At 71.8% G+C, this 56,959-nt stretch carries 47 protein-coding genes, 1 rRNA gene and 1 pseudogene (2 of these 49 only partly in view); 30 read left to right on the top strand and 19 right to left on the bottom strand.

Annotation, left to right across the window (positions count from 1 at the left end; genetic code table 11):
* Nucleotides 1-437, top strand: the 3' portion of a protein-coding gene (locus ACQP2F_RS34130; protein WP_433294821.1) for an NUDIX domain-containing protein. 7 nt of this gene lie to the left of the window's left edge; the window shows 437 of its 444 coding nt (coding positions 8-444); its start codon lies beyond the left edge, outside the window; the stop codon is at nt 435-437.
* A gap of 1 nt (nt 438) precedes the next feature.
* On the opposite strand, the gene ACQP2F_RS34125 is transcribed toward ACQP2F_RS34130, so the two are convergent.
* From ACQP2F_RS34125 to ACQP2F_RS34115, 3 genes are read right to left on the bottom strand one after another with little or no spacing between them, the layout of a single operon-like run.
* The gene (locus ACQP2F_RS34125; RefSeq protein WP_433294819.1) at nt 439-1,818 is read right to left on the bottom strand and encodes a hypothetical protein; all 1,380 of its coding nucleotides are present in this window, start codon (nt 1,816-1,818) and stop codon (nt 439-441) included.
* On the bottom strand, nt 1,815-2,327 hold the full coding sequence (locus ACQP2F_RS34120; protein WP_433294817.1) for a SigE family RNA polymerase sigma factor: 513 nt from the start codon (nt 2,325-2,327) through the stop codon (nt 1,815-1,817). Before ACQP2F_RS34120 ends, ACQP2F_RS34125 begins: the two co-directional genes overlap by 4 nt.
* 54 nt (nt 2,328-2,381) lie before the next feature.
* Nucleotides 2,382-3,395: a LacI family DNA-binding transcriptional regulator gene (locus ACQP2F_RS34115; RefSeq protein WP_433294815.1), complete on the bottom strand. Its 1,014-nt coding sequence runs from the start codon at nt 3,393-3,395 to the stop codon at nt 2,382-2,384.
* Between the two features lie 160 nt (nt 3,396-3,555).
* On the opposite strand from ACQP2F_RS34115, the gene ACQP2F_RS34110 reads away from it, so the two are divergent.
* From ACQP2F_RS34110 to pulA, 5 genes are all read left to right on the top strand, one after another.
* On the top strand, nt 3,556-4,815 hold the full coding sequence (locus ACQP2F_RS34110; protein ID WP_433294813.1) for a sugar ABC transporter substrate-binding protein: 1,260 nt from the start codon (nt 3,556-3,558) through the stop codon (nt 4,813-4,815).
* Nucleotides 4,815-6,428, top strand: a complete 1,614-nt coding sequence (locus ACQP2F_RS34105) for an ABC transporter permease subunit (RefSeq protein WP_433294811.1) — start codon at nt 4,815-4,817, stop codon at nt 6,426-6,428. The genes ACQP2F_RS34110 and ACQP2F_RS34105 overlap by 1 nt, the downstream gene beginning before the upstream one ends.
* On the top strand, nt 6,425-7,270 hold the full coding sequence (locus ACQP2F_RS34100) for a sugar ABC transporter permease (RefSeq protein WP_433294809.1): 846 nt from the start codon (nt 6,425-6,427) through the stop codon (nt 7,268-7,270). The genes ACQP2F_RS34105 and ACQP2F_RS34100 overlap by 4 nt, the downstream gene beginning before the upstream one ends.
* Nucleotides 7,267-9,018, top strand: a complete 1,752-nt coding sequence (locus ACQP2F_RS34095) for a glycoside hydrolase family 13 protein (RefSeq protein WP_433294807.1) — start codon at nt 7,267-7,269, stop codon at nt 9,016-9,018. The genes ACQP2F_RS34100 and ACQP2F_RS34095 overlap by 4 nt, the downstream gene beginning before the upstream one ends.
* An 80-nt stretch (nt 9,019-9,098) precedes the next feature.
* Nucleotides 9,099-14,423, top strand: a complete 5,325-nt coding sequence (pulA, locus tag ACQP2F_RS34090; RefSeq protein WP_433294805.1) for a pullulanase-type alpha-1,6-glucosidase — start codon at nt 9,099-9,101, stop codon at nt 14,421-14,423.
* On the opposite strand, the gene ACQP2F_RS34085 is transcribed toward pulA, so the two are convergent.
* Nucleotides 14,420-16,807: an EAL domain-containing protein gene (locus ACQP2F_RS34085; protein WP_433294803.1), complete on the bottom strand. Its 2,388-nt coding sequence runs from the start codon at nt 16,805-16,807 to the stop codon at nt 14,420-14,422. The genes pulA and ACQP2F_RS34085 overlap by 4 nt on opposite strands.
* An 82-nt stretch (nt 16,808-16,889) precedes the next feature.
* Nucleotides 16,890-17,807, bottom strand: coding sequence for a manganese catalase family protein (locus ACQP2F_RS34080; RefSeq protein WP_433294801.1), 918 nt, complete (start codon nt 17,805-17,807; stop codon nt 16,890-16,892).
* 109 nt (nt 17,808-17,916) lie between these two features.
* Here ACQP2F_RS34080 and ACQP2F_RS34075 point away from each other — a divergent pair, with 109 nt between their 5' ends.
* Entirely contained in the window at nt 17,917-19,167 is a 1,251-nt protein-coding gene (locus tag ACQP2F_RS34075; RefSeq protein ID WP_433294799.1) for an Nramp family divalent metal transporter, read from the top strand.
* 27 nt (nt 19,168-19,194) lie between these two features.
* Here ACQP2F_RS34075 and ACQP2F_RS34070 read toward each other — a convergent pair whose 3' ends face one another.
* Nucleotides 19,195-19,830: a response regulator transcription factor gene (locus ACQP2F_RS34070; RefSeq protein ID WP_433294797.1), complete on the bottom strand. Its 636-nt coding sequence runs from the start codon at nt 19,828-19,830 to the stop codon at nt 19,195-19,197.
* Nucleotides 19,831-19,860: 30 nt separating this feature from the next.
* Between ACQP2F_RS34070 and ACQP2F_RS34065 the strand changes: the two genes are divergently transcribed.
* Both ACQP2F_RS34065 and ACQP2F_RS34060 read left to right on the top strand, forming a co-directional pair.
* Entirely contained in the window at nt 19,861-20,505 is a 645-nt protein-coding gene (locus ACQP2F_RS34065; RefSeq protein ID WP_433294795.1) for a sensor histidine kinase, read from the top strand.
* Nucleotides 20,506-20,783: 278 nt separating this feature from the next.
* On the top strand, nt 20,784-22,790 hold the full coding sequence (locus tag ACQP2F_RS34060) for an acyltransferase family protein (protein ID WP_433294793.1): 2,007 nt from the start codon (nt 20,784-20,786) through the stop codon (nt 22,788-22,790).
* Here ACQP2F_RS34060 and ACQP2F_RS34055 read toward each other — a convergent pair.
* Complete coding sequence (locus ACQP2F_RS34055; protein ID WP_433294791.1) at nt 22,739-23,665, bottom strand: sulfite exporter TauE/SafE family protein; 927 nt, start codon at nt 23,663-23,665, stop codon at nt 22,739-22,741. The genes ACQP2F_RS34060 and ACQP2F_RS34055 overlap by 52 nt on opposite strands.
* 195 nt (nt 23,666-23,860) lie before the next feature.
* Between ACQP2F_RS34055 and ACQP2F_RS34050 the strand changes: the two are divergent.
* From ACQP2F_RS34050 to ACQP2F_RS34035, 4 genes and pseudogenes are all read left to right on the top strand, one after another.
* A pseudogene (locus tag ACQP2F_RS34050) lies at nt 23,861-25,479 on the top strand (alkaline phosphatase D family protein).
* A gap of 162 nt (nt 25,480-25,641) precedes the next feature.
* On the top strand, nt 25,642-26,253 hold the full coding sequence (locus ACQP2F_RS34045; protein WP_433294789.1) for a TetR/AcrR family transcriptional regulator: 612 nt from the start codon (nt 25,642-25,644) through the stop codon (nt 26,251-26,253).
* 75 nt (nt 26,254-26,328) lie between these two features.
* Complete coding sequence (locus ACQP2F_RS34040) at nt 26,329-27,837, top strand: MFS transporter (protein WP_433294787.1); 1,509 nt, start codon at nt 26,329-26,331, stop codon at nt 27,835-27,837.
* Nucleotides 27,838-28,361: 524 nt separating this feature from the next.
* On the top strand, nt 28,362-29,429 hold the full coding sequence (locus ACQP2F_RS34035; protein WP_433294785.1) for a hypothetical protein: 1,068 nt from the start codon (nt 28,362-28,364) through the stop codon (nt 29,427-29,429).
* 6 nt (nt 29,430-29,435) lie between these two features.
* On the opposite strand, the gene ACQP2F_RS34030 is transcribed toward ACQP2F_RS34035, so the two are convergent.
* The 4 genes from ACQP2F_RS34030 to ACQP2F_RS34015 are packed head-to-tail and all read right to left on the bottom strand — an operon-like array spanning nt 29,436 to nt 32,793.
* Nucleotides 29,436-30,071 carry a maleylpyruvate isomerase family mycothiol-dependent enzyme gene (locus ACQP2F_RS34030; protein WP_433294783.1) on the bottom strand — a complete coding sequence of 212 codons (636 nt, stop codon included), beginning with the start codon at nt 30,069-30,071 and terminating at the stop codon, nt 29,436-29,438.
* A 14-nt stretch (nt 30,072-30,085) separates the two neighbouring features.
* A complete protein-coding gene (locus tag ACQP2F_RS34025; protein WP_433294781.1) occupies nt 30,086-30,655 on the bottom strand; it encodes a TetR/AcrR family transcriptional regulator in 570 nt (189 codons plus the stop codon).
* A 33-nt stretch (nt 30,656-30,688) separates the two neighbouring features.
* Nucleotides 30,689-31,369, bottom strand: a complete 681-nt coding sequence (locus ACQP2F_RS34020; RefSeq protein ID WP_433294779.1) for an ElyC/SanA/YdcF family protein — start codon at nt 31,367-31,369, stop codon at nt 30,689-30,691.
* Complete coding sequence (locus ACQP2F_RS34015; RefSeq protein ID WP_433294777.1) at nt 31,366-32,793, bottom strand: MDR family MFS transporter; 1,428 nt, start codon at nt 32,791-32,793, stop codon at nt 31,366-31,368. Before ACQP2F_RS34015 ends, ACQP2F_RS34020 begins: the two co-directional genes overlap by 4 nt.
* 82 nt (nt 32,794-32,875) lie before the next feature.
* Between ACQP2F_RS34015 and ACQP2F_RS34010 the strand changes: the two genes are divergently transcribed.
* Entirely contained in the window at nt 32,876-34,810 is a 1,935-nt protein-coding gene (locus ACQP2F_RS34010) for an ATP-binding protein (RefSeq protein WP_433294775.1), read from the top strand.
* On the opposite strand, the gene ACQP2F_RS34005 is transcribed toward ACQP2F_RS34010, so the two are convergent.
* Complete coding sequence (locus ACQP2F_RS34005; protein WP_433294773.1) at nt 34,799-36,265, bottom strand: PucR family transcriptional regulator; 1,467 nt, start codon at nt 36,263-36,265, stop codon at nt 34,799-34,801. The two genes, ACQP2F_RS34010 and ACQP2F_RS34005, sit on opposite strands and share 12 nt — an antisense overlap.
* A 120-nt stretch (nt 36,266-36,385) precedes the next feature.
* Between ACQP2F_RS34005 and ACQP2F_RS34000 the strand changes: the two genes are divergently transcribed.
* The 6 genes from ACQP2F_RS34000 (at nt 36,386) to ACQP2F_RS33975 (ending at nt 43,716) form a co-directional block, all read left to right on the top strand.
* Entirely contained in the window at nt 36,386-37,414 is a 1,029-nt protein-coding gene (locus tag ACQP2F_RS34000; protein WP_433294771.1) for an ABC transporter ATP-binding protein, read from the top strand.
* Nucleotides 37,404-38,603 (top strand): ABC transporter substrate-binding protein, encoded by a 1,200-nt coding sequence (locus ACQP2F_RS33995; RefSeq protein ID WP_433294769.1) that lies wholly within the window; start codon nt 37,404-37,406, stop codon nt 38,601-38,603. The genes ACQP2F_RS34000 and ACQP2F_RS33995 overlap by 11 nt, the downstream gene beginning before the upstream one ends.
* Nucleotides 38,600-39,445, top strand: a complete 846-nt coding sequence (locus ACQP2F_RS33990; RefSeq protein ID WP_433294767.1) for an ABC transporter permease — start codon at nt 38,600-38,602, stop codon at nt 39,443-39,445. The genes ACQP2F_RS33995 and ACQP2F_RS33990 overlap by 4 nt, the downstream gene beginning before the upstream one ends.
* Complete coding sequence (locus ACQP2F_RS33985) at nt 39,442-40,257, top strand: ABC transporter permease (protein ID WP_433294765.1); 816 nt, start codon at nt 39,442-39,444, stop codon at nt 40,255-40,257. The genes ACQP2F_RS33990 and ACQP2F_RS33985 overlap by 4 nt, the downstream gene beginning before the upstream one ends.
* Before the next feature lie 190 nt (nt 40,258-40,447).
* On the top strand, nt 40,448-43,246 hold the full coding sequence (locus ACQP2F_RS33980) for a hypothetical protein (protein WP_433294763.1): 2,799 nt from the start codon (nt 40,448-40,450) through the stop codon (nt 43,244-43,246).
* Nucleotides 43,243-43,716, top strand: a complete 474-nt coding sequence (locus ACQP2F_RS33975) for a hypothetical protein (RefSeq protein WP_433294762.1) — start codon at nt 43,243-43,245, stop codon at nt 43,714-43,716. Before ACQP2F_RS33980 ends, ACQP2F_RS33975 begins: the two co-directional genes overlap by 4 nt.
* Here ACQP2F_RS33975 and ACQP2F_RS33970 read toward each other — a convergent pair.
* The 5 genes from ACQP2F_RS33970 to ACQP2F_RS33950 form a co-directional block, all read right to left on the bottom strand.
* Nucleotides 43,685-44,275, bottom strand: coding sequence for a hypothetical protein (locus ACQP2F_RS33970; RefSeq protein WP_433294760.1), 591 nt, complete (start codon nt 44,273-44,275; stop codon nt 43,685-43,687). The genes ACQP2F_RS33975 and ACQP2F_RS33970 overlap by 32 nt on opposite strands.
* A gap of 8 nt (nt 44,276-44,283) precedes the next feature.
* Entirely contained in the window at nt 44,284-45,189 is a 906-nt protein-coding gene (locus tag ACQP2F_RS33965; RefSeq protein WP_433294758.1) for an ATP-binding cassette domain-containing protein, read from the bottom strand.
* 265 nt (nt 45,190-45,454) lie between these two features.
* Complete coding sequence (locus tag ACQP2F_RS33960) at nt 45,455-46,009, bottom strand: hypothetical protein (RefSeq protein WP_433294756.1); 555 nt, start codon at nt 46,007-46,009, stop codon at nt 45,455-45,457.
* A gap of 12 nt (nt 46,010-46,021) precedes the next feature.
* Nucleotides 46,022-46,792 (bottom strand): RibD family protein, encoded by a 771-nt coding sequence (locus tag ACQP2F_RS33955; protein ID WP_433294754.1) that lies wholly within the window; start codon nt 46,790-46,792, stop codon nt 46,022-46,024.
* A 21-nt stretch (nt 46,793-46,813) separates the two neighbouring features.
* Nucleotides 46,814-47,422 (bottom strand): DNA-3-methyladenine glycosylase, encoded by a 609-nt coding sequence (locus ACQP2F_RS33950; protein ID WP_433294752.1) that lies wholly within the window; start codon nt 47,420-47,422, stop codon nt 46,814-46,816.
* Nucleotides 47,423-47,672: 250 nt separating this feature from the next.
* Here ACQP2F_RS33950 and ACQP2F_RS33945 point away from each other — a divergent pair, with 250 nt between their 5' ends.
* The 8 genes from ACQP2F_RS33945 (at nt 47,673) to ACQP2F_RS33910 (ending at nt 53,069) form a co-directional block, all read left to right on the top strand.
* Nucleotides 47,673-48,539: a helix-turn-helix domain-containing protein gene (locus ACQP2F_RS33945; RefSeq protein ID WP_433294750.1), complete on the top strand. Its 867-nt coding sequence runs from the start codon at nt 47,673-47,675 to the stop codon at nt 48,537-48,539.
* Nucleotides 48,532-48,762: a DUF397 domain-containing protein gene (locus ACQP2F_RS33940; RefSeq protein ID WP_433294748.1), complete on the top strand. Its 231-nt coding sequence runs from the start codon at nt 48,532-48,534 to the stop codon at nt 48,760-48,762. The genes ACQP2F_RS33945 and ACQP2F_RS33940 overlap by 8 nt, the downstream gene beginning before the upstream one ends.
* A gap of 106 nt (nt 48,763-48,868) precedes the next feature.
* Nucleotides 48,869-49,627, top strand: coding sequence for a CAP domain-containing protein (locus tag ACQP2F_RS33935; protein WP_433307698.1), 759 nt, complete (start codon nt 48,869-48,871; stop codon nt 49,625-49,627).
* Between the two features lie 18 nt (nt 49,628-49,645).
* Nucleotides 49,646-50,098 (top strand): type II toxin-antitoxin system PemK/MazF family toxin, encoded by a 453-nt coding sequence (locus ACQP2F_RS33930; protein WP_433294745.1) that lies wholly within the window; start codon nt 49,646-49,648, stop codon nt 50,096-50,098.
* 50 nt (nt 50,099-50,148) lie between these two features.
* Nucleotides 50,149-50,730 (top strand): hypothetical protein, encoded by a 582-nt coding sequence (locus ACQP2F_RS33925; RefSeq protein ID WP_433294743.1) that lies wholly within the window; start codon nt 50,149-50,151, stop codon nt 50,728-50,730.
* 15 nt (nt 50,731-50,745) lie between these two features.
* Nucleotides 50,746-51,399 carry an adenylate kinase family protein gene (locus tag ACQP2F_RS33920; RefSeq protein WP_433294741.1) on the top strand — a complete coding sequence of 218 codons (654 nt, stop codon included), beginning with the start codon at nt 50,746-50,748 and terminating at the stop codon, nt 51,397-51,399.
* A complete protein-coding gene (locus ACQP2F_RS33915; protein WP_433294739.1) occupies nt 51,392-52,459 on the top strand; it encodes an FAD-dependent oxidoreductase in 1,068 nt (355 codons plus the stop codon). The genes ACQP2F_RS33920 and ACQP2F_RS33915 overlap by 8 nt, the downstream gene beginning before the upstream one ends.
* Nucleotides 52,460-52,517: 58 nt before the next feature.
* Entirely contained in the window at nt 52,518-53,069 is a 552-nt protein-coding gene (locus tag ACQP2F_RS33910; RefSeq protein ID WP_433294737.1) for a Uma2 family endonuclease, read from the top strand.
* A gap of 53 nt (nt 53,070-53,122) precedes the next feature.
* Here the strand turns inward: ACQP2F_RS33910 and ACQP2F_RS33905 are convergent, their stop codons facing one another.
* On the bottom strand, nt 53,123-54,388 hold the full coding sequence (locus ACQP2F_RS33905) for a diguanylate cyclase domain-containing protein (protein WP_433294735.1): 1,266 nt from the start codon (nt 54,386-54,388) through the stop codon (nt 53,123-53,125).
* A gap of 35 nt (nt 54,389-54,423) precedes the next feature.
* The gene (locus tag ACQP2F_RS33900; RefSeq protein WP_433294733.1) at nt 54,424-55,173 is read right to left on the bottom strand and encodes a polyphosphate kinase 2 family protein; all 750 of its coding nucleotides are present in this window, start codon (nt 55,171-55,173) and stop codon (nt 54,424-54,426) included.
* A gap of 59 nt (nt 55,174-55,232) precedes the next feature.
* Between ACQP2F_RS33900 and tyrS the strand changes: the two genes are divergently transcribed.
* Both tyrS and ACQP2F_RS33890 read left to right on the top strand, forming a co-directional pair.
* Nucleotides 55,233-56,489, top strand: coding sequence for a tyrosine--tRNA ligase (tyrS, locus tag ACQP2F_RS33895; RefSeq protein WP_433294731.1), 1,257 nt, complete (start codon nt 55,233-55,235; stop codon nt 56,487-56,489).
* 417 nt (nt 56,490-56,906) lie between these two features.
* Nucleotides 56,907-56,959, top strand: a 16S ribosomal RNA gene (locus tag ACQP2F_RS33890); it runs 1,468 nt beyond the window's last position.

Genomic DNA, 56,959 nt, shown 5'->3' with positions numbered 1-56,959 from the left:
GTACGCCTCTGCATCCGGTGGATGTGCTGCTTCTGTTGACGTCGGGGAAACGCGTTCTGCTGGGGCTCCGGGCGGGCACGGGGTACGCCGACGGGCAGTGGAACCTGCCGTCCGGGAAGCTGGAGCTCGGCGAGGACGCGATCGACGCGGTGGTTCGGGAAAGCCGCGAGGAGATCGGCATCGCCCTCGACGGCGGGGAGGTCAGAGCGGTCGCCACCGTGCAGCACCGGGGGCGGAGTGGGCTCGTCCGGCTCGGGCTGGCGTTCGCGGCCGAGCACGATCCGGGCCGGCACGGTGAGCCGTTCAACGCCGAGCCGCACAAGTGTGCTCGGATCGGGTGGTTTCCGCGGACGCGACTGCCCGCGGAAACCTTTCCCTCGTCGGCCGCGTGCGTGCGGGCCTACCTCGACGATTCCCGATTTGTCCGCAGCGGCTGAGTCACTCGACGACTCGGGTCTTGGGGGTGTCGCCGGGCAGGCCCCCGCTGTCGGTCTCGAACGGCGGCACCGGAGTGGACGCGCCCGACGGGTAGGCCGTCACCGAGGCGACCGCGTCCGACGGCAGGATCCCGATCGCGGCGCCCGATTTGTCCAGCGTCAGCGGCGTGGGACCGAGCTTTGCCGACACCGTGCCGGGCGGGGTCACCACGATGACCTGGTCGGTGCGGTCGTCCTTGCCCTCGGCCCGCATCCGCCACGCTATCGGCCGCGTGTAGGCGCCGGCCGCGGGCAGCAGCAGCCGCAGATCCTCGCGGTACGTGGTGACCGAGCCGTGGAACGCGTAGGCCAGCACCCCGCCACCACGGGGCTGCAACGTGATCAGCGCGGCCGGCCGGCCATTGACGGTTCCGGTCCAGGGCAGCCGCACGGTCGTCCCGGCCGCCGGCAGCCGGGCGTCCTGCAGTGCCCCGGCGACCCACTGCCGCAGCGTCGCACGGTCGAACGACGAACCGGCCAGCATCGCGGTCAGGGCCGCGTCCGAGACCGCCCGCCCGGTCGCGTCGGCGTAGTCGCCGGGACCGTTGAAGGACGGCCCCGACCAGCTGCCCGCGGCCGGCCCCTGGAAGAGGGTGCGGCCCCCGGCGGTGACGGTGATGGTGGTGCCGGGGTCGAACGGCGAGGGCGGCAGCGGCACCTCGGCCAAGCCGCCCGGCGACACCACCGGCTTGCCGTGGGCGACCTTGCCGGCGGGGGTGTAGGAGAAGCCGGTGCTGACCGAGACGGTCGAGGCCGGGGGAGCGACCACCACCACGATGCCGGGGGCCGAGGCGTCGCCGGCCATCCAGGTCACCACGGTCTCGCCGCCGTCGACGCGGCCGGCCTCGTTCATCGCCGAGGGGTTCGCGCCGGACGGGCCCTCGTACCAGATCAGGGCCTGGTCGGTGAGGAACCCGAACCGCAGCGGCACCAGGGCGAGCGCCAGCCGGTGGCCGGCCACGTCGGCCGCGTACACAATCTTGATCTTGTCGCGGGAGACGACCTTCCAGAGCTCGCCGGGGTCCTCGACGTCCTTGATCGACTTGCGGAGGCCGTCCTGGAAGGCCCGGTCGTGCGCGAGCGAGCCGCGCGCCGGCGCGTTGGTCAGCGCCGTCTGCCGTCCCGCGATCGCGATCCCGGGCGCCCAGCCGGGCAGCGGCACCACTCCGGCCTGCACGCCGATCGCGGCCAGCAGGACGACGGCGACGGCCGCGAACCGCAGGCGACGGTTGCGGCGGTGGGTCTTCTCGCGCTTGGTGAACGACGACCACGGATCTTCCGGTACGTCGAGGGCCGCGGCCCCCTGGGTGAGCGCGTCGCGCAGCGCGGTCTCGGTGTTCACGGTCGGCTCTCCTCGAAGGCGGCGGGCAGGGCGTCGGCGGCGAGCTGTTCGCGTAACCGGTTAAGTCCGCGCGAGGCCTGGCTCTTCACGCTGCCGACCGAGCAGCCGAGCGCGTCGGCGATGTCGGCCTCGCCCAGATCCTCGAAGTAGCGCAGGACGAGCACCGCGCGCATGCGTGGTGGGAGGCGGCGCAGTGCCGCGAGCATCTGGTGCCGCTGGTCGATGCGGCCGTACGGGTCGAGCACCGGCCCGTCGGAGACCAGGAGCGGCACCTCGCTGACCCGTCGCCGGCGCCGCCAGGACGTGGCCGTGTTGACCATGGCGCGCCGCACGTACGCGACCGGCGCCTCCATCGTCGCCACCCGGGCCCACTTGCGATGGGTCTTCTCGAGCGCGGCCTGGACGAGGTCCTCGGCGTGGCCGCGATCGCCGGTCAGCAGGTAGGCGGTCCGCAGCAGCGGGCCCCACTGCCGTTCGACGAACTCGCGGAAGCCGTCATCAATGGACATGGCAGGTAGAACGCCCGTCCCGCCGGAAAGGTTGAGAGCAAACCTTGAAAGAAGTTACACGCGTACGGCCAGGGGCGCGACCGCCGTCGACTCCCGCACCACCAGCTCGGGGCGGAAGAGGTACTCCGAGCGCGGGGCCCCGTGGCCGTCGATCTCGTCGACCAGGCAGCGCACGGCGGCGACCGCCATCGCGGCGACCGGCTGCCGCAGGGTGGTCAGCGGCGGGTCGGTGAAGGCGATCAGCGGCGAGTCGTCGAACCCGATCACCGAGACATCGGCCGGCACCGACAGCCCCCGCCGCCGCACGGCCCGGATCGCGCCCAGCGCCATCAGGTCGGAGGCGCAGACGATGCCGGTCACGCCCCGCTCGAGCAGGCGCTCGGCCGCCACCTCGCCGCCCTCCACCCCGAACAGGGTGAGCTCGACGAACGCGTCCGGGACGGCGTGCCGGCGCAGGGCGGCCCGGAATCCGGCGAGCTTGCGCTGGGTGTTGATGAACCGGTTCGGTCCGGAGATGAGCCCGATCCGGCGGTGGCCGAGCGCGACCAGGTGGCTGACCGCGAGGTCGCCGGCGAGCCGGTCGTCGCAGGACACGAAGGGCGCCTCGATCCTCTCCGACCAGCCGTTGACCAGCACGATCGGAAGCGGTCGCTCGATCAGCCGGCGGTAGCGCGACGGGTCGGCGGCGGTGTCGGCGGACAGGCTGCTGACGAAGACGATGCCGCTGACCTGACGGTCGAGCATCATCTCCACGTACTCGTCCTCGGTGACCCCGCCCGGCGACTGCGTGCAGAGCACCGGCGTGTACCCGGACTGCGCCAGCGTCGACTCGATGACCTGGGCGAACGCCGGGAAGATCGGGTTGTCGAGCTCTGGCACGATCAGCCCGACAAGACCGGCGCTGCGCTTGCGCAAGCGTTCCGGCCGTTCGTAGCCCAGTACGTCGAGAGCGGTCAGCACCGCTTGCCGGGTTTCCAGGGATACGCCGGGCCGGTCATTGATGACGCGCGACACCGTCGCCTCGCTGACCTGGGCCTGCCGGGCGATGTCGGACATCCGTGCTCGCATGAGGGGCACTGTACCGATGACGTCTTCCGACGACGAGAGTGCAAGGGCTTCCAAAACATGCAAGTGCTTGCTAACGTCCCGGCAACACGGCCGACACAAGTCGATCAAGCGGCGGTCGGTCCCTGCAAAGTCTTTCTCCACAATCGAACGGGAGACGTATATGCGCATCCGTGCCGCGGGTGTGGCCGGCGCCCTGACCCTTGCCCTGCTCGCCGCCGGCTGCGGCGACAAAGCTGACAAATCGGCGACCGCAAGCGACAACCCGAGCGCCAAGGCAGCGGCCGGCCAGCTCGTGATCTGGGCCGACGACAAGCGCGCCGCCGCCCTCAAGCCGTTCGCCGACAAGTTCGGCACCGAGAACGGCGTGACCGTCAAGATCCAGGCCATCTCGAAGGACCAGCAGACCACCTTCGTGACCGCCTCCCAGCAGGGCAGCGGCCCGGACGTGATGGTCGGCGCCCACGACTGGATCGGCAACCTGGTGCAGAACGGCGCCATCGACCCGGTGCAGCTCAGCGCCGACCAGAAGGCGGGCATCGCCGGGAACGCGCTCAAGGCGGTCACCTTCAACGGGCAGACGTACGGCGTGCCGTACGCGACCGAGAACCTGGCTTTGATCCGCAACACCGACCTCGCGCCCGACGCGCCCGCCACGATCGAGGACCTGGTCGCCAACGGCAAGAAGCTCAAGAGCGCCAAGAAGGCGAGCGAGATCCTCTGCCTCCAGGTCGGGCAGACCGGCGACGCCTACCACCTGTACCCGCTGTACTCGTCGGCCGGCGGCTATCTCTTCGGCACCACCGCGAGCGGCGACTACGACCCCAAGGACCTCGGCGTCGGCAAGCCGGAGTCGGTCGCCGCGTTCAAGAAGATCGCGGCCCTCGGCGAGAAGGGTGAGGGCGCCCTCAAGCGCTCGATCACCTCGGACAACTCGATCTCCACCTTCACCGGCAAGAAGTGCGCCTACCTGGTCTCCGGCCCGTGGGCGATCACCGACGTCAAGAAGGCCGGCATCAAGTACGACATCTCGCCCGTCCCCGGCTTCGCGGGCGGCAAGCCGGCCCAGCCGTTCCTCGGCGTGCAGACCTTCTACGTCGCGGCGAAGGGCAAGAACAAGGCCCTGGCCCAGGAGTTCGTCACCAACTATGTGACCACCCCCGACCTGGCCGTGGCCCTCTACCAGGCCGAGCCCCGGCCGCCGGCGCTGACCGCCGCCTTCGACCAGGTCAAGGGCACCGACCCCGACCTCGCCAAGTGGCAGGAGGCGGGCAAGAACGCGATCCCGCTGCCGGCGATCCCCGAGATGGCCGCGATCTGGGACCCGTTCGGCAAGGCCGAGGCCGCGATCGTCGGCGGCGCCGACCCGGCCAAGACCATCACCGCGGCCGGCAAGACGATCTCCGGCCAGATCAACAAGTAATGACGACGCAGCTCGGAGGGCCCGCCACGCGGGCCCTCCACGCCCCCGCCGCCGGCCCGCCCCCGAGGCCGGAGAAGTACACGAGCGTGACCGGCCAGCTGATCAAGGCCGGTCTGCTGGGCCTGGTCGTGGCGATCGCGGTCTGGGCCGCCTTCCCGCTGGTCGAGCACGAGGCCTGGGTCGGCCTGGCGCTGCTGGTCCTCACCACCGGCGCCCTGCTCTACCTGTACCTGACGCCGCGGCACATCCCGGCCAAGTACCTCGCCCCCGGCACCCTGCTGCTGATCGCCTTCCAGCTGTTCCCGGTGCTCTACACCGCGACCACCGCGTTCACCAACTTCGGCGACGGGCACCGCGGCACCAAGCAGGACGCCATCGTGGCGATCCAGACCGCGTCGGTCACCCAGGTGCCCGGCTCCACCCAGTACGCGCTGAGCGTCGCCACCACCGGCGACCCGGCGACCGGCCCGCTCGTCTTCCTGATCACCGACCCGGCCACCAAGGTCGTCTCGGCCGGCGACGCGAGCGGGCTCAAGAAGCTCGACGCCGCCGATGTGACCGTGACCAGCGCCGGCAAGGTGACGGCGGCCGACGGCTACACGGTGCTCACCTTCGGCCAGGCGTCGCTGCGCAGCAAGGAGATCACGGCGCTCGCGGTGCCGGTCGACGGCGGCGCCATCCGCTCGAGCGGGCTGTCCCGCGCCTACGAGGGCAAGGCCGGCCGCGCGTACGACGAGAGATGCGACTGCATCCGGGACACCACCAGCGGCAAGGTCTGGACCGCGGACGAGACGGCCGGCTCCTTCGTCAGCACGGACGGCGACCGGCTGGCCCAGGGCTGGAAGGTCAACGTCGGCCTCAGCAACTTCACCCGCGTGGTCACCGACCCCGACATCAGCGGGCCGTTCCTGCGCACGCTGGTGTGGAACTTCGCGTTCGCGATCGGGTCGACCGGCGGCACGTTCGTGCTCGGCATGCTGATCGCGGTCGCGCTGCACTCGCCGCGGGTGCGCGCCCGCAACCTCTACCGGGTGCTGCTGGTCCTGCCGTACGCGATGCCGGCGTTCGCCATGCTGCTGGTCTGGCGGGACATGTTCAACAGCGACTTCGGCCTGATCAACCACGTGCTCGGCACCGACGTCGACTGGCTCGGCCAGCCGATGACGGCCCGGCTCGCGGTGCTGCTCGTGCAGCTGTGGCTGGGATACCCGTACATGTTCCTGGTCACCACCGGTGCGCTGCAGGCGATTCCGGCCGAGCTGAGCGAGGCCTCCCGGATCGACGGCGCCGGCGCCTGGCAGAGCTTCCGGCGGATCGTGCTGCCGCTGCTCATGGTGGCGCTGACCCCGCTGCTGATCTCGTCGTTCGCGTTCAACTTCAACAACTTCAACGCGATCTACCTGACCACCGAGGGCGGCCCGTTCGCGCCGGACAACCCGGCCAACGGCGCCACCGACCTGCTGATCACCTACACCTACCGGCTGGCGTTCGGCGGTTCCGGCGCGCAGTACGGCTACGCCGCCGCGATCTCGATCTTCATCTTCCTGATCGTCGGCACGGTCTCCGCGATCGGCTTCCGAAGGACCAGACAACAAGAGGAGGTGTACGCGTGAAGTGGCTGAAGAAGGTCGGCTGGCGGCACGCGGTCGGCGTCCTGGCCGTGCTCTTCTCGCTCGGGCCGATCCTGTTCGTGCTGTCGGCGGCGTTCAACCCGCTCGGCACGCTGTCCTCGACCCAGCTGCTGCCCACCGGCCTGTCCCTGGACAACTTCGGCAAGCTCCTGCGCGACACCAACTTCGGGCAGTGGTTCCTGAACTCGGTGATCATCGCGGGGACGGCCTCGGCGGTCAGCGTCTTCGTGTCGGCCCTGGCCGCGTACGCCTTCAGCCGCCGTCGTTTCCGCGGCCGCCGCACCGGCCTGCTCTCGCTGCTGCTGATCCAGATGTTCCCGCAGTTCCTGGCCGTGGTGGCGATCTTCCTGATGTTCGCGACGATCACCGACTACTGGCCGGTGATCGGCTTCAACACCCGCGGGGGCATCATCCTGCTCTACCTCGGCGGTGCGCTGGGCGTCGGCACCTGGCTGATGAAGGGCTTCTTCGACACCGTGCCGCGCGAGCTCGACGAGTCGGCCACGGTGGACGGCGCCGGGCACGCGCAGGTGTTCTTCCGGATCCTGCTGCCGCTGGTCGCGCCCGTGCTCGCGGTGACCGGGCTGCTCGCGTTCATCAGCACGATCAACGAGTTCATCTTCGCCAACATCTTCCTCACCGACTCGAGCGCCAAGACGCTCTCGGTCGGCCTGTGGGGCCTGGTCGCGGCCGATCAGCGCAACACCAACTTCGGCATCTTCTGCGCCGGCACGCTGCTCACCGCGATCCCGACCGTGCTCGTCTTCCAGCTCCTCCAGCGCTACATCGTGGAGGGTCTCACCTCGGGAGCGGTCAAGGGATGAGGATCCACCACGACGGCTCCGAGCTGTACGTCTCGACGCCGCACCCGGCGCTGGGGGAGACCGTGGCGGTGTTCGTCCGGGTGCCGGCCGGCACCCGGGCCACCCGCATCCACCTGCGCTGGCTGTCCGACGGCGAACCGGTCTTCACCTCGGCCGTCGTGGACCGCACCGATCGGGCCGGCGACGTCTGGTGGCGGGCTGAGATGCCGGTCCGCAACCCGGTCACCCCGTACCGCTTCCTGATCCGCACGACGCAGGGGGTGCGCTGGCTGACCGGGGCCGGGCTCACCCACCACGACGTGCCGGACGCCACCGACTTCCGGCTGGTCGCGCACCCGGCGCCACCGGCCTGGGCGCGCGACGCCGTCGTCTACCAGATCTTCCCGGACCGGTTCGCCCGCTCGGCCGCGGCCCCGGCCGGCGACGTCAGCTGGGACACGCCGGCGACCAGCGGGCCGTACGCCACCCGGGTCCGCTACGGCGGCGATCTCGACGGCATCGCCGGCAAGCTCGACCACATCGCCGCGCTCGGCGCCGACACGCTCTACCTGACGCCGTTCTTCCCGGCCCCCTCGAACCACCGCTACGACGCGTCCTCCTTCGACCGGGTCGACCCGGCCCTCGGCGGCGACGAGGCGCTGGCCCGGCTGGCCGGCGCCGTCCACGAGCGCGGCTGGCGGCTGCTCGGCGACCTCACCACCAACCACACCGGCGCCGCGCATCCGTGGTTCGCCTCCGAACGCGACTTCTACTACGTCAAGCCCGGCGGCGGCTACGAGTGCTGGATGGGCCACCCGTCGCTGCCCAAGCTCAACTGGGGCTCGGCCGAGCTGCGCGAACGGTTCCGCGCGGTGACCCAGCGGTGGCTGCGCGAGCCGTACGGTCTGGACGGCTGGCGGATCGACGTGGCCAACATGACCGGCCGCCGGGGCGCCGACGACTGGACCCACCAGGTCGCCACGCTGTTGCGCAAGGCCGTGTCCGAGGCCCGCCCGAACGGCCTGCTGATCGCCGAGCACGCCCACGACGCCACCGCCGACCTCGACCGGGACGGCTGGCACGGGACGATGAACTACGCCGGCTTCACCCGTCCGATCTGGAGCTGGCTGCGCGCCGACAACCTGCCGTTCGACGACTTCCTCGGCGTGCCGGTGGAGGTGCCGCACCGGGACGCGGCGGCGACGGTGGCGGCCATGACGGCGTTCGCGGCCCAGACGTCGTGGCGGTCGTGGACGACCTCGTGGCAGATGCTCGGCTCGCACGACACGGCCCGGATCCGGACCGTCGTCGGCGACGCGGCCCGGCACGAGCTCGCGGCCGGCCTGCTGCTCACCCTGCCCGGCACCCCGATGATCTTCGCCGGCGACGAGATCGGGCTGACCGGCGCCACCAACGAGTCGGCGCGGCAGCCGATGCCGTGGGGCCGGCCGTGGGACGCCGCGACGTTCGACCGGTACCGGGCGCTCATCGCGCTGCGGCGATCGAGTGCGGCGCTGCGGAAGGGCGGGCTGCGATGGGCGTACGCGATCGGGGATTGCCTGGTCTTCCTGCGGGAGAGCGCCGAGCAGACGGTGCTGGTGATGGCCCGCCGCCGGGCCGGCGAACCGCTGACCGTGACCGGGCTGCCCGGCGGGACGCGCTGGGAGAACCTTTACGGCGGCGGCAAGCCGCTGTACACCGAACCCGATGGTTCCACCGCCATCGATGGCTACGGCCCGGCCTTCCAGGTCTGGGCAGCTGATAGATAAAAGGGGACAAAGTGGTCGCTTTCCGGAGACGGCGATTGTTAGCCGCCGTCCTCAGCCTTGCTCTTCCCTTCCTCGTCGCCGTGCCCGCCCAGGCGCAGTCGCCGGCCCGGACCGCTCCGCCGCCGGGCGACGCGGCCATCGCCCACTGGGGCGCCGACCGGCCCGGCCCCTCGGAGCAGTACTACTTCGTCCTGCCGGACCGGTTCGCCAACGGCGACAAGTCCAACGACAAGGGCGGCCTGAAGGGCGACCGGTTGCAGACCGGCTACGACGCAGGCGACAAAGGCTTCTACCACGGCGGCGACCTGGCCGGCGTGATCGACAAGCTGGACTACATCCAGGGCCTCGGCACGACCGCGATCTGGCTCGCGCCGGTCTTCAAGAACCGGCCGGTGCAGGGCAGCGGCACCGACATCTCGGCCGGCTACCACGGGTACTGGATCACCGACTTCACCCAGGTCGACCCGCACTTCGGCACCAACGCCGACCTCAAGAGGCTGGTGAAGCTGGCCCACCAGCGGGGCATGAAGATCTACCTGGACATCATCGTCAACCACACCGCCGACGTGATCCGGTACGCCCAGAACAAGTACGACTACATCGACAAGGCGACCAGCCCCTATCGCGACTCTCAGGGCCGGGCGTTCGAGGACCGCAACTACTCCGACGGCAAGAACGGCTTCCCCGCGGTCTCGACGGCTTCCTTCCCGTACACGCCGGTCTTCCCGACCGCCGCGGACCGGACGGTCAAGAAGCCGGGCTGGCTGAACGACCCGACGATGTACCACAACCGCGGCAACTCGACGTTCGCCGGGGAGAACAGCGAGTACGGCGACTTCTACGGCCTCGACGACCTGTGGACCGAGCGTCCCGAGGTGGTCCAGGGCATGACCGAGATCTACGCCGACTGGATCGCCGCCACCGGCATCGACGGCTACCGCCTGGACACCGTCAAGCACACCGACCTCGACTTCTGGCCGCAGTTCAGCGCCGGCATCAAGGCCGCCGCCGACCGGGCCGGCAGGAAGGACTTCTTCATGTTCGGCGAGGTCTACAGCGCCGACCAGGAGATCGAGTCCACCTACGTCCGCCAGGGCAAGCTGCCGGCCACGCTCGACTTCTCCTTCCAGGACGCGGCCAAGAACTTCGTGACCGGCGCCGGCTCGGCCCAGGCGCTCGCCGACGTCTACGCCAAGGACGCGCTCTACACCGCCCGCGACACCGGCGCCGACCGGTTGCCGACCTTCCTCGGCAACCACGACATGGGCCGGATCGGCTCGTTCATCGAGTCCAGCTCCGCGGACGCCGGGTCGTATCTGCGGCGGGACGAGCTCGCGCACGAGCTGATGTTCCTGACCCGCGGCCAGCCGGTCGTCTACTCCGGCGACGAGCAGGGCTTCACCGGCCCCGGCGGCGACAAGGACGCCCGGCAGGACATGTTCGCCTCCAGGACCGCCGACTACCTCGACGACGACCTGATCGGCACCGACCGCACGCACGCCGTCGACAACTACGACACCCGGCACCCGCTCTACCGGACGATCGCGTCGCTGGCCGCGCTGCGCAAGGCCAACCCGGCCCTGACCGTCGGTCAGCAGGTCACCCGCTACTCGGCGGCGGGCCCGGGTGTCTTCGCCGTCTCCCGCTTCGACCCGGACAAGCGCACCGAGTACGTGGTGGCCGCCAACAGCGCCACGACCACGCAGACGGTCACCTTCGACGTCTCCTCGTCGTCCTTCCGGGCCATCTACGGCGGCTCCGGCGCCCTCACCGCGGCCGGCGGCAAGGTGACCGTCACCGTTCCGGCCCTCTCGACGCTGGTGCTGCGGGCCGATGCCGGCCTGCCCGTGGGTGCCGCGCCGACCGTCACCATCTCGTCGCCGGCCGAGGGTGCGCTCGTGCCCACCCGGGCGGCGATCACCGCGGACGTCACCGGCGACCCGCTCGCCACCGTCACGGTCGCGGCCCAGATCGGGAACGGCCCGTGGAAGCTGGTCGGCACCGCGACGCACGCGCCGTACACCGTCTACCACGACCTCAACGGGCTGGCCGGCGGCACCGTCGTGCGCTACAAGGCGGTCGTGCGGGACGGCCGCGGGCGGCTCGCGTCGGACACCCGCACGATCGGGGTGGGCACGCCCGTGGTCTCGACCAGCCCCGACTACGCGGTCGTGCACTACCAGCGGCCGGCCGGCGACTACGACGACTGGGGCCTCTACGTGTGGGGTGACGTCGACGACTCGATGGCCACCACCTGGCCCGCCGGTCAGCCGTTCGCCGGCGAGGACGCGTACGGGAAGTTCGCCTACGTGAAGCTGAAGCCCGGCGCCAAGAACGTCGGCTTCATCGTGGTCAGCAAGGACGGGGTCAAGGACACCGACAGCGACCGGTCGCTGGACCCGTCGAAGAACCCCGAGGTCTGGCTGAAGCAGGGCGACCCGGCCGTGGCGACCAGCCACGACTACCCGCCGCAGGACCAGAGCACGGCGATCATCCACTACCGGCGGGCCGACGGCGACTACGCGGGCTGGGGGCTGCACGTCTGGGACGGCGCGGCGACCGGCACCGACTGGGGATCGCCCCTGCAGCCGGCCGCGACCGACTCGTACGGCGTCACGTTCAAGGTGCCGCTGGCGGCCGGGGCGACCGGGCTCAGCTACATCATCCACAAGGGCGACACCAAGGATCTGCCGGACGACCAGCGGCTCGACTTCGCCTCCGCCGGCCGCGAGGTCTGGCTGCTGGCCGGCGTCGCCGACCGTCTGCTGCCGGTGGTCAAGAAGGCGGGGAACAGTGGGGTCGTGGACCTCACCAAGTCGTCGGCGGTCTGGATCGACCGGTCGACGATCGCCTGGAAGCCGTCGGACGCCACCGACGGCAAGAAGTACGCGCTGGTCTACTCGCCTTCGGGCGGCATCGGCGTCGCCGACGGCGAGCTCACCGGGACCTATTCGGAAATCTCCGTCTCCGCCCGCCGGGATGGTCTGACCGAGGCCCAACGCACGAAGTTCCCGCATCTCTGGCAATACGATGCGTTCACGGTGCCTTCGGGCGACATCTCGGGCATCCTGCGGGGACAGGTCGTCGTCACCGAGCGGGACGCGGCGGGCAAGCTGCTCTCGGCGACCGGGGTGCAGACCGCGGGCGTGCTCGATGACGTCTACCCGGCGGCCACCAGCGCGCGGCTCGGGCCGGTCGGCAGCACGCTGTCGGTGTGGGCGCCGACCGCGCGGACCGTCGATCTCCAGCTCTACGACACGCCCACCTCGTCGCCGCGGACCGTGGCGATGCGGCGGGACGACCGCACCGGCGTCTGGTCGGTCCGGGGACCGGCGAGCTGGACGGGCAAGTACTACACGTACCGCGTCACGGCCTGGCAGCCGGCGGCGCAGAAGATCGTCACGGCGTCGGTCACCGACCCGTACTCGCTCGGGCTCTCGACCGACTCGAAGCTGAGCCGGATCGTCGACCTGAACGACCCGGCGCTCGCGCCGGCCGGCTGGGCCGCGCTGCGCAAGCCGGCCGCGACCGCGCCGCAGAAGATCCAGATCTCGGAGCTGTCGGTGCGGGACTTCTCGATGGCCGACACCTCGGTGCCGCCGGCCGAACGAGGCACCTACGAGGCGTTCACCGATCCCGCCACGACCGGCATGAAGCACCTCTCGGCACTGGCCCGGTCCGGCGTCACCCATCTGCACCTGCTGCCGGTCTTCGACTTCGCGACGATCCCGGAGAACCGGGCCGACCAGCAGCAGCCGCAGTGCGACCTGGCCGCGCTGCCGCCGGACTCGGACCAGCAGCAGGCCTGCGTGACCGCGGTGGCCGGCAAGGACGGCTACAACTGGGGTTACGACCCGCTGCACTACACGACGCCCGAGGGTGGCTACGCGGTCGATCCCGCCGACCGGACGCGCGAGTTCCGGCAGATGGTCGAGGGGATCAACCACGCCGGGCTGCGCGTGGTCATGGACGTCGTCTACAACCACACGTCGGCGGCCGGCACCGACCCCAAGTCGGTGCTCGACCAGATCGTGCCCGGCTACTACCAGCGGCTGCTCGCCGACGGATCGGTCGCCAACTCGACCTGCTGCGCGAACACGGCCCCGGAGAACGCGATGATGGGCAAGCTCGTCGTCGACTCGATCGTGACCTGGGCGAAGGCGTACAAGGTCGATGGTTTCCGCTTCGATCTCATGGGTCATCACCCGAAGGCCAACATCCTCGCGGTGCGCGCCGCCCTCGACCGGCTCACGCTCGCGAAGGACGGCGTCGACGGGAAGAACATCTACGTGTACGGCGAGGGCTGGGACTTCGGCGAGGTGGCCGGCAACGCCCGGTTCGCGCAGGCCACCCAGGCCAACATGGCCGGCACCGGGATCGGGACGTTCAACGACCGGCTGCGCGACGCCGTGCGCGGTGGCGGCCCGTTCGACGCCGACCCGCGGATCCAGGGCTTCGCGTCCGGGCTCTACACGGACCCGAACGGGGACGCGGCCAACGGGACGGCGGCCGAGCAGAAGGCGCGGCTGCTGCACTACCAGGATCTGATCAAGGTGGGGCTCAGCGGCAACCTGGCGTCCTACCGGTTCACCGACTCCTCCGGCGCCACGGTGACCGGGTCGCAGGTGGACTACAACGGATCGCCGGCCGGGTACACGGCGAAGCCGGCGGACGCGATCACCTATGTGGACGCGCACGACAACGAGATCCTGTACGACGCCCTGGCGTACAAGCTGCCGCCGTCGACCTCGGCCTCCGACCGGGCGCGGATGCAGACCGTCGCGCTGGCCACGACCGCTCTCGGGCAGGGCGTCGGCTTCGTCGCGGCCGGCAGTGAACGGCTGCGCTCGAAGTCCCTGGACCGGAACTCGTTCAACTCGGGCGACTGGTTCAACCAGATCATCTGGGATTGCTCGGCCGGCAACGGCTTCGGCCGCGGGTTGCCGCCCGCCGCCGACAACGCCGACAAGTGGGTCTTCGGCAAGCCGCTGCTCGCCGACCCCGCGCTGGTCCCGGGCTGCGCCGCCGTCGACCAGGCCGACCGGGCCTACCAGGAGCTGCTGCGGATCCGCCGCTCCTCGCCGGTCTTCGGCCTCGCGACCGCCGCCGAGGTGCAGAAGCGCCTGTCGTTCCCGCTCTCCGGGACGGCCGAGACCCCGGGGGTCATCACGATGACTCTGGACGGACGGGGAATCGACCGGAACTGGAGGTCGGTGACCGTGGTCTTCAACGCCACCTCGGCGGCCACCACCCCGACCGTGGCCGCGCTGGCCGGGAAGCGGGTCGCCCTGCATCCCGTCCAGCGGGCCTCGGCCGACCCGGTCACCCGCTCGGCCTCGTTCGCACGCTCGACCGGAACGTTCACCGTCCCCGCGCGTACGGTCTCGGTGTTCGTGGAAAGTTAGGTGATCAGGGCGGAGCCGGCCAGGCGCTCGATGAGCGTCTCGGCCGGCTCCGGCCGTCCCAGGTGGTAGCCCTGGGCGTAGCGGCAGTCCATCCGGGTCAGCAGCGCCAGCTGCTCCTCGGTCTCCACGCCCTCGGTGACCACCTTGAGGCCGAGCGTGTGCCCCAGCTGCACCACGGCGCTGACCAGCTCCTGCTGCCGCTGGTTGTGCTCCATGCCGGTGATGAACGAGCGGTCGACCTTGAGCACGTCCACCGGGATGTCGCGCAGATAGCCCAGCGACGAGTACCCGGTGCCGAAGTCGTCGATCGCCACCTTCACGCCGAGCTCGCGCAGCTCCTCGAGACGGGCCGAGGTGACCGCGATGTCGCGCATCAGCACGGTCTCGGTCAGCTCCAGCACCAGGCAGTGCGGCGAGAGGCCGGAGCTGGCCAGCGCGTACGCCACCCGGTCGGTCAGGTCGGGCACCTCGAGGTTGGCGGCCGAGAGGTTCACGCTGACCCAGGCCGGCGACGCCCCCGGCGAGATGTCCTGCCAGCGCTTGACCTCCCGGCAGGCCTCGTAGAGGACCCACCGGTCGATCTCCACGATCAGGCCGGTCTCCTCGGCCAGCGGGATGAACGAGCCCGGCTGCTGCAGGCCGCGCTCGGGGTCGGCCCAGCGCACCAGCGCCTCGACCCCGCGGACCCGGCGGCTGCCGAGATCCACCACGGGCTGCAGGTGCAGCCGCAGCTCGCCGCCGTGCACCGCCTCGCGCAGCCGGGACTCGCAGTCGAGCCGGTCGAGCAGCAGCTCGTGCATCCGGCTCTCGAAGAACCGGAAGCAGCCCTTGCCGTCGGCCTTGGCCGCGTACATCGCCACGTCCGCGTTGCGCAGCACCTCCTCGGCGTCGCCGTAGCCGGCCACGCCCGGCACCACGCCGATGCTGACCGAGACGACCGCCTTCCGGCCGTGCACGAGGAACGGCTGGTTCAGGGCGTCGAGGCAGGCCTGGGCGAGGGCCTCGACCGTGACCAGATCGGTGCTCTCCAGCAGCACCGCGAACTCGTCGCCGCCGAGGCGGGCCACCGTGTCGTACGGCCGCAGCGCCCCGGTCAGGCGCTCGGCCGTGGTGCGCAGCAGCACGTCGCCGGCGCTGTGGCCGAGGCTGTCGTTGACCTTCTTGAACCCGTCCAGGTCGAGGTAGAGGACGGTGGCGGCCTCGTCGGTGGCCCGGGCCCGGGTCATCGCGTGCTCGAGCCGGTCGAGGAACAGCTTGCGGTTGGGCAGGCCGGTGAGCCCGTCGTGCAGGGCCTGGTGGCGCAGGTCGTGCTCGAGCGCGCGCTGCCGGCTGACGTCGCGGAGCACGATCACGGCCCCGCCGCCCCGGCCGATGGCGTTGACCGTATAGGCGACCTGCAGCGACGTGCCGTCCGGCCGCTGCAGGGTGCCCTCGTGGTCGGCCGCGGCGTCGGGGAAGACGACACCCGAGTCCTGGCCGAGCAGGCCGTCCACGCCGAGCCCGGTGATCCGGCCGGCCGCGGCGTTGGCGAAGATGATCCGGCCGTGGCCGTCGACGCCGCAGATGCCCTCGCCGGCGTTGGCCAGGATGCTGTCGGTGTACTCCTTGGCCAGGATCTCGCGGGCCGACCGTTCGAGCCGCTCGGCCATGTCGTCGAAGGCCTGCCCGAGCCGGCCGATCTCGTCCCGGCCCTTGAGCGCCACCCGCCGCGTGTAGTCGCCGTCCCGGATCACCTCGACCGCCCGGGTCAGCGAGTTGATCCGCCGGGTGATCGAGCCGGCGATGATCAGACCGATCAGCAGCACCAGCAGCACGCAGATCGCCACGGCCACGACGATCATCCGGCGGGCGGCGGCGGTCGCCTCGATCATCTGCTCGTAGAGCGGCGTGTACTCGAGCACGACGGCGCCCTTGACCGCGTCGCCGGGCCCGGTGAGGGGAACGACCACCTGCTTGATGCCCTGGGGGTAGTCCTCGCTCTTCTCGACGAAGATCCGCGACCGGCCGTCGGCGATGGTCTTGCTGACCTGGTTGTCGTCGTCCTCGTCGAACCGCTGGCCGACGTTGTCCGGCACGGCGTCGGCCAGGATCATGTCGTTCTGGTCGATCACCACGATGTCACGGCCCTGGAGGTCGTGCAGGCGGGTGAGGTACGCCGCGAGCCCGGCCCGGTTGTACATCAGCGAGGTCGTGCTCTCGCCGGCCGTGTCCGGCGGCAGCCCGAAGGCCACGTCCTTGGCGATGCCGCGGGCCACCTGCTCGGCCTCGGTGACCGCAGCTTGCCGGGCCGCGGTCGCGTCGGCGTGCAGCACAACCCCGCCGGTCGTGGTCGCGATGGCGGCCGCCGCCAGGAACGCGCCCAGCAGCTTGTGCCTAACGTTCATCCTGCCCGTCCCGTCTCTCCCGCCCTTCCTGATCGGCCAGGCCGGGCGGGAGATGAGGAGAGCCGGTTGTTACCCGCCCAAATCACCCATCGAGTGCGTCCTTCACCTTCTTGGCCACGTTCTTCATGCCGCTCGCGTACGCGCCGCCGGCGGTGCCCGGGGTGCCCTTGCCCATGTCGCCGGCGTAGGTCACGAACAGCTTCGGGTCGGGGGCCGGGCCGATGGGCTTGTCGTCGGTGAGCGGCTGCGCGTCCGGCACGTACACCAGCTCCTCGCCGAGCAGCGAGTGGCCGTTGGCCCACCGGCCCTCGCCCGCTGTGCTCTCCGGGTCGAAGCTGTAGAACGTCCGGCGCTGCTCGGCCTTCTCCTCGGCCATGTTCGAGTTCTCGATCGGCGCGTCGATGAAGCCGTCGTCGAGAAGCTGCTCGATGCCGAGCAGCCACTGCTGCTGGTGGTACGTGTCGCGGGCCAGGTTGAACTGGAGCATGTCCTTGACGCCGGTGTCGTCGGTCATGTTGTAGATGCGGCTGGTCTGCAGCCGGCTCTGCGCCTCGGCCGCCACGTTGGACCGGAAGTCGGCGAGCAGGTTGCCGCTGGCCACGATGTAGCCGCCGTTCCATGGCACGCCCTGGCTGTTGGTCGGCATCGGTCCGCCGCCGGCCACGATCGCGTGCTGCGGGTTCTGCCCGCCGAGCACCGCCGCCAGCACCGGGTTGGCCGCCGCCGCCTTCTCGGTCGTCTCGTTCGGGCCGGCCTCGAGCAGCCGGGCCAGCATCGTCGTGAGCATCTCGACGTGACCGATCTCCTCGGTCGCGATGTCCATGATCATGTCCTTGTACTTGCCCGGCACCCGGCACGACCAGCCCTGCCACAGGTACTGCATCATCACCGTCATCTCGCCGTACTGACCGCCGATCAGCTCCTGGAGCTTGGCCGCGAAGAACGCGTCCGGCTTCTCCGGGCGGGCCTGGAACTGCAGATAGTCCACGTGCTTGAACATCGCTTCCTCCACATCGTCCGGTGCGATGAGCTGAGGACTACCCGCGGTCCTGGCCTCCCGGGGCCGTCCCGGGGCCCGGCCGGGCCAGCATGGCGGGCATGTACCGGCCATGGTCGTCCTGGATTCCGCGTTCGAGCTGACCCGGCCGCTGCGCCGGCGTGTCCTGCGGGTCGCGCCCATGCTCGGCCCCGCGTTCGTGGCCGCCGTCGCCTACGCCGACCCGGGCAACTTCGCCACCAACTTCACGGGCGGCGCCGCGTTCGGCTATCAACTCGCCTGGGTGGTGGTCGCGGCCAACCTGATGGCGATGCTGGTGCAGTCGCTGTCGGCGAAGCTCGGCCTGGTCACCGGGCGGGACCTGCCGCAGTTGTGCCGGGAGCGGCTGCCCCGCCGGCTGACGGCCGGCCTGTGGGTGCAGGCCGAGCTGGTCGCGATGGCCACCGACCTGGCCGAGATCGTCGGCGGCGCGCTCGCCCTGAAGCTGCTGTTCGGCCTGCCGTTGCCGGTCGGTGGCCTGATCACCTGCGTGGTCGCGTTCGGGGTGCTGCACCTGCACGAACGCGGCGTACGCCGCTTCGAGGCGGCGATCGCCGGTCTGCTGGGGGTGATCCTGCTCGGTTTCCTGTACGACCTGAGCCGGGCCGGCGTCGATCCGGCCGGCCTGGCCGGGGGACTCGCGCCGAGCCTGCCCGGCGGGGACGGTCTCCTGCTGGCGACCGGCATCCTCGGCGCCACGGTCATGCCGCACGTCATCTATCTGCACTCCGCGCTCACCACGTCGCGGGCGGCGGAACCGGACCGCCGGCTGGCCCTGCGCTGCCAGCGGGCCGACACGGTGCTGGCGCTCGGCGCGGCCGGCCTGGTCAACCTGGCGATGCTGGTCCTCGCGGCGCGGGTCTTCGGCGGCGGCGCCCGGCCCGGCGCCGGCTCGCTGGAGGGCATCCACGCCGGGCTCGGCGTCGCTCTCGACCGGTACGCGGCACTGGCCTTCGCACTGGCCCTGCTGGCCTCCGGGTTCGCGTCGTCGAGCGTCGGCACGTACGCCGGTCAGGTGGTGATGCGGGGCTGCCTCGACCGGCGGATCCCGCTGGCCCTGCGCCGGACGCTCACCATGGCCCCGGCTCTCGCGATCCTGGCGACCGGGATCGATCCGACCGCGGCGCTGGTCTGGTCGCAGGTCGTGCTCTCGTTCGGCGTCCCGTTCGCGCTGGTCCCGCTGATCTGGCTGACCCGGCGGCGGGATGTGCTCGGCGAGCACGCCAACCATCCGGCCACCACGGCCGCGGCGGTGGCGTCGGCCGGTCTGATCATCATGCTCAATGTATTTCTGGTCCTACACGCGGTAGGTGTTTTGTCCTGAGTGCCCGGGGAAGCCGACCGCGATGCATCACAGCATGCCGGCGCGGCCGGCCAGCGCGGCGGCCTCGGCCCGGGTGGAGACCCGCAGCTTGCGCAGCAACCCGGCGGTGAGCCGCTTGGCGGTGCGGTCGGAGACGTGCAGCCGCAGGGCGATCTCGGTGTTCCCGGCCCCGGCCGCGATCATCAGCAACAGCTCCCGCTCGGCCTCGTCGAGCTCCACCGGCGGACCCAGCTCGCGGGCGTGCGCCAGCAGCGCGGCCAGCAGGCCGGCCGGCAGCACCGCCCATCCGTCGAGCACGCTCAGCAGCGGCTGCACGATGTCGTGCGCCTCGGCACTCTTGGGCAGGAACGCCTCGGCGCCGGCCCGCAGCGCGGCCAGCGCCAGCGCCGGATCGTCGTCGCCGGACATCGCGACGATCCGCACCCGCGGCGCCGCGCGGCGGATCGCGCTGATCGCCCGCAGGCCACCGGGCGGCGGCATGTGCAGGTCGACCAGCACGAGATCGGGCACGGTTCGCCGGACCAGGTCCCCCACGGCGGCGGCATCGCCGGTGGTGGCCACCACGTCGGCGCGCCCGTCGCTGGCCCGCGGCAGCAGCAGCTCCAGGCCACTGGCGAAAAGCGGGTGGTCGTCGACCACGGCGATCCGGACGGCTGCCGACATGGTCGTGCGATGCCCCGATCGGGACCGATCATGCGTGTCCTGATCGGCAACCGGACCGAGCCGGCGGCCGTGCTGCTGCGGGCGGTGTGCCACGAGCTGCGGCCGCCGCTGGCGATCCTGATGTCGCTCACCGAGGCGCTGGCCGAGCAGTCGGGAGAGGACGGTGACCTGGCCCGGCTCGCCGGTGAGCACGCCGCGCACGCGGCCGCGGTGCTCGGCCAGGCGGCCGCCGCGGTCGAGGGGCTGGCCGCGCCGGCCGAGCCGGCCCAGCCGCTGGGCAGCGTGCTGCCGGCCGCACTCGCCGGCGTGCCGGCCGACCGGTTGCGGCTCACCGTGACCCGGTCGGCGATGGCCTGGCCGGTCCGGCCCCGCCCGGTCCGGCAGGTGCTGCTGAACCTGCTCGGCAACGCCGTGCGGCACGGCGCGCCCGGCCGGACGGTGGCCGTCCGGGCCGAGGTGCGGCTCCGCCGGCTGCGTCTGACGGTCGGGAACCACGGCCCGGTGGCGCACGAGCTGTTCGACGCGCTGCACCGGTCCGCCCCGCCGGCCGGCGAGACGGGTCTGGGCCTCTGGGTGGTGCGCCAGCTCGTGCATGCCACGGGCGGGTCGCTCCGGGCCCGGGCCACCCGGCCGGAGGGCCTCACCGTCGAGGTACGCCTGCCGGCGGCGGTCTGACCCGCTCGGGCCACCCGGTGGCCCGAGCGGGCCGTCGCCGCCGGGCATCCGCTCGGCATGCTGGTCGCTCTGGTAGCCCGTTCGGCGGTCGTGGCCGCCTACCTTGCCGGTCTCGCCCTGACCGTGCCGCTCGACGCCGTCGTGGCTTTGCTGGCAACCGCGCTGGTGGCAGTGTGGGCAATGCCGCCGCTGTGCCGGCGGTGTCGGAAGCCCGACGGCTGGCCCCGGCAAACCGGAATATCACGCCTCTAACCATCAAAATGGGGTATACACCCCGGGTGTCAACACCCTCCTTCGGCTATCTCCGCCCGCTCGACGGCATCCGGGCCCTCGCCGTGGCGGCCGTCGTGCTGTTCCACGCGGGAGTGCCCGGGCTCGGGGGCGGCTTCCTCGGCGTGGACACGTTCTTCGTCCTGTCCGGGTTCCTGATCACCTCGCTGCTGCTCGACGAGCGCGCGACGCGGGGCCGGATCGCGCTGCGGCGGTTCTGGGTCCGGCGGGCGCGGCGGCTGCTGCCGGCCCTGCTGGCCATGCTGCTCGCCACCGTCGTCGCGGCGCGCCTGCTGCTCGACGGGGACGCGCTCGGCCTGCTGCGGGCCGACGCGTACGCGGCGCTCGGCTACGTCGCCAACTGGCGGATGATCTTCCGAGGCACCGGCTACGTGGCCGCCACCGCGGCGCCCTCCCCGCTGCAGCACACCTGGTCGCTCGGCATCGAGGAGCAGTACTACCTGCTCTGGCCGCTGCTGATCGCCGCCGCCGCGCGCCTGCGCCGGCACCGCGCCGTGATCGTGACGCTCTGCCTGGCCGGCGCCGCGGTCTCGGCCGTGCTGGGCGGGCTGCTGTTCCGGCCGGAGGCGATGGCGCGGGCCTACTACGGCACCGACACCCGGGCCCAGGCCCTGCTGATCGGCGCGGCGCTGGCGGCGCTCCTGGCCGCGCCCGCCACCCGGCACCGCGTTCCCCGCCGCACCGCCGGGCTCGGCCTCGGCGTCGCGGGGGCCGTGCTCACCCTCTGGTTGTGGCACGCCGCCTCCGACCAGGCGCCCTGGCTCTACCGCGGCGGCCTGACCGTGGCCGCGCTGGCCACCGCCCTGGTCATCGCCCACGTGACGACCCGGCCGAGCTCGGCGCTGTCCCGGCTGCTCGGCGTCGCGCCGCTGGTCGCGCTCGGCCGCATCTCCTACGGGGTCTACCTCTGGCACTGGCCGTTGTTCACGTTCGTGACCGCCGACAACACCGGCCTGGCCCGCTGGCCGCTGCTGGCGGTGCGGCTGGCCGGCACCCTCGCCGTCGCGACGCTCAGCTACCACCTGATCGAGCAGCCCGTCCGGCACGGCGTCCTCGGCCGGCGGCTGCCGCGCCTGATGCCGGCGACCGTCACCGCCGCCGCCGTGGCCGTCATGATCGGCGTGATCGGCTTCGCCACCGTCCCGGCTCCGGCGACCGTCACCGCCGCCGCCCCGCCGGTGGTCATCACCGCCGTGCCGCCCCGGCGGGCGCCGATCCTGGCCACCCGGCAGCCGGCCCCGATCGACCGGCCCGGCCGCCCGGCCGACGCCGGCCGCGAGCCGCGGGTGACCTTCTTCGGCGACTCCGTCTCGTGGACGATCGGCACCTACCTGCCCGCGCACCCGGGCATGTGGACCAGCACCCGGGCCATCGAGGGCTGCGGCATCGCGACCCTGCCCGACATCCTGCAGCTCGGCGCGCCGCACACCAACTATCCCGGCTGCACCGCCTGGCCGGCCCGCTGGCAGCGCGGCGTCGACCGGGACAACCCCGACGTCGCGGTCATCGAGCTGAACCGCTGGGAGCTGATGGACCGGCGGTACGAGGGCCGTTACCAGCACGTCGGCGATCCCGGCTACGACCGCTACCTGATGTCCCAGCTCGACACCGCGATCGGGATCGCCGGCTCGCGCGGCGCCGCGGTCGTGCTGCTCACCGCCGCCTACACCCATCGCGCCGAGCGTCCGGACGGCGGCCTCTACCCCGAGGACGAGGCGGCACGGGTGGACGCCTGGAACGGCCTGCTGCGGGCCGAGGCGGCCGCCGATCCCCGGGTCACCGTGCTCGACCTGAACCGGCTGGTCTGCCCGGACGGCCGCTTCACCTGGCAGATCGACGGGCTGCGGATCCGCAGCGACGGCCTGCACTACACCCCGGCCGGGGTGCAGCGGATCATCGCGCCGTGGCTGCTGCCCCGGCTGGCCGCGATCGCGACCGGCGACTACGCCGACGCCGAGCGCCCGGGCGGGCCGGCCAGGACGGGCACCGGCTGATCGGTGGCCGCCGGCGCCGGCTGCGGGCGGAGCCGGTCGGCCACGCCGAGGCCGATCGCGATCAGGACGGCCGCGCCGGTGATGACGCCGACCACGACGGTCGGCATGTCGAACAGCTTCAGCGCGCTGGCCAGCAGGACGATCACCAGGGCCGCGCGGACCAGCCCGGCCGGGGCCCGCGACGAGATGCGCGAGCCGATCAGCACGCCCGGGACCGAGCCGATCAGCACCGCGGCGGCCAGGTCGAGCTTGAGGTCGCCGAAGAGGGCGTGCCCGAGCGCGGCCGCGGTCACCAGCGGGATGGCCTGGACCAGGTCGGTGCCGACCAGGTCGTTGGCGCGCAACCGGGGGTACATGGCCAGCAGCACCACGATGATCAGCGAGCCCGAGCCGACCGAGGTGAGGCCGACGATCAGGCCGCCGGCCGCGCCGAGCAGCAGGGTGGGAAGCGGCTTGACCCTGATCGACGCGGGCGGCCCGGCCGGTTCCGGGCGGCGGCGCGCGGTCCAGGCCTTGATCAGCAGGCCGCCGGCCGCCAGGACCAGGGCCACCCCGAGCGCGATGCGGATCGTGTGCTGGATGCGCTCGTCGTCGCCGAGCAGGCGCAGCAGGAGGACACCCAGGAAGGCGCTCGGCACGCTGCCCGCGCACAGCCAGCCGACCATCGGCCAGTTGACCGTGCCCCGCCGGGCGTGCACGAAGCCGCCGAACGGCTTCATCACCGCGCTGGCGGCCAGGTCGCTGGAGACGGCGGCGATCGGCGGCACGCCGAAGACCAGCACCAGGATCGGCGTCATCAGGGCGCCGCCGCCCATGCCGGTCAGGCCGACGACGATGCCGACGCCGAGACCGGCCAGCGCCAGGGTGAGATCCATGGGCCAGAGTCTCGCCGAGGATCACCCACCTTGTCCACTAAATCAGTGGAGATTGTCGACTTTCCCGCTCGCTGGGACGGTATCGAACGCGACCGCTTCGACGACGGCGTCGCCGGGCCGTACCGCGGATGACGGGACGGCCAATAGTCGTCTATCCGTCCGTGGTTGCCGGCCGGTTCCGATATATAGAACAGCATGACTGTGACCTCGAGCCGTCGCACGCTGCTGCGACTGGCCGGCCTCACCGCCGGCGCCGGTGTCGTCGCGACGGCCACCCCGTCCCTCGCCGCCGCGGCCGGCACCCCGTTCCAGCACGGGATCGCCTCCGGCGACCCGCTACCCGGCGGCGTCCTGCTCTGGACCCGCGTCACCCCGACCCCCGAGTCGACGCCGGCCTCGGGCGTGGGCCCGGTCGTGAGCGTCGACTGGCAGGTCGCGGCCGATGCCTCGTTCGCCACGATCGTGCGGTCCGGCGCGGTGACCACCGGCCCCGGCAACGACCACACCGTCAAGGTCGACATCGCCGGGCTCGAGCCCGCCACCACCTACTGGTACCGCTTCGGTCTGGCCGGGGCCTGGTCGCCGACCGGGCGCACGATGACCGCGCCGCTCGAGGCGACGGCCATCACCCGGCTGCGGGCGGGCGTGGTGAGCTGCGCCAATTGGGAGGCCGGCTACTTCGCGGCGTACCGGCATCTGGCCGAGCGCGGCGACCTCAACCTGATCGTGCATCTCGGCGACTACCTGTACGAGTACGGCACCGGCGAGTTCGACGCCGGCGGCCAGGTCGTCCGCCGCACCGAGCCGGCCAACGAGACGATCACGCTGGCCGACTACCGGACCCGGCACGCGCTCTACAAGACCGACCCCGACCTGCAGGCGCTGCACGCGTCGGTGCCGTGGATCATCACCTGGGACGACCACGAGGTCGCGAACGACATGTGGGGCGGCGGCGCCGAGAACCACACCCCGGCGACCGAGGGGCCGTTCGCCGCCCGGCTCGCGGCGTCCCGGCAGGCGTACGCGGAATGGATGCCGGTGCGGCTCGCCGCCGACGGCCACATCTACCGGCGGCTGCGGTACGGCAATCTGCTCGAGCTCTCGATGCTGGACCTGCGCACCTACCGCTCGCAGCAGGCCTCCGGGACCGCCGCCGACTCGCCGTCGCGGACCATCGCCGGCGCGGCGCAGCTGAGCTGGCTGATGGACGGCCTGGTCAACTCGACCGCCACGTGGAAGATCGTCGGCAACCCGGTGATGATCTCGCGGCTCGACGCGTCGGCACGCTGCCGGCCTGGCTGCTCGGGCCGCTCGGCGCGCTGATCGGCGTGCCGGCCAACGGCTACGTGATCAACGGCGATCAGTGGGACGGCTACAACGCGGACCGGTCGGCGCTGGTCGACACGCTGCGAGCGCACCACACCAAGGACGTCGTGTTCATAACCGGAGACATCCACACATCGTGGGCGAACGAGCTGACGACGCGGTCGACGGGCGCGGCAGACCCGGCCGCCGCCGAGTTCGTGGTGCCCTCGGTCACCAGCGACAACATCAACGACTTTCTCGGTACGAGCCCGGGCGGCCCGCTGAGCCTGCTGGCCGCCTCGCTCATCCGGCTCACCAACCCGCACGTCAAGTGGGTGGAGACCGACGGGCACGGCTTCGGGGTCCTGGACGTGACCACCAGCCGCTGCCGGATGGACTGGTACCACCTCGCCGATCGCACCAAGCAGAGCTCGGCCGCGAAATGGGTGCAGGGCTGGTCGGTCGGCCGGGGCTCGTCGAAGATCCGCAAGGAGTCCGCGCCCTCCTGACGTCGCTCGCCCGCTTTCGCGCATGGCAAAGGCGCTCGCCACCGGCGGGCGCCTTTGCCGTTGGCTGGGTCACAATCGGCTCTGGAGATCGCCATCGGAGAGCGGGAGAGCTAGTGTACGAAACAGTTTCGTTTCGCGTGACCGGCAGGACGGGGGGTAGGCATGTCTGAGCAGGCGACGACCGTCGCGGCCGGCGGCCGCTCCCGCAAGCTCGACGAGGAGCGCGAGCAGGCGATCCTGCGCGCGGCCTACGAGCTGCTGGGCGAGACGGGCTATCAGGGCTTGCGTGTGGACGCCGTCGCCGCGCGGGCCCAGGCGAGCAAGGCGACCCTGTACCGGCACTGGCCCACCAAGGCCGGCCTGGTCGTCGACGCCGTCCAGTGCTGCAAGGTCGACTCGCCGCCGCCGGCCGACACCGGGAGCCTCCGTGGCGACCTGATGTCCTGGTTCCAGCAGATCGGCGAGGTCATCACCGGGCAGGAGGGGCCCCTGTTGGCCGGCCTCTTCATGGCCATGCACACCGATCCCGAGCTGGCCGCCGAGTTGCGCGCCATGCGGGAGTCCAAGGTGCCGTTCGCGGAAGCCATCTGCGCGCGGGCCGCACGGCGGGGCGAGCTCCGGCCCGGCTACGAGGCCGGCCTGATCGACGAGATCGTCCCCGCGCTGCTGTTCATGCACTGCTTCGCGCTCGGCGAACCGCTCGACGAGGCGTACATCGCGCACCTCGTCGACGACATCATCCTGCCGCTGCTCACCCGCGAGCCGCGGCCCTAGACCCCGCTCCCTCCGTTCAGTACCGCCACGCGTGGGCGTGGCGCGATCCAGGCTGCCCGTTTTAGGGGGATCTCCATGTCCGTAACAACCTCTGACGCTGTCTCCACACCCGATATACCGCCTAAATCACCATCCAGGTGGCTGGCGCTGGTGGTCATCGGGGTGGCCCAGCTACTCATCGTGCTCGATGCCACGATCGTCAACATCGCTCTGCCGACAGCCCAGGTGGCGCTGCACATCAGCGACGCCGACCGGCAGTGGATGGTCACCGCGTACACCCTGGCGTTCGGGGGTCTGCTGCTTCTCGGCGGCCGGATCGCCGACTTCACCGGCCGCAAGCGGGCGTTCATCATCGGCCTGCTCGGCTTCGCGGCGGCCTCCGCGCTCGGCGGCCTCGCGCAGAACGCCATCACCCTGTTCGCCGCCCGGGCGCTGCAGGGCGCGTTCGGCGCACTCATGGCGCCGGCCGCGTTGTCGCTGCTCACGGTCACCTTCACCGAGGCCCGGGACCGGGCGCGGGCGTTCGGCGTCTACGGGGCCATCGCGGGCGGCGGCGGGGCGATCGGCCTCCTGCTAGGCGGTCTCCTCACCGAGTACGCCTCGTGGCGCTGGACGCTGCTCGTCAGCACCCCGATCGCGATCGTCGCGGCGCTCGCGGCCGTTCGTTTCGTCGGCGAGAGCCGGGCCGAGGGCAACACCCGGTACGACCTGCCCGGTGCGTTCACCTCGACGGCCGGCCTGGTCGCCCTCGTCTACGGCTTCACCAAGGCGGCCAGCGACGGCTGGGACTCGGCCACCACGATCGGCTTCCTGGCCGCGGCGGTGGCGTTGCTGGCCGCCTTCGTCGTGATCGAACTGCGCTCGCAGCACCCGCTGCTGCCGATGCGCGTCATCCTCGACCGCAACCGCGGCGGCTCGTACATCTCCGCCCTGCTGATCGGCGCCGGCATCTTCGGCGTGTTCCTGTTCCTCACCTACTACCTGCAGCTGACCCTGGGCTACTCCGCGTTGGAGACCGGCGTCGCCTTCCTGCCGTTCACCCTCGGCATCATCCTCGGCGCCGGCTTCTCGGCCCAGATGCTGACCCGGGTCGGCCCCCGCTTGCTGATGTTCGCCGGCATGCTGATGGCCGCGGCCGGCATGGCCCTGCTCACCCGCATCGGCATCGACACCGGCTTCTGGACCCACGTCTTCCCGGCCGAGCTCATCATCAGCTTCGGCATGGGCGTCGTCTTCGGCCCGATGTCCAACACCGCCCTGGTAGGCGTGGCCGACCACGACGCCGGCGTGGCGAGCGCCCTGATCAACACGACCCAGCAGATCGGCGGCTCGCTCGGCACCGCCCTGCTGAACACCATCTTCACCTCGGCGGTGGCCGGCTACATCGCCGACCACCGCGCCGAGATCACCGACCCGTCCCAGGTCGCCGGGCTGCAGGGCCTGGCCACCGTGCACGGCTACACGGTCGCCTTCTGGGTGAGCGCGGCCTTGATCGGCGTAGCCGCCTTCGTGGCGCTGGCACTGATCAAGGCAAGCCGGAAGGAGGTCGCCTCGACCGGCGCTTCCGCTCCCGTGGCGGTCTGACCGCCCGCTCACCGCGGCACCCACGGGCGCAGCGTCCGTGGGTGCCGCGCCCGTGGGTGCCGGCCCTGGGTGGGTGCCGCGCGGTGGGTGCCACGCCAGTGCGCGCCACGCCAGTGCGCGCCGGGGCCGGTGGGTGCCGTGCCGGTGGGCGCTGCACCTACGGGTGCCCCGCCGGCTCGGTCCTACCGGCTGGGGAGCAGTTAGCGCCGCCTTCTCCGCGCCGCTCTTTCCGCAGCGCTTTCCCCGGCTTCTTCTCCCCGCCGATCTTTCCCTCGCTTTCCCAGCGCCGCTTTGTGCAGCGCTTTTCCGCGCCGTGTGGTCCGCGCCGTTGAGACCGCGCCCCGCCGCACACGCTTCCGCCAACCGCTTCGCCTCGGCCCTGCCGAGGATGAAGCCTAGGTTCCTAGGACGCTTAGGCCGCTGGGCTTCACCACGCGACTCGACCCGGCCACGGTGAGCCGCTTTCGGGCCCTTTCTCGGGCGGTCGGCCGATGGTCGATTCGCCCGGGTTGGAGCAATATGCCATGGTGCGCAATGGGGGATGGGCCGGCGTTCCGGCGGAGCGATCGACGGCCGGCCTTCCCGGCTCGGTGCCGGGGTGGACCTGGCTGTTCCTGGCCGCGAGCGGCGTGGTCGTGGCCGAGACCTCGCTGAAGCTCGATCTCGTGCCCTTCGCCGGGACGGTGGCGGCCTTCGCGCTGTGGGGGATGGCGGCCGGCGGCCCCGCGCGGCGCGGGCGTCTGGCCGTGGGCGGGCTCGCCTTGCTCACCCTGGCGGCCGGAGTGGTGGACGCCGGAAGCGACGGCTACGGGTGGCCGCAGCACATCGGGCGGGCCGGCGTCGGCGGGGTGGCGCTGATGGCCGGCGGGGTCGCGATGCTGGCCGCCGCCGGGGTGCGCGGTGCGCCCCGGCCGGGCTGGAAGCAGCTCTGGCCGGCCGGGCTGATCGCGGCGCTGGTCCTGACGCCTCTCCTGGCCGCGGTGGTCGACGATTACTCCCGATGGCCCGACGGCTACTTCTTCGCCGGAGTCCCGAGCCTGTCCGAGCTGACCGCCACCTGGGCGGTCCGGACGCTGCCGGTGATCGCCCTTCTTCTGGCCGTCGTGGCGGTCAACGTGGTGCTGGCGGCGGGGCGCCGGTTCCGGCTGGTCGCGGCCGGGCTGCTGGGCGTCGCCGTCCTGGGGATGGGCGCGGTCGTGGCGGGGGCCGAGATCGACGTCCGCTGGCCGGACAAGCAACCGGCTTATCAGGACAATCCGTATGAGTACTCGACGGCCCGGCCGCTCGACGAGACACGGATCACCACCTACTTCGTCGAGCGACCGATCGACCAGGAGGAGTTGCGGTGGGCGGTCGAGGACGAGATGCGGCGGGCGATGGACGAGGCCGCGCGGGACCGGCTGCGCGATCCGCTTCCGGCGGAGGCGCCGGGCGTCGAGGACGGTACGGGCGTTTCCTGGTCGATCAGCCCGTGGTCGGGCGAGCCGGACTGGTCCGTTCTGCGGCCCACGCTGCTCGCGCTCGCCGTGCTCGGCGGCCTGGCGGCGTTCACCACCGGGCTGATGCCGTCCGGCGACGAAAGGAAGCCGTAACGCATCTCAGTGCCCGAGCGACCCGTGCATGCGCGCCAGACCGGGGCCGGTGAGCTGGTCGGTCATGACCGGGCGGCCGGCGGCGGTCAGCAGCAGGGCGGCTATCGGGCCGCGCAGGTCGGGGCCCGTGCCGTACGACCAGTCCACGTCGGTCGCGGTCAGACGGAGGCCGGCCACCGCCCGTACGGACCGAAGGGGCGGCGGGAAACGCATGGTCAGCAGTCGCTGTGTCGCCGCGGCGGCGGCCGGCCGGGGCATGGCGCGCCGGCGGCCCAGGGGGATGGCGATGTCCTGCTCGTGCACCAGCAGGTCGATGAGCGTCTCCATCGGGGTCACGCCGATCGTGTGGCGGCGGCGGTCGGCCGTGTCCCGCAGGGTAGTCACGATCTCGGCCGGGGAGAGACGGGCGGCCTGACGGCACGCCTCGTGCCGGGTGGTGCGCTCGACGGTGCCGCGCCAGCGCCCGAGCATGGCGAGCACGTCGCCAACGCCGAGCTGCTGCAGGGTGAGGTGGGCGGCCACCTCCCGTACGCTCCAGGCCGCGCACAACGAAGGCCGCTCCCACTCCGCCGCGGTCAGGCCGTCGACCAGGTCGGCCACCGCATGCCGGCGCTCGATGATGACGGCCCAGTGATCGGTCATGCCTCCACCGCCGTTCATGCTCGCGCCCCGGTGGTGAGGACGGCGGTGACCAGCGCGCGGATCTGGGCGGACGGGTCGAAGGCCGGGTCGGGGACGGCGATCTCGTGCAGGACGACGCCGGTCCAGTGGTTCATGATGATCGGCGCGTCGCGGTGCGGGTCGGCCGAGCCGGCCAGCCGCAGCCAGGCCATGAACCAGTCGTTGACGCCGGCGCCGGTGGTCAGCAGGCGTGCGCGCAGCGCCGGGTTGGTGGCCGCCTCGACCAGGATCGCGTAGCGGGCCACGGTCACCTCGCGGTGCTCCCCGACGGCGACGTGCGCGAGCTCGGTCAGCGCGACGGCGAGCTCGCCGGGGGTGGTGGGCCGGTGCCGGGCCGCGAGCGCGTCGGCGGCCCGGCGGTCGCGCTCGGCGAAGCGGTCGACGACGGCCTCGAGCAGGGCGTCGCGGCTGCGGAAGTGGTTGGAGACGGTCCCGGCGGGGACACCGGCCGCCGCGTCGACCCGCCGGTGGGTGAGGCCGTGCATGCCGGAGGAGGCGAGCACTCCGATGGCCGCGTCGAGCAGGTCGTCCCGCCGGTTGCCCATGACGGCAGCGTACTATGATGGTAGTGGAGATCACTACGATCGTTGTGAGAATCCGGAACTGATCAGGTATTCGTACGCCTGCCGAACCTCGTCGGGGACGTCGATGGTGGCGATGAAGCCGCGGCCGGTGGGTCCGTAGCCGGTCCACCGGGGCACCTCGCCCAGCAGCATGGCGACGTAACGGTCGAGGTTCCACATGCCGGCCGGCGGATCCACGTACGCGAGCGAGTCGTCGACGAGCGTCCGGTAGGCGGCGTGGTTCATGATCCGGGCGGACGGGGCGTGCAGGCGGAAGCCGGCGTCCATCCGGCGCTGCATCGTGGCGTCCTGGACGAGGATCAGGCGCTCGGCCGGAACGCCGGCTCCGCGGAGCGTCCAAAGCGCTTTCGTCACGTTGTTTCCGCAGTTGGTGGACTCGCGCTCGAGCAGGTCGGCGGCCAGGCCGTGCCGCTCACGCAGGTACCGGTCGAAGAGATCGGCCTCGGTCGGCTCCGGCCAGCCGAGGGTGTCCCGCAGCGCCTCGGTGGTGTGCCCGTTCCCGCCCACGATCATGTAGTGGGTGGCGATGCCGGACCGCATGAGGCCGGCGAAGACGTCCCCGCCGGCCAGGATGCTGCCGCCGAAGAGGATGGCCACGTCGGCCGGCTCGAGCGGGTCGCGCAGCGCGCAGAAGTCGGCGAGCGTGTTGACGGCCCGGGCGATCGGGGCGCTCACGCCGGCTGCTCGGCGGGTGCGGGCTCGGCGATCGCCTTGTCGGCCGAGCGGGGGATCGCGAACGACAGCAGCACCAGCACGGCCGCCACCAGCACGATGCCGATCACGATGCGGTGCACGGCCACCGTCAGCGACGCCGCGTTGACGCCGCCGGCGCCGACCGTCGCGTTGGCGATCGCGCCGAAGATCGCGACGCCGACCGCGCTGCCCAGCGAGCGCAGGAAGATGTTGCTGGCGGTGACCACGCCGCGCTCGGACCAGCCGACGCTGGACTGGGCGGCGATCAGCGTGGGCGACGCGGTCAGGCCCATGCCGAGCCCGACCACCAGGCAGAAGCCGGCGACGGTGAGCACCGCGGTGTGCCGGCCGAGCACGATCAGCAGGGCGCAGCCGACCAGGATCAGCGTGGTGCCGATCAGCGCGCACCAGCGGAAGCCCAGGCGCAGGTAGATCCGGCCGGCCTGGGACGCCGACAGCGGCCAGCCCAGGGTCAGCGTGGCCAGCGCGAAGCCGGCGACCAGCGGGCCGGTGCCGAGCACGTCCTGCACGTACGTGGGAATGTACGAGCTCAGCGCGTACAGGATGGCGCCGATGCCCACCGAGATCATGCCGCTCGAGACCAGCAACCGCCGCCGGAAGATCCACAGCGGCAGCACCGGCGCGGTCGCGCGCCGCTCGACCAGGGTGAAGGCGATCAGCGCCGCGAAGCCGCCGGTCAGGATGGCGATGCTCGCGGCCGAGTCCCAGGCCCAGGCCTGGCCGCCCTCGAGCGCGCCGAGGATGACCAGCGCGAGGCCGGTGGCGAGCAGGCCGGCGCCCTTGTAGTCGATCACCGGGTGGCCGCGCTCGACCTTCTCGTGGAAGCCGCGCCCGATCATGACCGCCGCGAGCAGGCACAGCGGGATGTTGACGAAGAAGATCCAGCGCCAGGACACGTACTCGCTGAAGATGCCGCCCAGCGCCGGGCCGACGACCGAGGCGATGCCCCAGACGCTCGCGACGTAGCCCTGGACCTTGGCCCGTTCCCGGACCGAGTAGAGGTCGCCGACGATCGTGATGGTGGTCGGCAGGATCGCGCCGGCGCCCAGCCCCTGCACGACACGGGAGGCGATCAGCGGCCAGATCGACCAGGCGACCCCGCACATGACCGAGCCGAGCAGGAAGAGCCCGATGCCCCAGAGGATGACCGGCTTGCGGCCGTAGAGGTCGTTGAGCTTGCCGTAGATCGGGACCGACACGGCCTGGGCGAGCAGATAGATCGAGAAGAGCCAGGGAAACTCGGTGAAGCCGCCGATGTCGTCGACGATCGACGGCACCGCGGTCGCGATGATCGTCGCGTCGACGGCGACGAGCGCGGTGGAGAGCATGACGGCGGCGAGGACCGGCCCGCGTTCGGAGCGGAAACCGACGGAACTGTCTGACACTTGCTCCAACCTACTCCCGCCTCGGAAACGAACGTCCACACAAAAAACGCACGTACGAAATGTCCAGTTATAAGATGAAGATGTGTCGACCGTCGTCGTAGCCGAGGACAACGCGGATCACCAGAGGGTCATCGCCGAGGTGGTCCGCCGGCTGGGTCACCAGCCGATTCTGGCCGACGACGGGCTCGAGGCCCTGGCCGCCGTGCGCGCGCATCGTCCCGTCCTGCTGCTGGCCGACATCGACATGCCCCGCATGAGTGGACTCGAGCTCTGCGCGCGGCTGCGCGAGGACCCGGACATCGCGGGCATCCCGGTGATCTTGATCACCGCGTACCTCCTGCCCGGTGACCCGCGGCTCAGCGCGAGCGGCGCGATCGGCGTCATCGGCAAGCCGTTCAGCGTTCCGGCGCTGCTCAACGTGCTGCGCGGCCACCTCGCGGCGCTCGGCGCGCCGGCCGATCCGCAGGCGATGCTCGACGCGGTGCTGGACTGCGTCGACACCGGCGTGATCGTCTTCGACGCCGGCGGGCGGCTCCTCACCGCCAACCGCGGCATGCGCGACGCCCTCGGGGCCGATGAGCCGGGCGCGCCGCTGAGCGCCGTCGGGCACCGGCAGGGAACCCGCCAGGCCGACGGCACTCCGCTGCCCGAGGAGCGCTGGCCGGTGAGCCTGGCGCTGCGCGGCGAGAAGGTCGACCACGTCGAGTTGATGGCCGACGACCCGCAGGGCCGCCCGCACTGGTTGACGGTCAACGCCCGGCCGGTGCGCAACGCGGACGGCGTCGTGGTGGCCGCGGTCGGCGCCGCGCACGACGTCACCGTCGCGCATCGCACCCGCCAGTACCAGCACTGCAAGAGCGAGGTGCTCAAGGCGCTCGCGACCGACCCGGACGGCCCGGACGCCGGCGACCGGATCCTGCGCGCGATCGGCACCACGCTCGGCTGGCCCTACCTGCGGCTGTGGCTGGTCGACGAACCGGCCGGCCTGCTGCGCCCGGCCGCGATCTACACCGAGCCGGACGAGCCGGGACTGCCGCTGCCGAGCAGCATCGCGCCGGGGGAGGGCCTGGCCGGCCGGTGCTGGGAGACCGGCGAGCTGGTCTGGGTGCCGGACCTGCGCAGCGCGGACTCGCCGATCCTGCCCCAGGTGGCCGAGGCCGCGTCCTACCGTTCGGCCGGCGCCGTGCCCGTGCGCAGCAGCGACCGGGTGATCGGCACGGTGACGTTCTTCTCGTGCGCCCGGCAGGAGACCGACCCGGTGCTCGGCATGCTGCTGACCGGCATCGCCGCGGTGATCGGCGCCGTCCTCGAGCACCGGCGGGCGGAGACGCTGGCCCGGCACCTCGAGGTCGCCACCGACGAGTACATGGAGCTGGCCGGGCACGAGCTGCGTACCCCGCTGACCTCGATCGGCTCGTACATCGACCTGATCGCCGAGTCGCCCGACGACACGCCGCTCGGCGACGTGCGCGACCTGTTCGACGTCGTGCACCGCAACAGCACCCGGCTGCGCGGGCTGGTCGACAAGCTGCTCGACCTGGCCGGCCTCGAATCCGGTCACCTGCCGCTGGCGTCGGAACCGGTCGACCTGGCGGCGGTGGTGGGCGAGGCGGTGGCGGAGGCGCCGGCCGAGCGCGGGATAACCGTGGACCTGGCCCGTCTCGACCCGGTGACCGTGCCCGGCGACCGCGAGCGGCTCCGGCAGGTGGTCGACGCGCTGCTCAGCAACGCCATCAAGTTCAGCCCGCCGGACGCGACGGTCACCGTGACGCTCGTCGACGAGGAACGGGTGGCGGCGCTGACCGTGGCGGACGCCGGAATCGGCATCTCGGCCGCCGGGCAGAGCCGGCTCTTCCGCCGGCTGCGGCGCGGCGACAACGCCCGGCACAGCGGCATTCCCGGCGCCGGGCTCGGGCTGGCGCTCTGCCGGGTGGTGGTCGAGCGGCACCGGGGCTCGATCACGCTCAGCTCGCACGAGGCGACCGGCACGACCGTGACCGTGCGGCTACCGCAGTAGGTCCGACGCGGCCAGCGCGAGCCAGAGCTGGACGCGGTCGGCGGTGGTGGCCAGCGACCGGCCGGTGAGGCGCTCGATCTGCTCGAGGCGGTAGCGGACGGTGTTGCGGTGCACGATCAGGCGAGTGGCCACCGCCGCCACCGACCCGTCCGCGTCCAGGTACGTGCGCAGCGTCGTCACCAGCGAGCCGGCGTGCGCCTCGTCGAAGTCGCGCAGCGGTCGCAGCATCTCCTGGGCCAGGTCGCGCAGCGGCACGTCCTCGCTCGCCACGAGCAGCCCGGAGAGGCTCATCTGCTCGCGCTCGTTGATGCCGGGGCCGCGGTTCATCGCCTCGTGCGCCTCGTAATAGCTCCACCGCAGGCCGGTCGTTCCCGCGTACCAGCCGCCGATGCCCACCCGCACGTCGCGGCCGTGCCGGCTCAGGTAGTCCTGCAGCAGCAGCGCCGCCTCCCGGGTGGACTGTCCCGGATCGAGCACGACGATCAGGCAGTCCTCCAGCACGGCCGTGGTCGCGCCGCTCATCGGCGGGCTCGCCACCAGCCGCTTGCGGAGGTCGCCCGGCCCGCCGGCGGTCGCCACCAGCAGGGCGTGCTCGTCCTCGGCGCGGATGCCGAACGGGGACAGCCGCCGTTCGGCCTCGGCCCCGCCGATGGTTCCCCGCACGAGATCTTCGAGCACCTGTCCGGCCAGGCGGCGCTTGCCCGCGAGCTCCGCCTGGCGGCGGGCGAGTTCCAGCCCCACCAGCGAGACCGCGTACGGCAGGACGTCCGCCGAGCGTCGGGGACGGCGGCAGCAGAGGTACGCCACCACGCTGTCCTCGACGCTGACCGGCACCGCCATCGGGGTGTCGCCCGGCGTGCCCGCGCGCGCCGTCTGCAGGATCTGCTCGACCGGCCAGGCCGCCCCGGCCGGCGACGCCGCCAGCACCCGCCCGTGGACGTCGACGACCATCGCCGGCGCGCCGAGGATGTGGTGCAGCGACTCGATCAGCGCGCCCAGCCCCCGGCCCGACAGCAGCGCCCGGGCCAGGGTGTCGTGTTCGTCGAGCAGATCGGCGAAGCGGCCGTACTGCTCCTCCAGCACCCGGTCGGCGACGAACCGGTCGACGGCGATGAACGGCGTCGAGTAGGGGATCTCCAGCACCGGCAGCCGGTGCGCGCGGGCCTCGGCGATGGTCGCCGCCGGGATGCGGTCGTGGGTGAGCCCGATGCCGAAGCCGAGACCGACCGCCCGGCCGCCGGCGACCCGGGCGACGAACTGCCGCTGGGCCGCCTCGTCGAGCTGGCTCAGCCCGGTGGTCAGGACCAGCTCGCCGCCGGAGAGGAACGGGCGCGGATCGGCCAGCTCGGTGACGGCGCACCAGCGGACCGGCTGGTGGAGCCGGGCCCGGTCACCGTCGGCGAGGCGCAGGTCGAGATCGGGGTCGGCGAGTACGTCCGCGAGCCGCAGCGTCATTGCCGGACTGTACGTCCGCACAACCGGTTGCGGTAAGGACTGGAGAGTCGTCCATTTACGGCCGTCGGCCGATCACCATACGGTGTCCAGCAAAACGGCACGATTCGCGATGGTGAGCCCATGGATACGCCCGCTATCAAGCTGAGCGGCCTGCGGAAGTCGTTCGGCGCGGTCGAGGCCGTCGCCGGGATCGACCTCGAGATCGCCGACGGCGAGTTCTTCTCGATGCTCGGGCCGTCCGGCTCGGGCAAGACGACCGTGCTGCGGATGATCGCCGGTTTCGAGACGCCGACCGCCGGGACGGTCGCCCTCGGCGGCCGCGACGTCACCCGGCTCGCGCCGTTCGAGCGCGACGTGAACACGGTCTTCCAGGACTACGCGCTGTTCCCGCACATGAGCGTGCTGGAGAACGTCGAGTATGGACTGAAGGTGCGCAAGGTGGCCCGCAAGGAACGGCGCGCACGTGCCCTCGACGCTCTTTCGTCCGTACGGCTGGAGGGGTTCGAAGCTCGTAAGCCCGGCGCGATGTCGGGTGGTCAGCGTCAGCGGGTCGCCCTCGCCCGCGCCCTGGTGAACCGGCCCAAGGTGCTGCTGCTGGACGAGCCGCTCGGCGCTCTCGACCTCAAGCTGCGCGAGCAGATGCAGGTCGAGCTGAAGGAGATCCAGCGCGACGTCGGCATCACCTTCGTCTTCGTGACCCACGACCAGGACGAAGCCTTGACCATGTCGGACCGGGTCGCGGTCTTCGACGACGGCCGGATCGCCCAGGTCGGCACGCCCGAGGAGGTCTACGAGCAGCCGGCCACGCCGTTCGTCGCCGGATTCGTCGGGACATCCAACCTTCTGACGGGTTCGGTCTCCGAGGCCCTTGTCGGGAAAAAGGGGACATATTCCATCCGGCCGGAGAAGATCTCGCTCGTGGCCGACGGCGGGGTGCCCGGCACGGTCGCCGAGGTCATCTATGCGGGACCGGTCACGCGTTTCGTCGTCGACCTGGACGCCGGAGCGCGAGTCACCGTCGTCGAGCAGAACCAGCGCACGTCGAGCGCGGCGCTGACCGAGCTGCGGGGGAAGCCGGTTCATCTGAGCTGGCGGTCGGAGCACGTCATTGAGATTCCCTCGGCAAAGGAGAACATCGATGCGGCATAGATTCCTCACCGCGGCCTTCGCGGCCGGACTGCTCGTGCTCGCCGGCTGCGGCGGTGGCGGCGACAGCGGGAGCAAGGGTTCGGGCCCCGGCGGCATCTCCGTCCCGAAGATCGACAAGCTCGCCCAGCTCGGCGCCGGCGAGGGCGCCGTCAACATCGTCTCCTGGGCCGGGTACGTCGAGGACGGCTCGACCGACCCCAAGGTCGACTGGGTCTCCGGCTTCGAGAAGGAGACCGGCTGCAAGGTCAACAACAAGGTCGCGGCTACCTCGGACGAGATGGTCACGCTGATGAAGACCGGCGAGTACGACGTGGTCTCGGCCTCCGGCGACGCCTCGCTGCGGCTGATCTACGGCGGCGACGTGGCGCCGGTGAACACCGACCTGGTCGCGAACTACAAGGACGTCTTCGACGGTCTGAAGAACAAGCAGTGGAACTCGGTCGACAACGTTCCCTACGGCATCCCGCACGGGCGCGGCGCCAACCTGCTGATGTACCGGACCGACGTGGTCAAGCCGGCGCCGACCTCCTGGGGCGCCGTTTTCGACGCCAACTCGCCGTACCAGGGCAAGATCACCGCGTACGACTCGCCGATCTACATCGCGGACGCGGCGCTCTATCTCATGAAGACGAAGCCGGAACTGGGCATCAAGAACCCGTACGCGCTGGACGACAACCAGTTCAAGGCCGCGACCGACCTGCTCACCGCGCAGAACAAGATGATCGGCGAGTACTGGTCCGACTACACCAAGGAGGTGCAGGCGTTCAAGGCCGGCAACTCGGTGCTCGGCACCACCTGGCAGATCATCACCAACCTGGCCCAGGCCGACAAGGCGCCGGTCGAGGCGATCCTGCCGACCGAGGGCGCCACCGGCTGGTCCGACACCTGGATGATCTCGGCCAAGGCCAAGCACCCGAACTGCGGCTACCTCTGGATGAACCACATCATCTCGCCGAAGGCCAACGCCGCGGTCGCCGAGTGGTTCGGCGAGGCGCCCGCCAACAAGCTGGCCTGTGCCGAGACCGCCGACAAGAACTTCTGCAAGACCTTCCACGCCGACGACGAGGCCTACTTCGCCAACGTCTGGTACTGGACGACGCCGATCGCGCAGTGCCTCGACGGCCGCACGGACGTGACCTGCAAGGACTACTCGGCCTGGACCCAGGCCTGGACAACGATCAAGGGATGAGCTTCTTCCACCGCCATCCCCGGCTGCGGCTGGCGGGGCTGCTCTCGGCCCCGCTGCTGTGGCTGGTGGTCGCCTACCTGGGCGCGCTCGCCGTCCTGCTGATCTCGGCCTTCTGGTCGGTCAACGGCTTCACCGGCGACGTGGTCAAGGTGTTCAACCTGGACAACTTCCGGACGCTGGTCACCGAGCAGGTCTACCGCGCGGTCACGCTGCGCAGCCTCGGCGTGGCCGCGTCGGTCACGGTGATCTGCGTGGTGCTGGCCGTGCCGATGGCGTTCTTCATGGCCAAGGTCGCGTCGCCGGTGTCGCGCAAGTGGCTGGTCATCGCGATCCTCACGCCGCTGTGGGCGAGCTATCTGGTCAAGGCGTACGCGTGGCGGATCCTGCTGGCCAACGGCGGCCCGATCGACTGGCTCCTCGGCGGTCCCGGCAACGGCCCCGGGTACGGGCTGTTCGCGGTGATCCTGGTGCTCTCGTACCTGTGGCTGCCGTACATGATCCTGCCGATCTACGCCGGCCTCGAACGGCTGCCGGACTCGATGCTGGAGGCCTCGGCCGACCTCGGCGCGCGGGCGTGGCGCACCTTCCGGGCGATCGTGCTGCCGATCCTGGTGCCCTCGATCTTCGCCGGGTCGATCTTCACGTTCTCGCTCTCGCTCGGCGACTACATCACCGTGCAGATCGTCGGCGGCAAGACCCAGATGCTCGGCAACCTGGTCTACGCCAACATCGGCGCCGCCAACAACCTGCCGTTCGCCGCCGCGATCGCCACCGTCCCCGTGGTGATCATGGTGATCTACCTGATCGCGGTCCGCCGCTCGGGCGCCCTGGAGGAGCTGTGACGCTGTCGTCGCTGTCGCGGTGGGCGCTGCGCGTCTTCATGGGCCTGGGCCTGGTGTTCATCTACGTCCCGCTGATGCTGGTGCTGGTCAACAGCTTCAACGGCGACCGTACGTTCGGCTGGCCGCCGCACGACCTCACGACCCGTTGGTGGTCGGCCGCCTGGGACAACGCCGGCGCCCGCGAGGCCCTGCTCACCTCGGTCAAGGCCGGCCTCGGCGCCACGTTCATCGCCCTGATCCTGGGCACGATGGTCGCCTTCGCCGTGCAGCGCTTCCAGTTCTTCGGCCGCGACACCGTCTCGCTGCTGATCGTGCTGCCGATCGCCCTGCCCGGCATCGTCACCGGCATCGCCCTCGACTCGGCCTGGCGCTCGGTGGTGGAGCCTCTGGGTGTCGGGAAGGGCCTGTTCTCGGTGATCGTCGGCCACGCCACGTTCTGCGTGGTGACCGTCTACAACAACGTCCTGGCCCGCCTGCGCCGCACCGGCACCAACCTCGAGGACGCCTCCGCGGACCTCGGCGCGTCGCCCGGCCAGACATTCCGCTACGTGACGTTCCCGCTGATCCGCTCGGCGCTGCTGGCGGGCGGCCTGCTCGCGTTCGCCCTCTCCTTCGACGAGATCATCGTGACGACTTTCACCGCCGGCCCCGGCATCACCACCTTGCCGATCTGGATTTTCAACAACCTGTTCCGGCCGAACCAGGCCCCCGTCGTCAACGTGGTCGCCGCCATCCTGATCGTGCTGTCGGTCCTGCCGGTGTGGTTCGCGCAGCGCCTGGCCGGCCCCGAGGCGGGCGCCAGTCGCACCTAGCGGGCCCCTTTGCTCTGCTCACCGATACGCGCCTCGCCGGGCCGCCTCCTTGTGGACGATGGCCGAAAAATGTCGTAGGCGGGTCGTAAAGTCGGCCCCACCCAGTTACGGGTGGGGTCGGAGTAAGGCCACCTGTCGCAAAGCGGACGCCGCATTGCCCGACCCGTCGAATTCGGTCCATTGTGGTGAGATGACGGACCGGGTCCGGGCCGCGCCGGGCGAGGAGACCGCATCGCCCCAGGCCCAGCCGGCATCCACGACCGAGCCCGCCCTCAGCAACCGGGAGACCGCCGCCCACCTGCCCCCCGCCGCCCTCGCCGCCGGCGGCAACCGGGCCGTCGCCGGGCTGCTCGAACCACCCTCTTCTCCGTCCCCGCCCGCGGCCGCCGGTGTGCCGGTGCTGTTCGGCTTCGACGCGGTCGGCCGCAAGATCTACGCCTCGGTCACGGTGCCGGGGCACACCGTCGCGGACATCTCGACGTACGTCTACGGCTCGCCGGACAAGGTGGTCGGCCTTCAACAGGCCAACGGCGTCCGCGACGTCGTCCCGCCCGGGCGCAATCTCACGCTGGTACCCGGCGCCTTCACCACCGAGGCGCAGCGAGTCGTCGATGCCGGGCTGCGGGACGGCACGATCCTGCGCTCGTCCGGCATCCCGGCCGGAGAGAGCGGCGGGCCGGTGGTGGTCTACCAGTTCGCGGCGGCCGGCCGGCAGTACACGCTGACCGAGGGCCAACTGCGAGCCATGGCCCAGGGTCAGGCCGCCTGGGTGACGCGCAAGGCAACCCGGCTGCATGACTACGCCGAGATCGGGCGCGATGTGCACAAGGGACACCTGGCCGACACCAACGGCGCCGTTCGCTGGATCTCCGACTGGCTGGCCGGCCAGGACGAGCTGCCGCTCAGCGTCTGGGACGAGGCGCTGGCCAAGTCCCAGGCCATTCTCGACGGCCTCGCCGCCTTCGACGCGAGCGGTGGCGCGGTCGGCGACGCCGTCACCCGGGTCGCGGCCCAAGCGGCCAAGCTGGCGGAGGCGGCGCAGGCCCTGGACCAAGCCGAGCGGGCCTGGCACGGCTACATCGAGGGCACGATCCAGGGCGCCGGGACCGCGGTCCACCACCTCGAGATCGTCCGGGACACGTCGTTCATGGTCGCCGCCGGGCTGGCCGGCGCCGCCGCGGCCCCGGTCGTCTTCGCCGCGGCCGGCACCGGCCTGGCGACGGTGGGCGTGACCGGCACGGCCGCGACCGTCCTCTCCGGTACCGCGGCCATCGGCGCCGGAGCGATGGCCGGCGGCACCGCCAACGCGGCGCTCAACACGGTGGCGCCGTCCTCGACCGATCAGCGACCGGTGGGCGAGCGTCTCGCCGAGAACTTCCGCCGCGGCGCGCTGGCCGGTGGGCTCGGCGCGGCCGGCGCGCTTGCGGCTCCCGGCGTGGCCGGCACGATAAGCCAGCGCCTGTACGGGGTGACGCCCGAGGCCGTGACCGGCTTCGGCGCCCGGGTGGCGGTCGGCACCACCACCGGCGTGACGATCGGCGCGCCGCTGGGGGCGGCCGGCGCCGGGATCGAGAATGTCGGCGCCCTCGCCCGCGGCGAGATCGGCGTCGACGAGTACCTGCGGCGGATCGGCTGGGGCGCCCTGTCCGGCGGCATCGCGGGCGCGGTGACCGGCTTCCTCGGCTCGGCGTTCGCGAGGCCCGCGGCCACCGGCGGCGCGCCGCCCCTCGAACCGGACGTCATCTACCAGCCGCCACGGGTGGACCCGCGCACCGGCGTGGTCACCCAGATGGCGTTCCACCGCCCGTCCGGCTCGTTCCTCCGGGCGACCTACGACCCGGCCACCGCCACCGGCGAGATCGTGAACATGTCGACCGGTCAGCAGGTGGCGGTCGTGCGCAACGGGGTGGTGAGCGCCCCGGCCAAGGCGTTCCCGGCTCCCGAAGCGACCGGCTCGACCGCCCCGGGCTCGAGCGCCGCGGACGCCGCCGGCACAACGGGCGCCGGCACAACGCTCGCGGGCCCGACGGCGGCGGGCACGACGGCCGCCGGCACAACGGGCGCCGGCTCGGCCATTCCGCGGCCGGCCCTCGGACCGGGCCCCGGACCCGGCCCGGCGGTCGTCGCTCCCGTGCCGGCCGATCCCGCCGCCGACGCGAAGGCCGATCCCGTCGCCGACGCGAAGGCCGATCCCGTCGTACCCGGGAAGGCCGACCCGGTCGTCGCCGCCAAGCTCGCGAAGGCGCTGGCCGAGAACGGCCTCACCGGCGATTCCCTCTTCGACGGCGTCGACGGCCAGACCGCCGGCAAGGTCAACACCGCGCTGACCCAGTGGCCGCGGGCGATCCCGCCGCCGCTGCGGGCCCGGCTCGTCCAGTGGGGCCGCGACGGGTGCGGCGGCAGCCCGCGCGAGTTCGCCAACCGGGTCGAATACGCCCGCGCGCTCTTCAGCGAGACCCGCGACCGCTTCGCCGCCGAGCTCGCGGCCACCACGCCGGCCGCCCAGCTGCCCGCAAAGGCGGCCCAGGCCGCGGCCGCCGCCATGAGCTCCGAGACCGGCATGGCCGAGCTGTCGGCCCAGCTCGCCAAGGATCTGGCCGCCATTGCCGCGAACCCCCGGTCGGGCGCCCTGCCGCCCGGGCTGACCCCGGCCCAGGTGCCCGACGCGGTCCGTGCGCTGCCCGCTCTGCCCTACGAGTCCGGCACCGCCGAGGCGTACCACGCGCACAAGCACATGGGCGATCTCCCGGCCGGCGAACAGAACCTGACGGAACCCATCGAGTCGTACGCGGCGAGCATGCGGGAGACCGTACGATCCGGCAAGGTCGTGCTCGACGAGCCCAGCGGCACCTCCCGGAAGATCGTCTACGAGCGCGAGGCGGACGGGGTCAAGGTCGAGGCCATTGTCTACGTCGACCCCGGCGGCAACGCCGTCGTGGCCAGTTATGGGAAACCGAAGGCGGTCAAGGTGAAGGCGACGAAGAAATGACGAACGCCGACGACACGGCCCGGCTGATGCTGCGCGAGCTGGACGAGGCTCTGGCCGGTCGTGAGCCGTTCCTGCGCCAGGCCCTGCGCCGGCTGGTCCCGCTGCACGCCGAGATCACCGGCGACGATCTGCCGGAGCGGGCGGCGATCGCCGAGCGGCTCGCCCTGCTGCACAGCGAGATGGCGGTCTTCGTGGCGCGGAGCGCGGGCGCGATCGACGACGCGCGCGACGAGGATCTCGAGGACGTGCTCACCCTGCGGTCGACCCTGCAGTACCTGACCGACGACTTCCGCGGCACGGTCGCCGACGGTGTGGTCGACCCCGAGGCGCTGGTGCAGATCGACGACGACCTGACCTACAAGCTGCGCGATCTCGGCCCGCGGCCGGATCTCGAGCCGCCCGCCGGCATCCCGGCCTCGCACTGGTGGTGGGCGGCGGCTAGTCGCCGGCCAGATCGCGGCGCAGGGTGACGGCGGCGACCGCCAGCGTGCCCAGCGCCCAGGCGGCGAAGACCTCCAGGGCGAACTGGTCGCCGCCCGAGGCGTTCAGGTAGGACGACATCGGCAGGTGCCATTCGAGCCGGCCGACGATGCCCTCGACGACCACGAACCACGCCGTGAAGCCGAACAGCAGCCAGGACGCGCGGCGGACCACGGCGGCGAGCGAGGCGCCGAAGACGGCCATGATCGGTATCACGAGCAGCGTGTGGGCGTACACGTCGCTGCCGTCCTTGAGCAGCACGGTGATCCCGCTCAGCGCGGTGAGACCGAGGGCGACCAGCACCGTCGTGGCGATCTGGGCGAACAACACCGGGAAGCGGCGGGGCCGGGCGAGAAAGAGCAGGGCGGTCGTACGGTTCTGAAAGTGCTGGGTGATGGTCAGTACGCCGATGCCGAACGCCCCGACGCCCGCCATCAGCGCCCAGAAGTTGGGGTCGAGGATGCCGAACGCGGCCGCCACCGCCCCGAACAGGGCGATCGAGATCCAGCTCGACCGGATCGACGCCATCCGGTACAGCTCGCTGCGCATCAACGTGATCATCTGGCCGCCAGGGAGAGGAAGAGCTGCTCGAGGTTGGGGACGTCGGCGGTCAGCTCGTAGAGCGGCACGCCCGCGGCGAAGGCGATCTCGCCGGCCTCCTCGGCGGACAGGCCGTCGACCTCCAGCGTCACGCCGTCCCCGACCGCGGCGCCGGCCGGGTCGGAGAGGCCGGCCACCTTGGCGCCGGCGGCCTCGAAGGCGTCGCGCAGCCGCTGCGGGTCGCGGCCCCGCACGTACAGCCGATGGGTCGCCGTGCCGTAGAGATCGTCCAGCGGTCCCGCGTGCCGCAGCCGCCCGTCCGCGATGATCACCACGTCGTCGATGAGCTGGGCCAGCTCGGCCAGCAGATGGCTGGAGATGAGCACCGTGCCGCCGGCGTCCGCGTGGTCCCGCAGCAGCCGCCGCAGCCAGGCCATGCCCTCGGGGTCGAGCCCGTTGGCCGGCTCGTCGAGGATCAGCACCGGCGGCTCGCCCAGCAGCGCGGTGGCCACGGCCAGCCGCTGCCGCATGCCGAGCGAGTAATCCCCGGTCCGCTGATGCGCCGCGTCGGTCAGCCCGACCGTCTCCAGCAGCGAGTCGACCCGCGCCCGCCCCGCGCCGGACAGCATGGCCTGCGTGATGAGGTGCGCGCGGCCGCTCTGCCCCGGGTGGCTGATGCCCTGTTCGAGCACCGCGCCGACCTGCCGCAGCGGTTGGTCGAGATCGGCGTAGGTCCGCCCCGAGATCAGCGCCTCGCCCGCGGTCGGCCGGGTGAGCCCGAGCAGCATGCGCAACGTGGTCGTCTTCCCCGACCCGTTGAGCCCGAGAAACCCGGTGATCCGCCCCGGCGCGGCGGCGAACGACAGCCCGTCGACGGCGCGCACCCGCCCGTAGGCCTTGGTCAACTCGATCGTCTCGATCATCGGGCGCCACTATGGCACAGGGGCGCACTCTCCGGGAGGGACCGTCAAGCGCCGTCCGAGGGCGCGGCCAGGGGTGTCGGGCGCGGGCCGGGCGGCGCGGTGCGCGGAGGCGCGGTGCGCGGCGGCGCGGTGCGTGGCGGCGCGGCGGCGCGGTGCGTGGCGGCGCGTGGCGGCGCGGTGCGTGGCGGCGCGGTGCGTGGCGGCGCGGCGGGCGGGACGCGCGTATCGGTGAGCAGCGCGATTTGGTGCGGCGCCGCGGGCGGGGTCAGGCCAGGGGCAGGCCGGCCGACTGGGTGTGGGTCGGCTCGGGGGCCGCGTGGTGGGTGAGCACGGCGCCGGTCAGGAAGACGCCGCCGACGGCCAGCGCGCCCAGGATGCCGAGGGAGATCTGCTGCTCGTGGTCGAGCTGGCGCTCGTAGTCCGCCTCGGTGATGACGGTGACGCGGCCGTTGTGGTCGGAGACGTACCGGCCGTCGCGCATCTCGGCGTTGCCGTCCAGGCCGGCGAAGGCGACGACCACGGCCAGCCAGAAGCCGAAGAAGATCACCCCGGCCAGCATCGACGCCCAGTGCGGCACGTGCGGCGGCACCCACGAGGTCAAGCTCCAGCGCAGGCGCGGCCGGGTGGTCCGGTAGTACCACCGGTTGCCGATCACGCCGGCGATCACCCCGGGCACGGTGAGCAGCGCGGCCACGCCGACCGCGACCGCCGACGGCACCAGGCGCACGCCGGCCAGCAGCCCGGCGATCAGCACGGCCGCCCAGACCATGCCGGCGGAGCTCATCGCGCTGCAGACGACCAACCACCGATGCGGAATCATCAGTTCGAGACGCTAGCCTCCCCGGGGGCCGGGTGTGGCCGTTTCCGGCCGGTCCGCCGCGTATCGCAGCAGCACCGTCCCGTCGGTCTCGACCTGCGCCGACAGCAACCGCAGCGGCAGCGGCGACTCGTCGTCACCGAGCGGCGGGCCGTCGAAGATCGTCGGGGTGCCGAGCCCGCCCACGAGCGCGGGCAGCACGATCACCTCGACCTCGTCGACCAGCCCGGCCCGCAGCAGGGCGCCGTTGAGCCCGCCGCCCGCGTGCGACACCACGGTCGTGACGCCGAGCCGCTCCCGCATGCGGCACAGCGCCGCCTCGAGGTCGACCCGCTCCTCGCCGGCCACCAGGTAGGCGATCCGCTCCCGGCGCAGGTAGGCCAGGTAAGCCGGGGGCGTGGCCGCGCAGACGAGCACGAGCAGGTCGAACTCGCCGTTGCCGGTCATCGTCCAGCGCACCCGCCCGCGACCGTCGACCACCGTGAACCACTTCCGCCCGGCCGGCTCGGCGAAATCCTCGTGAAGCCCGGCGCCGGACGGCGGGGGCAGGCCGGTCAGCGGCCCGGCCGTGCCGGGGACCATCGAGCCGCTGCCCTCGAGCACCGCCCCGGCGTCGTGGCGGGCGGCACGGGCGGCGTCGGCCGCGGCGAAGCTCGGCGGCCGCAACGCGGCCCACCGGCGGCCCGGCTCGTCGTGCAGGAGCGGGCGATCGCGGCGGAGAGCGACCCGGCCGTCGACCGAGGCCTGGACGGCTACCACCACGTACGGAAGCGAAGGGTTTTTCATGCCCCTCGTTCTACCGGGCCCCTACGACACTTTCCGGATGCGTGCCGTGTGCCGGCGATAGGTGCTCACCGTAGGGTCGCCGGCCAGCCAGAAACGCCACGGGACGTCGTGCGCCGAGGTGACCCCGACCCGCGGCCCGGCCATGATCGTGCCGACCGGGCCGGACGGGGGACCGATCGTCAGCGGCCCGGTCCCGTCGATCACCGAGGTGTCGTTCGCGCGCCGGTCCAGCGCCAGGACCTGCATCAGCTTGGCCGGACCGGAGGCCAGATCGCCGTCCTTGCGCGCGGCCGGCCGCCGTTGCCGGGCCAGCTCCACCCCGTCGGCCACCGCGGCCGCCCGCAGCAGCACGGCCGCCGCCTTCCCGGGCTCGCCGCAGACGATGTTGGCGCAGAAGTGCATCCCGTAGATCTGATAGACGTAGAGCCGCCCGGCCGGCCCGAACATCACCGCGTTGCGTCCGGTGATGCCGCGATGCGCATGACTGGCCGGATCCTCGCCGAGCCCGCTGTACGCCTCGACCTCGGTCAGGCGCGCGGTCACCCCGTTCGCGGTCAGCCGCCAGCCGAGCAGCGTGCGGGCGGCCTCGTCGACGGCGGTCGCGGGCAGGTGCAGCCAGGGATAGTCCACGCGGCCCAGCAAAGCATGCCGCGGTTCCGTCCGTCCGGCCGACCGCGCCGAAGATCGAGCGTCGGCCGGCGGCCGGATAGCGTACGGCTCGCCCGGGAAACGCCAGATTCGCCCGGTGTCGAACCCCTCGGTCATGCGTCCTCCTCACTGGATCATGCCGCGTTTTGGCATTCACGATGAGCGATCAACTACGTACGCTGTGTGCCGTGGCTCTGGGATTCTCGGTTCGAAATTCTCGGGAGGCTTGCACATGGCCGACACCGGCTCGACCGTTCCGCGCCGTCAGGTCGGCCGTCTCATGCGGCGGCTGCGCGAGCAGGCCGGCATCTCGCTGATGGCCGCGGCCGAGGAGCTCGAGTTCTCCCGGGCCCGGATGTACCGCATCGAGAACGGCGAGGTCCCGGTGCGCAAGCACGATGTCATCGCGATGTGCACGGTGTACCGGGCCACGCCGCGCATGACCGAGGTCTTGCTCGGACTGGCACAGGAGTCCAAGGCAAAAGGCTGGTGGCACGCGTACGGCGATGTGGTCCCGCCCTGGTTCGAGCTCTACGTCGGGATGGAACAGGCGGCCAGCCGGCTGCGCTCGTACGCCCCCGGTCTCATCCCCGGCCTGCTGCAGAGCCGGGAGTACGCGGAGTGTGTCTTCGAGCGGTGGGGCGGCCCCGAGCCGGCGGCCGCCGTCGCCGTCCGGCTGGAACGGCAGTCGCTGCTCACCCGCACCCGCCCGGCGGCCCCGCGCCTGGACGCCGTGCTCGACGAGGGCGTGCTGCGCCGCGCCATCCCGGACCGGCTCGGCATGCGCAAGCAGCTGGCCCACCTGGTCAACGTCTCGACCCGGCCGAACGTCAGCGTGCGGGTCGCGCCGTTCGCCGCCGGGCCGCACCGGGCCGCGAGCTCGGGGCCGTTCACGATCCTCGACTTCCCGGCCGTCGGCACGGCGTCGCCGGAACCGACGACGATCTACTGCGAGAGCCTCACCGGGGCGCTCTACCTCGATAAACTTACGGACGTGGATGTGTACGAGTCCACCTGGGCCGAGCTCGACGCCACCGCGCTGAGCCAGCCGGAGTCGGACGACCTGATCCGGGCGATCATCAAGGAGAGCTATGACTGACCTCAGCGGTGCCCACTGGCGCAAGAGCATCCGCAGCGGCGGCAACGGCGGCGACTGCGTCGAGGTCGCCGTGAACCTTCCGGGCGTCGTGGCCGTAAGAGACAGCAAGGACCGGGAGGGCGCCGCGTTGGTCTTCAGCCACGCCGAGTGGCGCGCCTTCCTCGCCGGCGTGCGCGGGGGAGAGTTCGACATCGATCCGGTCTCGGTCTTTAGATCTGCGTGATCCCTTTCTTAAGGGCTCTTTAGCCGGCGGGCGCCCGCCATCTCGCGCACCCATAGTGAACGGGCCGTCCCGTCCGTCAACGTGCCCGAGGTGCCTTCCCGTGTCGATGTCCGCCGCCGCCCGTTTTCGTTACACGCTGGTGGCCGGGGCCACCGCCGTGGTGATCGGGACCGGCTTCACGGTCATCGGCCTGAGCCGGCACGCCGAGGCCGAGACCGCCGTCAGCACGGCCGCCGCCGACAAGCCCGTGGCCGCCGTCCCCGCGGCGCCCGCCGTCCCCGCGGATTCCCCGTCCCCCACGATCGAGCTGGAGAGCGCGTCGCCGTCGCCGTCGCGCTCGGCCTCGAAGTCGCCGTCCCCCAAGAAGACGACCTCCGCCCCGGCGACGCCCAAGACGGTCAAGCCGGCCGCCCGTAAGACGGCCGCGCGCGTCCCGTCCACCGGCGACGACGTGCTCGACGCGGTGCTCGCCCACATCAACGAGGCCCGGGCCCGGGAGGGCCTCGGCGCGCTGACCCTGGACGCCGACCTGTCCAAGGCGTCGGCCCTGCACAACCAGCTGATGATCAACGGATGCGGGCTCGAGCACCAGTGCCCGGGCGAGCAGGGCCTCGGCGAGCGGTTCAGCGCCCAGGGCGTCAAGTGGAGCTCGGCCGGCGAGAACATCGGCTTCGGCTCCAGCGGCGCGAGCCAGGCGCAGATCATCAAGGCCGCGAACGGCCTGACCGACAGCATGCTGGCCGAGACGCCGCCGAACGACGGCCACCGCAAGAACCTGCTGAACACCGGCTTCAAGCGGATCGGCCTGAGCGTCGTACGCGACAGCAAGGGCATCACCTGGCTGACGCAGGACTTCGTGAACTGACCGCTCTAGAGTGCTGCGGTGGCCAAGATTCTGCAGTCCCTGTTCGGCAAGCTGAGAAAGCCGACCCCGCCGCGTCCCCCGCGGCATCTCCCCAAGCCGCGCAGCGGCCGTCACCTCGAGTACGCGCCCAACCTCGACGGCGACGCCGACCCCGGCGAGATCGTCTGGACCTGGGTCCCCTACGAGGACGACCCGAGCCAGGGCAAGGACCGCCCGGTGCTGGTCGTGGGGCGGCAGGGCGGCGACGTACTCGGTCTCATGCTCTCCAGCCAGAGCGAGCGGGACGGCCAGCGCAACTGGCTCGCGCTCGGCCCCGGCGCCTGGGACCGCGAGGCCCGGCCCAGCTGGATCCGGCTCGACCGGGTGCTCGAGATCGACGCCGGCGGCATCCGCCGCGAGGGCGCCGTCCTCGACCGTGACCGCTTCGACCGGGTGGCGGCGACGCTCCGGAACGACTACGGATGGGCGTAGCGACGGACGTTAGTGGACAGAACGGCGCGTTGTCCGGATAGCGTTGTCCCATGGGCAACGGCGTCATGGTCGGTTTCGGCGGCAAGCAGGCCTGGCTCGCGATCGCGGGCCGGGACCAGGAGGCGGTCCTCGCCGCGCTCGGCCTGCGCGACCTCGGCCCGGTGCGGTGGCGCGAGGGCATCGACGTGGCCCACCTGACCGACGACCGGGTGGCGGTCACCCCGCCGCTGCCGGGTGCCCGCGACACCGCCTGGACGCTGGCCACCGGCCGATGGCTGCTGCGCCCCGGCACGAACGTCGACGTCATCGGCCTCTCCGCGACGCTCGGCGCCGAGGTGCAGTTCTTCGCCACCCACCGGGTCACCGAGCTGCACCGCTGGCAGCGGGCCGCGGGCGGGGAGCTGGTGCGGGCGTTCGGCTACGTCGGGCAGACCGGCGAGGTGACCTCGTGGCACGGCGAGCCGGGGCCGGCCGAGCGCGACGCCGGGTTGCCCGCCGAGCTGGGCGAGGACACGACCGTACTGGTGGGGGAGAAAGATGTGCTCAAGGTGGCCGATGCCTGGAGCATCGACCCCACCACGCTGACCGGGCGGCCGGCGCCCGGTCCGCTGCGACTCGGCGCGACCGACTGAGAGAGGCCAAGACCGATGCGCAAGTACGTGATCATGGGCGTCCAGGGGAGCGGCAAGGGCACCCAGAGCGAGCTGCTGTGTGACGACCTCGACCTGGTTCACATCTCGGTCGGCGACATCTTCCGCTGGCACGTGCAGAACCACACCAAGCTCGGCGCCCAGGTGCGCCGCACGATGAACGCCGGCGAGCTGGTCGGCGACGACCTGGTCGAGTCGGTCGTCCGCGAACGGCTCGACCAGCACGACTGGAACTTCGGCTTCGTCATCGACGGGTTCCCGCGCAACGGGCGGCAGGCCGAGTTCTTCATGGAGAGCTACGACATCGACGGCGTCATCCACCTCGAGCTGCCCGAGGACGAGGTACGCCGCCGGGTGCTCAGCCGCCGCCTCTGCCCGAACTGCGGCATGGACTACAACCTGATCGCCGACCGGCCGAAGGAGGACGGCCGCTGCGACATCTGCGGCCACCAGCTGATCACCCGCGAGGACGACACCCCTGAGGCGCTCGACGCGCGGCTGCGCGACTACAACGAGAAGACCCGCCCGGTGCTGGAGCTCTTCCGGCGCAAGGAGTTCGTGCACGACATCGACGCCCGCCCGCCGGCCGAGGAGGTCCAGGCCAAGATCCGCGCCGCGCTCAACCTTCCCGCCTACCAGGCCCATGCATGACGTCATCGTGATCGGCGGCGGGGCGATGGGCTCCGCCGCCGCTCTGCGCCTGGCCGACACCGGCCGCGACGTGGTTCTGCTCGAGCAGCACCCCTTCGGCCACGACCTCGGTGGCTCCCACGGCGCCACCCGCCTGTTCCGCGCGGCCGTGGACGACGACGCGTACGCCGCCCGGGTCGCCCGGGCCCGGCCGCTGTGGGACGAGCTCGCGGCCCGCGCCGGCCACACCCTGCTGGAGATCACCGGCGGCGTCGACCACGGCCTGCCGGAGGAGGTGGCGGCGTCCTTCCGCGGGGTGGTGCTCGACCCGCGCGAGGCGACATCGCGCTGGCCCGGCATGCGTTTCGAGACGCCCGTGCTCTACCAGCCGGAGTCGGGCCGGATCCGGGCCGACGTCGCGATCGCGAGCATGCAGGAGCTGGCCCGGGCGGCGGGCGCGGAGCTGCGCGACAGCGTACGGGTGGAGTCGTTGCGGGTCGGCCCGGCCGGCGTGGCGGTCGACACTCCGGCCGAGACGGTGCACGCCCGCCAGGCGGTGGTGACCGCCGGCCCGTGGTCGCCCGGCCTGGTGCGGGCGGTGATGCCGCTTCCCCGGTTGCGGGTGACCCAGGAGCAGCCGCGCTTCTTCGCCCCGCGGTCGCCCTCGCCGGCGTGGCCGTCCTTCGTGCACTGGCGCGGCTCCGGCCACCCGGTCTACGGCCTGTACGAGTCCGGCTCGGGCGTGAAGGTCGGCCTGCACGGCTCCGGCCCCGAGATCGACCCCTCCGTACGCCGCCCACCGGACCCCACGGTCGACGCGGCGCTGGTGCGCTACGTCGAGGAGTGGTTCCCGGGCCTGGACCCGACCGAGTCGACCCCGATCAGCTGCCTCTACGACATCGCGCCGGGAAACCGGTTCATCATCGACCGGGTCGGCCCGGTGACCGTCGCGGCCGGCTTCTCGGGGGAGGGCTTCAAGTTCGTGCCGCTGGTCGCCGATTACATCACCGATCTGGTCACCGGCGGCGGCGAGACCCCGCCGGACTACCGCCTGGCCGCCCACCACATCGGCGGCCGATGACGATGTGGGTTATCCACAGGCTCCGGGCCGCCGGACCGGCAACCAGTAGGATTCCGGCATGAGCTCAGAGGCTGTCGGCAGGCACATGCCACCGGTCGTGACGCTCGATGACCTCACGGCCATGATGGCGGCCGACCAGCACCACCGCTACGAGATCAGCCCCGAGGGAGTCCTGTCCATCATGCCGCCCCCGGGCTACGCCCACGCGATCATCGCCACCCGGTTGATGGTGTGGCTGGCGACGGCCGGGGTGCCCGCGGAGCGGGTGGCGCAGGCGGTCGGGTTGCGCGTTCCCGGGCGCAACGGCGTCGGCGGCCGCATTCCCGACCTGGTGGTGTGGAGCAGGGCCCAGGCCGACGGCGTATGGCTGCCCATCACCGATGTCCTGTTGGTCGTCGAGATCATCTCGCCCGGTTCGGAGGGCATCGACACGGTGACCAAGCGGATCGAGTACGCCGCGGCCGGCATCCCGCAGTACTGGGTGGTCGACCAGGACGCGGCTCAGACCGTGACCATGCACCGGCTGGCCGGCGACCACTACGCGGTGCAGGCGACCATGCCGCTCGCCTGGCTGCTCAACACCGGCCCGGCCGAGCACGACCTCGGCTGAGTCCGCCCGGGCGGGTGGACAGCCGGGCGGGCGGACAGCCGGGCGGGCGCTCGTCACGGGCGCGCGACCACGAGGCGGTCGGCCGGGCTCCGCGAGTGCTTGCGGTGGTACATCGCGGCGTCCGCCTCGGCGAGCACCTCGTCGGGGGAACGCCCGGGGGCGCCCATGGCGTACCCGATGCTGCCGCCCACCCGCACCGGCCCGGTCGCCAGCGGGACCTCGCGGGCCAGCGCCCGCTCCAGCCCCTCGGCCACCGCCTCCGCCCGCTCCCGGCCGGACCCCGGCACCAGCACCGCGAACTCGTCGCCGCCCAGCCGGGCCACCGTCGCCTCCGGGCCGCACACGTCCCGCAGCCGGTCCGCGACCCGGCACAGCAGCTCGTCGCCGGCCAGGTGCCCGTACGTGTCATTGATCGCCTTGAACCCGTCCAGGTCCAGCAGCAGCACCGCGTACGACGAGTCCGCCGCCTCGAACCGCCGCCACAGCAGCGCCCGGTTCGGCAGGCCGGTCAGCATGTCGTGCTCCGCCGCATGCCGCAGCCGCCGCTCGAAGTCGCGCTGCTCGGTCACGTCGCGCAGCGTCACGATCGTGCCCCGGGGGTTGGCGACCGTGTCGGCGACCGCGACCGCGGACGTGCCGTCGGCCCGCGAGAGGTGCAGCTCCAGCCCGCTCTCGCCGGCCGGCAACCGGCACACGTCCACCGGCGAGCCGTCGGCGCCGGTCACTCGCAGCCCCTCGAACGGGCCGGTGAACGCGTACGCCGCCGGGTTCGCCAGCAGCACCTCGCCCTGGGCGCCGGTCAGCAGGACCGGGAAGGGCAGCCCGTTCAGCACGTCGGCCAGCTGCTCGCGCAGCCGGGAGAGCAGTGCCCGCATCCCGTAGACGCCGGTGCCGGCCACCGGCAGCGCGATGAGGCCCCCCAGCACCATCGGCACGTGCGCCGCGAGCGAGACGCCGAGCAGAGTGCCGAAGTAGCCGGCGACCATCATCCCGTACCGCCAAGGCCGCGCGATGAGCGCGCGGGTGAAGAGACCGAAGAAGATGGGCGCCAGAATCATGTCCATGGAGCCGGCCTCCAGCAGGAGCACCGCGATCGCGCCGACGTCGACGAGGTCCACGACCGCCGGGCCGAGCCGGTCGCGCCGCGACTCGAGCAGGCGCAGCAGGAACAGCACGAGCAGCAGGCCGCCCGAGATCCACACCGACCCGGCGCCACGCCAGGCGATCTGCGCCAGCGTGCCGACGCTGCTCACCAGCAGGCAGGCCAGGAAGATCAGGCGCAGGGCGCGCAGCGGGTCACGGCGCAGGACGGAGGTCACCAGGCCGAGAATGAACGGCCCCGGTTGCCGTACGGTTAGATCTCGTATCCGCGTTTGGTTAGTTCCGCCTCGATCGCCTCGCACACCGCCTCGACCACGGCGAAGCGCGCGTAGTGCTTGTTGTCGCCCGGGATCACCCGCCACGGCGCCCAGGTCGGGTCGCAGCGCTCCAGCATCTCCTCGACCGCCGCCTCGTACTGCGGCCGCTTCTCGCGATTGCGCCAGTCCTCGTCGGTCAGCTTCCAGGTGCGCAACGGGTCGCCCGCCCGGTCCTCGAACCGGCGCAGCTGCTCCTCGGGCGAGACGTGCATCCAGAACTTCACGATGATCATGCCCTCGGCCGTCAGCGTGCGCTCGAACTCGACGATCTCGTTGTACGCGCGCTGCCACTGCTCCTTGGTGGCGAAGCCCTCGACCCGCTCGACCAGGACGCGGCCGTACCAGGAACGGTCGAAAACCGTCATGCCGCCCCAGCCGGGCATCTTCGGCCAGAAACGCCAGAGGAAATGGTGCCGCTTCTCGTCGTACGTCGGCGCCGCGAACTGCGAGACGCGTACGTGCCGGGGGTCGATGGGCGCCACCAGGCGCTTGATCGCCCCACCCTTGCCGGACGCGTCCCAACCCTCGAACACGCAGGTGAGCGGCGGCCCGATGCGCTTCTCGCCGATCTGGCCGCCGAGCAGCAGGCGCAACCGGAGCAGGCGCTTCTGCGCCTCGTCGAGGCGGGCCTCGGCCTTCTTCTTGGAGATGTCGATCGGCGGGGTCGCGCTACCCAGGCGGCTCATGGATACAGCATGGCCAAACCCGGTGTCGTACGCACGGGTGCGTACGGGAGAATTGCCGCGTGACTCTCGTTGACGACTTGCAGTGGCGTGGACTGATCCAGGACTCGACCTCGCCCGAGGAGCTGCGTGCGGCTCTCGACGGCCCTGGCATCACGTTCTATGTGGGCTTCGACCCCACCGCCGCCTCCCTGCACGTCGGCCACCTCATGCAGGTGATGACCGCCCGCCGGCTCCAGCTCGCCGGGCACAAGCCGCTGCTGCTGGTCGGCGGCGCCACCGGCCAGATCGGCGACCCGCGGGAGTCGAGCGAGCGCACGCTGAACCCGCCCGAGGTGATCGAGGGCTGGGTCGCCCGCATCCGCGACCAGCTCTCCCCGTTCGTCACCTACGACGGGGCGAACGCCGCCGAGCTGGTCAACAACCTGGACTGGACCGGACCGACCTCGGTGATCGAGTTCCTGCGGGACGTCGGCAAGCACTTCCCGGTCAACAAGATGCTGGCCCGCGACGTCGTGCGCAACCGGCTGGAGACCGGCATCAGCTTCACCGAGTTCAGCTACCAGCTCCTGCAGGCCAACGACTTCTACCAGCTGCACGTGCGGCACGGTTGCGCGCTCCAGTTCGGCGGCTCCGACCAATGGGGCAACATCACGGCGGGCGTCGATTTCGTACGCCGCCGGGGCGCCGGCCCGGTGCACGCCTTCACCACGCCGCTGGTCCTCAAGGCCGACGGCACCAAGTTCGGCAAGAGCGAGGGCGGCGCAGTCTGGCTCGATCCGGCCATGACCTCGCCGTACGCGTTCTACCAGTTCTGGATCAACGCGGACGACCGCGACGTCATGCAGTACCTGCGCTACTTCAGCTTCAAGGGCCGGGAGGAGCTCGAGGAGCTGGAGAAGGCGACGGCCGAGCGTCCGCAGGCCCGGCTCGCCCAGCGGGCGCTGGCCGAGGAGATCACGGCGCTGGTGCACGGTCCCGAGGAGGCCTCGCAGGCGGTCGCGGCTTCACAGGCTCTCTTCGGGCGAGGCTCGCTGGACTCACTCTCGGCGGCGACCTTGCGGTCGGCGCTTTCCGAGACCGGCCTCCTGCCCGTACGAGGTGAGCTGCCCAGCCTCGGGACGCTGCTCAAGGAATCGGGGCTGGTGGCCAGCGCCAACGAGGCCCGGCGCACCATTGCCGAGGGCGGGGCGTACCTGAACAACGAGCGCATCACCGACGGCGAGGCCGTTCCCGCTGCGTCGTCCCTGCTGCACGGGCGGTTCCTGGTGCTGCGCCGCGGCAAGAAGTCGTTCGCCGGCGTGGAGGTCGAACTTTAGAGTTTCCGCTGGTCGGCTCTCTGTGACGTGGTTCGCAGGGGGCCGATTTGGCACCCGGGTGCGGGGCCCTGTAATGTTTTCCGAGCCGCCAGGGAGACGGGCGAGCGTGGGGGCCTTCCGGGGTCGTCGCAGCGGCCGTCCTGGAGGAACCCTCGAAATTGTCACGGCGTTTAGTCGTGTGCTGTTTCTTTGTTTTATCGGGTCGCATTTCCGGGTAACTGCGCGGATTTGACGGTCGGGTGGGGCGAGGGTAAAGTTGGACGAGTGCCCCGAGGGCGGTTTGCTTCGGGTGTGGTTGTTCTTTGAGAACTCAACAGGGTGCTTGTAAAGCCAGTGCCAAGAATGATTTACCCCCGAGGTCTTCGGACTTTGGATTCCTTTGGCAACTTTTGTTGCCGGGACATGTTTTCCAAGTTTTTGTTGGAGAGTTTGATCCTGGCTCAGGACGAACGCTGGCGGCGTGCTTAACA

Source organism: Actinoplanes sp. CA-030573 (assembly GCF_050951115.1).
Taxonomy (GTDB): domain Bacteria; phylum Actinomycetota; class Actinomycetes; order Mycobacteriales; family Micromonosporaceae; genus Actinoplanes.
Note: the sequence above shows the minus strand (reverse complement) of the source record. Positions and strands in the feature narration are given on the sequence as shown.

Coding starts and splice junctions, on each gene's coding strand:
- ACQP2F_RS34120 (WP_433294817.1), bottom strand. CDS start 2,327: ATGTCCATTGATGACGGCTTCCGCGAGTTCGTCGAACGGCAGTGGGGC.
- ACQP2F_RS34115 (WP_433294815.1), bottom strand. CDS start 3,395: ATGCGAGCACGGATGTCCGACATCGCCCGGCAGGCCCAGGTCAGCGAG.
- ACQP2F_RS34110 (WP_433294813.1), top strand. CDS start 3,556: ATGCGCATCCGTGCCGCGGGTGTGGCCGGCGCCCTGACCCTTGCCCTG.
- ACQP2F_RS34105 (WP_433294811.1), top strand. CDS start 4,815: ATGACGACGCAGCTCGGAGGGCCCGCCACGCGGGCCCTCCACGCCCCC.
- ACQP2F_RS34095 (WP_433294807.1), top strand. CDS start 7,267: ATGAGGATCCACCACGACGGCTCCGAGCTGTACGTCTCGACGCCGCAC.
- ACQP2F_RS34085 (WP_433294803.1), bottom strand. CDS start 16,807: ATGAACGTTAGGCACAAGCTGCTGGGCGCGTTCCTGGCGGCGGCCGCC.
- ACQP2F_RS34080 (WP_433294801.1), bottom strand. CDS start 17,807: ATGTTCAAGCACGTGGACTATCTGCAGTTCCAGGCCCGCCCGGAGAAG.
- ACQP2F_RS34075 (WP_433294799.1), top strand. CDS start 17,917: ATGGTCGTCCTGGATTCCGCGTTCGAGCTGACCCGGCCGCTGCGCCGG.
- ACQP2F_RS34070 (WP_433294797.1), bottom strand. CDS start 19,830: ATGTCGGCAGCCGTCCGGATCGCCGTGGTCGACGACCACCCGCTTTTC.
- ACQP2F_RS34065 (WP_433294795.1), top strand. CDS start 19,861: ATGCGTGTCCTGATCGGCAACCGGACCGAGCCGGCGGCCGTGCTGCTG.
- ACQP2F_RS34055 (WP_433294791.1), bottom strand. CDS start 23,665: ATGGATCTCACCCTGGCGCTGGCCGGTCTCGGCGTCGGCATCGTCGTC.
- ACQP2F_RS34045 (WP_433294789.1), top strand. CDS start 25,642: ATGTCTGAGCAGGCGACGACCGTCGCGGCCGGCGGCCGCTCCCGCAAG.
- ACQP2F_RS34040 (WP_433294787.1), top strand. CDS start 26,329: ATGTCCGTAACAACCTCTGACGCTGTCTCCACACCCGATATACCGCCT.
- ACQP2F_RS34035 (WP_433294785.1), top strand. CDS start 28,362: ATGGTGCGCAATGGGGGATGGGCCGGCGTTCCGGCGGAGCGATCGACG.
- ACQP2F_RS34030 (WP_433294783.1), bottom strand. CDS start 30,071: ATGACCGATCACTGGGCCGTCATCATCGAGCGCCGGCATGCGGTGGCC.
- ACQP2F_RS34025 (WP_433294781.1), bottom strand. CDS start 30,655: ATGGGCAACCGGCGGGACGACCTGCTCGACGCGGCCATCGGAGTGCTC.
- ACQP2F_RS34005 (WP_433294773.1), bottom strand. CDS start 36,265: ATGACGCTGCGGCTCGCGGACGTACTCGCCGACCCCGATCTCGACCTG.
- ACQP2F_RS34000 (WP_433294771.1), top strand. CDS start 36,386: ATGGATACGCCCGCTATCAAGCTGAGCGGCCTGCGGAAGTCGTTCGGC.
- ACQP2F_RS33995 (WP_433294769.1), top strand. CDS start 37,404: ATGCGGCATAGATTCCTCACCGCGGCCTTCGCGGCCGGACTGCTCGTG.
- ACQP2F_RS33990 (WP_433294767.1), top strand. CDS start 38,600: ATGAGCTTCTTCCACCGCCATCCCCGGCTGCGGCTGGCGGGGCTGCTC.
- ACQP2F_RS33980 (WP_433294763.1), top strand. CDS start 40,448: ATGACGGACCGGGTCCGGGCCGCGCCGGGCGAGGAGACCGCATCGCCC.
- ACQP2F_RS33975 (WP_433294762.1), top strand. CDS start 43,243: ATGACGAACGCCGACGACACGGCCCGGCTGATGCTGCGCGAGCTGGAC.
- ACQP2F_RS33970 (WP_433294760.1), bottom strand. CDS start 44,275: ATGCGCAGCGAGCTGTACCGGATGGCGTCGATCCGGTCGAGCTGGATC.
- ACQP2F_RS33965 (WP_433294758.1), bottom strand. CDS start 45,189: ATGATCGAGACGATCGAGTTGACCAAGGCCTACGGGCGGGTGCGCGCC.
- ACQP2F_RS33960 (WP_433294756.1), bottom strand. CDS start 46,009: ATGATTCCGCATCGGTGGTTGGTCGTCTGCAGCGCGATGAGCTCCGCC.
- ACQP2F_RS33955 (WP_433294754.1), bottom strand. CDS start 46,792: ATGAAAAACCCTTCGCTTCCGTACGTGGTGGTAGCCGTCCAGGCCTCG.
- ACQP2F_RS33945 (WP_433294750.1), top strand. CDS start 47,673: ATGGCCGACACCGGCTCGACCGTTCCGCGCCGTCAGGTCGGCCGTCTC.
- ACQP2F_RS33940 (WP_433294748.1), top strand. CDS start 48,532: ATGACTGACCTCAGCGGTGCCCACTGGCGCAAGAGCATCCGCAGCGGC.
- ACQP2F_RS33935 (WP_433307698.1), top strand. CDS start 48,869: ATGTCCGCCGCCGCCCGTTTTCGTTACACGCTGGTGGCCGGGGCCACC.
- ACQP2F_RS33925 (WP_433294743.1), top strand. CDS start 50,149: ATGGGCAACGGCGTCATGGTCGGTTTCGGCGGCAAGCAGGCCTGGCTC.
- ACQP2F_RS33920 (WP_433294741.1), top strand. CDS start 50,746: ATGCGCAAGTACGTGATCATGGGCGTCCAGGGGAGCGGCAAGGGCACC.
- ACQP2F_RS33915 (WP_433294739.1), top strand. CDS start 51,392: ATGCATGACGTCATCGTGATCGGCGGCGGGGCGATGGGCTCCGCCGCC.
- ACQP2F_RS33910 (WP_433294737.1), top strand. CDS start 52,518: ATGAGCTCAGAGGCTGTCGGCAGGCACATGCCACCGGTCGTGACGCTC.
- ACQP2F_RS33900 (WP_433294733.1), bottom strand. CDS start 55,173: ATGAGCCGCCTGGGTAGCGCGACCCCGCCGATCGACATCTCCAAGAAG.